Below are 57671 nucleotides of genomic sequence, written 5' to 3'. Positions count from 1 at the left end.
CGCGTCATGAACCGCAGCTTTGGCGCGCTGTTCGTGGGCGCTGCGGCGTTGCTGGCTACCGTGCGTCGCGCACCGGTCTGAGAACCTGCTTAAAGCCTGCTGCGCGTCGGCCCTGCGGCGTTAAAAACAGGCTCAAAAAGGCGCTTGCGGCTATCGCACTTCAGTGCGGCCCCGAAGGGGCGAGCGAAGCGAGTCATGCTCATGTACAAAAGTACACTCCGCTTTCTCGCCTGTTTTTGTGGGGGCGCCTAGCCCTTGCATGGCTCTAGCTCGCGAGACTTTGAACAGGTCTTGAAATGCGTGTATGGATCGACGCCGACGCCTGCCCACGGTTGGCGCGGGATCAGGTGGTCAAGTTCGCCCTCAAGCGCAACTTCGAGGTGGTCATGGTCGCCGGGCAGGCGCAGCCCAAACCGGCTTTCACCTGCGTGCGCCTGATCGTGGTGCCGAGTGGCCCGGATGCAGCCGATGATTACCTGGTGGAACATGCGGTGCCAGGCGAGTTGGTGATCTGCAGCGACGTGCCGCTGGCCGACCGCCTGGTGAAGAAGGGCGTGCTGGCGCTGGATCCGCGCGGCAAGGCGTTCGACGAGCGCAACATGGGCGAGCGCCTGGCTGTGCGCAACCTGTTCACCGACCTGCGCGAACAGGGGCAGGTCGGTGGCGGCCAGGCCGCCTATGGCGACAAGGATCGCCAGGCGTTCGCCAATTCCCTGGATCGTCTGCTGACGCGTCTTTCGCGCGGTTGAGGGTTCCCTACTTGCTGACGAGCTTGCGAGCTAGAGCTCTGCAAGGCAAAAACAGGCGAGGAAGCGGAGTGTACTTTTGTACATGAGCATTCCGAGCCTGTTTTTAACGCCGCAGAGCCGACGCGCAGCTGGTCGTTACTCGTGTGTCAGTTCCAGCACCCGATCCACCAGCTTGTTGATCCCCGACGCGGCCTGTGAGATCGAATTGGCCAGCATGTAGGCCGGCGTGGTCACCAGCTTGCGCTGGGTATCCTCGACGATATCTTCGACGTTGCACTCGGCGTGCTCGGCGCCCATTTTGGTCAGTGCTGCTGCGGTGTCGGCGTCATGGCCGATGGTGCAGGTCACGCCGGCGCCGAAGATGCGCGCCGCCAGGGCCGGGGCGATGCAGATCAGGCCGATGGGTTTGGAGGCGCTTACGAACGACTGTGCAGCGGCCAGCACGTCGGCCTGCACGCTGCAATCGCTGCCCGTGCTGGCGAAGTCGGAAAGATTCTTGGCGGCGCCGAAGCCACCCGGCAGGATCAGTGCATCGAAGTCGTCGGCGCGCAGTTGGCGCACGTCCTTGATGTTGCCGCGGGCGATCCGCGCGGATTCCACCAGCACGTTGCGCGGCGGCTGCATTTCTTCGCCGCTGAGGTGATTGAGCACATGAGCCTGGTCGATGTCGGGCGCGAAACACTGCACCTCGACGCCGCGTTGATCGAGGCGCAGCAGGGTGATCACGCTTTCATGGATCTCCGAGCCGTCATAGACGCCACAACCGGAAAGAATCACTGCGACTTTCTTGTTCATCGACCAACTCCTGATGAGGTACGAGCCGAGTCCGGATCTTGCGCCCGGCGGCCTCGCTTGGGGGAAACTGCGTTCTTTTATGACTGGCTGGCCAGCCAATCGTTACAGGCTTTTAAACGCCCCCGAGGCTGTCGTCAAACCGCGTGCTTCAGCAGCCGCGTTGTCTACGACGGTACAGCCAGACGCCGAGGCCGATGATCAGCAAGGCGGCGAATACGTACAGCTGGATCTGATGCAGCTCGCCGAGCATGCCTTCCAGCGCCCGGCCGAGCCGGTAGGCCAGGGTGCCGAGCATGATGGCCCAGATCGCCGTGCCGATGGCGTCGAGAATCATGTAGCGACGCCGGGGGTAGCCCGACAGGCCGATGGCCAGCGGCATCACCGTGCGCATGCCGTAGAAGAAGCGAAAACCCAGCACCCACAGGTCGGGGTGGCGGCGCAGGTAGACCAGCGCCTTGTCGCTGAGCGTCTGCCAGTGCGGACGATTCTCAAGGATGCGCCGGCCGTGGCGGCGCCCGAGGTGATACCACAGCTGATCGGCGGCGTAGGTGCCGAGAAAGGCACAGGCGATCACCCACTCGATGCTGAGCAGGCCGCGCAACGCCAGGTAGGCGGCTAGCAGCAGCGACATCTCGCCCTCGAGGAAGGTCCCCAGTATCAGTGCGGGGTAACCGAAGTGCTGCAGCAGATTTTCCAGCATGTAAAGGCGACCGTAGAGGAGGGGGATGCAAGGCTACGCGGTTGGACACCGTAAAACAGCAATTGTCGAGAGACTGTGAAATGGCGCCGCTAGGGTCTGTTGACGTTCCGGCGCGGCCGTGCGTGAAACGTCAACAGACCCTAGGCCCGCGCGCCGCCGCTCAGGGCTTTTGCCGCAGCCGATGTGCCTTATCGGCTGCGACGCGCCGTCGCAGTATTCGTTATTGCCGTCATCATTTGGTCATAATGGCCGCTTATAACTGTCACGCTTCGCCCGCTTGAGCGGGCCCAGGAGTCTGCCGTGAGCTTTACCCCCGCCAACCGCCTGTTCCCCGCTACCCGCCTGCGTCGCAACCGTCGCGACGATTTTTCACGGCGTCTGGTCCGCGAGAACGTGCTGAGCACCAACGACCTGATCCTGCCGGTATTCGTGCTCGATGGCGAGAATCAGCGTGAGGCGGTGGCATCCATGCCCGGCGTTGAGCGTCTGTCCATCGACCTGCTGCTGCAGGAAGCGGAAAAGTGGGTGGCTCTGGGTATTCCCGCGTTGGCGCTGTTCCCGGTAACCCCCGCAGAAAAGAAAACCCTCGACGGCAGTGAAGCCTGGAACCCGGACGGCATCGCTCAGCGTGCCACCCGTGCGCTGCGCGCGCGCTTCCCCGAGCTTGGGGTGATCACCGACGTGGCCCTCGACCCGTTCACCACCCATGGTCAGGACGGCATTCTCGACGAAGAAGGCTACGTGCAGAACGACATCACCGTCGATGCGCTGGTCAAACAGGCACTGTCTCACGCCGATGCGGGTGCTCAGGTGGTGGCGCCGTCGGACATGATGGACGGGCGCATCCAGGCGATTCGCGAGGCGCTGGAGCTGGCCGATCACGTCAACGTGCGGATCATGGCCTACTCTGCCAAATACGCCAGTGCCTACTACGGCCCGTTCCGCGATGCGGTGGGCTCGTCGCTGAACCTCGGCAAGGCCAACAAGGCTTCCTACCAGATGGACCCGGCCAACAGCGACGAAGCGTTGCACGAGGTCGCCGCTGACCTGGCCGAGGGCGCCGACATGGTCATGGTCAAGCCGGGCATGCCGTACCTGGACATCGTTTCCCGGGTCAAAAGCGAATTCAAGGTGCCGACCTTTGTCTATCAGGTCAGTGGCGAATATGCGATGCACATGGCTGCCATCCAGAACGGCTGGCTCAGCGAAGCGGTCATTCTCGAGTCGCTGACGGCCTGCAAACGAGCGGGTGCCGATGGCATCCTCACTTATTTCGCCGTGCGTGCGGCCGAACTCATACGACAGGGGCAGTAGCCCCTCCAGGGTAATTCAATGAGCAACGAAGGACTCAGTGAGAACGAACAGCTCGATGTACCGGCAATCAGCCTGCCGGTGATCGACGAAGCGCCGGTGGAAACCATAGTGGAAACGCCAGTAGTCGAAACCACGGCGGTCGCCGTGCCAGTGCCCAGCCTGGATGACAGCAGCCTGTACATCCATCGCGAGCTGTCGCAGCTGCAGTTCAACATCCGCGTGCTGGAACAGGCGCTGGACGAGTCCTACCCGTTGCTGGAACGTCTGAAGTTCCTGCTGATCTTCTCCAGCAACCTCGATGAGTTCTTCGAAATCCGTGTTGCCGGGTTGAAGAAACAGATCAATTTCGCCCGTGAACAGGCCGGTGCCGATGGCTTGCAGCCCCATCAGGCGCTGTCGCGCATCGCCGAACTGGTACACGAGCAGGTCGGCCGTCAGTACGCCATCCTCAACGATGTGCTCTTTCCGGCGCTGGCCAAGCACGGCATCAACTTCATTCGCCGCCGCTACTGGACCACCAAGATCAAGGCCTGGGTGCGCCGTTACTTCCGCGACGAGATCGCGCCGATTATCACGCCGATCGGCCTCGATCCGACGCACCCGTTCCCGCTGCTGGTCAACAAGAGCCTGAACTTCATCGTCGAGCTCGAAGGCGTCGACGCCTTCGGCCGCGATTCCGGCCTGGCGGTGATCCCGGCGCCGCGTCTGCTGCCGCGGATCATCAAGGTACCGGAGGACGTCGGCGGCCAAGGCGCCAACTACGTGTTTCTGTCGTCGATGATCCATGCTCATGCCGATGATCTGTTCCCCGGCATGAAGGTCAAGGGCTGCTACCAGTTCCGCCTGACCCGTAACGCCGACCTGTCGGTGGACACCGAGGACGTGGAAGACCTGGCCCGTGCGCTGCGCGGTGAGCTGTTCAGCCGCCGTTACGGCGATGCGGTGCGCCTGGAAGTGGTGGACAGCTGTCCGAAACACCTCACCGACCAGTTGCTCAAGCAATTCGGCCTGTCGGAGCATGAGCTGTATCAGGTCAACGGCCCGGTCAACCTGACCCGCCTGTTCAGCATCACCGGCCTGGAAAGTCACCAGGATCTGCAGTACCCGCCGTTCACTCCGGTAATCCCCAAGTTACTGCAGAACAGCGAGAACATTTTCAGCGTGGTCAGCAAGCAAGACATCCTCCTGCTGCATCCCTTCGAGTCCTTTACTCCCGTGGTGGATCTGTTACGCCAGGCGGCGAAAGACCCACACGTGTTGGCCATCAAGCAGACGCTCTACCGCTCTGGCGCCAACTCGGAGATCGTCGATGCGCTGGTGGAAGCCGCGCGCAACGGCAAGGAAGTTACCGCGGTGATCGAGCTGCGCGCGCGCTTCGACGAGGAGTCCAACCTGGCCCTGGCCAGCCGCCTGCAGGCTGCAGGTGCCGTGGTGATCTACGGTGTGGTGGGCTTCAAGACCCACGCCAAGATGATGCTCATTCTGCGTCGCGAGAATGGCGAGATTGTCCGTTATGCGCACCTGGGTACCGGCAACTATCACGCCGGTAATGCTCGTCTGTACACCGACTACAGCCTGCTCACCGCTGACGTGGCGCTGGGTGAGGACGTGTCCAAAATGTTCAGCCAGCTGATTGGCATGGGCAAAACCCTGCGCATGAAGAAGCTCCTGCATGCGCCCTTTACCTTGAAGAAAACCCTGCTCGACCTGATCGCCAGGGAAACCCAGCTGGCCAGCGAAGGCAAGCCGGCGCACATCATCGCCAAGTTCAACTCGCTGACCGATGCGAAGATCATTCGCGCGCTGTACAAGGCCAGCCAGACCGGCGTGCGGATCGACTTGGTGGTGCGTGGCATGTGCTGCCTGCGGCCTGGCGTGGCGGGGGTGTCGCACAACATCCAGGTGCGCTCGATCATCGGCCGCTTCCTGGAACACACCCGGGTGTTCTACTTCCTCAATGGCGGCGAAGAGAAAATCTATCTGTCCAGTGCCGACTGGATGGAGCGCAACCTCGACAAGCGTGTGGAGACGTGCTTCCCGGTGGAGGGCAAGAAACTCATCACTCGGGTCAAGAAGGAACTGGAAGCCTACCTCACCGACAACACCCATGCGTGGGTGCTGCAGCCCGATGGCCGTTACCTGCGCCTGTCGCCGACCGGCAACCAGAACTCGCGCAGCGCCCAGGCCAGCCTGCTGGAGAAGCTCAGCGCACCGGTGATCGCCGCGCGCTGATTGCATGGCGAAAAAGGAAACGGGCCCTATGGGCCCGTTTTCGTTATCGGTGAATCAGCCCGTACGGATGGGCCTGTGGCTGTGGCCGCTGCAGGCCAGACGGCTGAGCCCAGGGCGGCGCGTGATCGGCAGCCTAGCGGGAATGGCCCTGGGTGGGGTCACTCTCGGTCATCGGAGTCTGGCTATGCACGCTCCACCAGCATGGGCGATGTTCGGAGAAACTATGAAATTGCGGTGCCAGCCGATCGGTCAGCGCATCGAAGACGCCAAGGGCGAGCGCCATGGTTGCGCCGTCGTCTATGGCACCCAGGGTCGAGCCGCAGTGTGGACAGAAAGCCCGGCAGGTCGCCTCTGACGAGCGCCAGAGCTTAGGTTCGCCACAAGGGCCGGTCCATTCCAGCTGGGACTTGTCCAGCTCCACCCAGGCCAGGGTCAGCGCCCCGGAATGCCGCTGGCACTGCTCACAGGAGCAGGTATGGGGATCGCGAAACTCACCTCGGACACTGAACCTGACCTGCCCGCAAAGGCAGCCTCCCGTGTAGCTCGGCACATGACTCATCGGTACCTGCTCCCTGATCATCGCGCTGTGAACCTTGGCCCGGTATGGGGCGGTCAGCGGTGGAATTCTAGCGTCTTGCCAGGGCCGTGCAGTGCCGCCAAGTGTTGCAAACGACCTATGCACGGCCGGCGTCGTAGGGTGGGTTAGCGGCGTCATGCCCGATGGTTTCAAGCGCCGCCATCTCGACGCGCCGCGTAACCCACCAGGCGCTGTCAGGTGCTGCACGAGGGTGGGTTACCTGTCCGCCATAGCTCAAAACCACGCCTCTTTCATCGCCAGACAGGTGTCGTCGCGCTGCTCCAGCAGGTCCAGGTGGTGATGACAGCCTGGTACCTCGCGGAGCAGGAAGTAGCGTGCGGCCTGCAGCTTGCCGCTGTAGAAGTCGGCGTCGGGCGCGTTGCCGGCCAGACGCCCCTGCTCGGCGTGCACCGCCTGTTCCAGCCAGCGCCAGCCGATCACCAGATGGCCGAAGACCTTGAGGTACAGCGCCGAATCTGCCAGGGCGCCGTTCACGCGGCCCTGCTGCAGGTCGCCGAGCAGGCCGAGGGTGACCGCCGACAGGCGCGCCAGCAGGGTTTCCAGGGGCTGGCGCAGGGTGTCCAGTTCGATGAAGGGCTCGGCGCGCCGGCAGGTCGCGATGATCTGCCGGCTCAATGCCTTGAGCGCCGCGCCGCCGTGCTGGCCGATCTTGCGCCCGAGCAGATCCAGGGACTGGATGCCGTGGGTGCCTTCGTGGATCGGGTTGAGGCGATTGTCACGGTAATACTGTTCCACCGGGTGATCGCGGGTATAGCCGTGACCGCCGAGAATCTGCATCGCCAGGGCATTGGCCTGCAGGCAATACTCGGAGGGCCAGGACTTGGCGACCGGGGTCAGCAGGTCGAGCAGTTGCCCGGCCTGCTCACGCTGTTCGGGGTCTTCCAGCGTCTGGCTATCGTCGAACAGACGGGCGCAGTAAAGGGCCAGGTCGAAGGCACCTTCCACGTAGGCTTTCTGGGTCAGCAGCATGCGGCGCACATCGGCGTGTTCGATGATCGCCACCTGAACGCTTGCCGGGCTCTTGCCGTCGGGCAGGCGCCCCTGGGTACGCTGGCGGGCGTATTCCAGGGCGTACAGATAACCGGCATAGCCGAGCATCACCGCGCCCATGCCGACGCCGATGCGCGCCTCGTTCATCATCTGGAACATGTAGGACAGGCCTGCATGTGGCTGTCCTACCAGATAGCCGACGCAGTTGCCCTGGTCGCCGAAATTCAGTGCAGTGGACGTGGTGCCACGCCAGCCCATCTTGTGGAACAGGCCCGCCAGGATCACGTCGTTGCGTGGGCCCGGCTTGCCGTCCTCGCCGATCAGGAATTTCGGCACGATGAACAGCGAAATGCCTTTCACCCCGGCAGGTGCGTCGGGCAGGCGGGCCAGCACCAGGTGGATGATGTTCTCGCCGAGGTCGTGATCGCCGCCAGAGATGAAGATCTTGTTGCCCTTGAGGCGGTAGCTGCCATCGGCCGCCGGTTCGGCGCGGGTGCGCAGGTCGGCGAGGGAGGAGCCGGCGTGGGGCTCGGTCAGGGCCATGGTGCCGAAGAAGCGGCCCTCGATCATCGGTTGCAGGAAAAGGCGCTTCTGCAAGTCATCGCCAAAGGCTTCGATCAGGTTGGCAGCCGCCATGGTCAGCAGCGGGTAGGAGGCCGTGGCGATGTTGGCCGCCTGGAAGTGCGCGAAACAGGCCTGGGACAGCAACGTGGGCAGTTGCATGCCGCCGGCGTCGAAATCCCTCGTCGCGTTCAGGAAACCGGCATCGATAAAGGCCTGCAGCGCGGGTTTGACTTCGTCGATCAACTGCGCAGCGCCTTCGACGTATCGGGGTTCATGCTCATCGCCCTTGCGATTATGCGTGGCGAACCGCTCTTCGGCGATGCTGCGCGCGGTATCCAGCGCAGCATCGAAGGTTTCCCGGTTGTGCTCGGCGAAGCGCTGGCGGCCGGTTAGCGCTTCGGCGTCCAGCACTTCGTAGAGTTCGAACGCCAGGTTGCGGGCGCTGAGCAAGGTCTCGGGCATGATGGCTCTCCGGTGGGGTGTCGCCAGTCTAGGCCGCTGGTTACCGGCGGCCAGCATCATCGACCGCCGTGATGGCACGCGACAGGTCAGCCTGCCCCGGGCAGACGCTGCGCGGCGCGGCCGGGCGGGCTACAATTCGCCTCCTGCTCAGGAGCCGATGATGAATTACCGCCACGCCTTCCATGCCGGCAACCATGCCGATGTGCTGAAACACTTGGTGCTGTGCCGCCTGTTCGCCCTGCTGGCGCGCAAGGAGGCTCCCTACGCCTATCTCGACAGCCATGCCGGCGTCGGCCTGTACGACCTGGCCGGCGACCAGGCCAGCCGCACCGGTGAGTGGCGTGAAGGCATCGGCCGGTTGTGGGATGCCACGGACGCACCGCAGCCGCTGCTCGATTACCTGGACGTGATCCGCGCGATGAACGCCGATGGGGTGCTGCGCCACTACCCGGGCTCGCCCGAGCTGGCGCGCCTGCAGACACGCGAACAGGATCGTCTGCACCTCAACGAGAAACACCCGGAAGACGGTCGCTTGCTCAAAGAGAACATGGCCGGTGACCGGCGTGTGGCCGTGCATCTGGGCGAAGGCTGGCACCTGCCACGCGCCCTGCTGCCGACTCGCGAGAAGCGGGCGGTGATGCTGATCGATCCACCGTTCGAGAAGGCCGATGAGCTGGAGCGCTGCGTCACCTCCCTCAACGAGGCCATCGGGCGTATGCGCCAGACCATCGTGGCGATCTGGTACCCGATCAAGGACGAGCGTCAGCTCAGGCGCTTCTACCGCGACATGGAAAACAGCGCGGCGCCGAAACTGCTGCGTGCCGAGCTGTTCGTGCACCCAGCCGATGAAGCCCAGCGCCTGAATGGCTCCGGCCTGCTGATCAGCAATCCGCCATGGGGCCTGGAAGAGGAGTTGCGTGAACTGCTGCCCTGGCTGGCCGAGCGCCTGGCACAGAGCAAGGCAAGCTGGCGCCTGGACTGGCTGATCGCTGAACAGGGCTGACAGCGCTCCTGTTCATCTATCGCGGGCCCGTTTTTGGCTGTTCGTCAGAGCGTCCACGAACCGCGCCGGGTCTTCCACCATCATCAGGTGCCCACCGGGCAGACAGGTGAAGCTGGCCGCCTTTTCCAGCGCCCACTGTGGAACGTTCCAGCCAGCTTTCGAACGTTCACCGGCGATCAGGTGCACGGGGACCGGTCCTTCGAATACTTTCCTGACTGCCTGCGGGTAATCCGCATTGCCGGTCACTGCAACGACCGAGCGTGCGGTGGCCTGAATGGTCGATGCCGGTTGGTTGTCCAGTAAGCTCGACGCGGTTGCGCGATGGCTCGCAGAGGTCGTTATCCCGGACCTGGCCAACCAGACTTCGGGCTTTTCCCTGAATTGAGTCAGCATCGCATCGGCCTCATGGGCCGTCATCTGAGCCACGCTGGCTGACCAGAAGGCGTCGGCCAGCGAGAAATTTCCTTCGACGCTATGAATCGACGCGACGCTTGCCGGATGAGCCGTTGCGAACAGCATGGCGATCGCGCCTCCAACGGAGTGACCTGCCAGGTGAACACGCTCGATGTCCCTTGCCGTGAGCCATCGAGCGAGATGTGCCACCTGCCCGGGTAGCGTGATGGTGGCGGGATCCACATGCTGCAGGGCGCCGTAGCCGAGCAGATCGGGCGTATGTGCCTGGATGCCCTGTGAATGGAATACCGGTGCCAGATCGCGCAGGCTGCCGATCAGGCCATGGATGAGAAGGTACGGGTGCTCGGACATTTAGGCCCATCCATGGATCGGTCGTCGCCGATCTACCTTCGCCGTGGGTCGACGTAGTAGCTCAGTTGCTGACGCGGGTTCAGGTACTCGCGGGCTTCGGCGGGAAGCTGCGAAGCGCGCACGCTGGCTGCGATGGTCAGTGAGGGCTCCGCCTCCAGGTTGACGATCAACGCCTCTTCCTTGGGTACTTGCGGGTCGTAGATGATCAGTGTCGGTTTCATCGGCAGGGTAGGGTGCATGCCCAGCACCAGGGCGTAGCGTTCGTCCTCCAGCTGCACCAGGCTGCCCGGCGGGTAGACGCCCATGCAACGGATGAAGGCCTTCAGCGCGACCTCGTCGAAGTGCACCCGTTGTTGCGGCGAAAACATGCGCGCCAGGGCCTCGTGAGGGCTCAGGGCGGTGCGCGGGTCGAGCGGGTTGCACAGGTTGTCGAAGTGATTGGTGATGCACACGATGCGGCTCAGGCGGCCGATCGAGGCCTCGTGCAGTTGCCGGGGGTAGCCGCTGCCGTCGCAGTATTCGTGGTGTTCGTGGATGATGCGCAGCACGTCGTCATCGAGCATCAGTTTCTCGCCCATGCGGCGTCCGAAAACGGTGTGCATTTCCAGTAACTGCTGTTCGGCGCGAGTCAGGGGCGGCGCCTTGAGCAGGACCTTGCTGGGCACTTCCAGCTTGCCGATGTCGTGCAGCAGGGCGCCCATGCCGAGCATGTGGCTGGACTCGCCGTCCAGGCCCAGCTGGCGGCCCAGCATCACTGACAGCACGGTGACGTTGAGCGAATGCACGTAGGCGTCTTCGGCGGCCTTGCCGGTGATGCTGTGCAGGGCGACGCCATCCTCGCCAAGCATGGTTTCGACCAGCTCGTTGACCAGGGCTCCAGCCTGTTTCACCGACTCCTCCGGCTGGTTGCGCAAGCTCTGGTTGAGTGTCTTGACCCGTTGACTGGCCTGGGTGAAAGCGCGGTCGACCTCGGACAGCCTCTTGCGCAGCACGCTGAGTGTCTTGACCCGGATCTGCCGTGCCTGCTCCTGGGGATCCGGCGGTGCCGGTGGTGCCTGCTCGACTACTTTGCTCGGCAGTGCCACCGGCCCACAGTCGCTGCGCGCAGGGTCGTAGCGCAGGCGCTTGAGGCCAAGGGCACGCAGTTGTTTGAGTTGGCTTTCGTCCTTGATCTTGAAGCTGCTGAAGGCGAACGAATGTTCCCACCAGCTCAGATCGAGTTGGACATAAAGCCCGACACAGAGCTGGTCGGGCGAAATGTATTGATTGGTATCCGGCATTCCGTGCTGATCTGCTGGTGGCTGTTCGCTGAGTCTAGCGCCGTGTGGGCATTGTGCTGGCCAATCGCCTTTGACCGTCGTGAAATCAGGCTGGCAGGCACACGCCGGTTCCGCCCAGGCCGCAATAACCCTCCGGGTTTTTCGCCAGGTACTGCTGGTGATAGGCCTCCGCGTAATAGAAGGTTGGCGCCAACGCAATCTCCGTGGTGATGGTGCCGAAGCCGGATTTCTCCAGTTCGCCCTGGAACTGCGCCTGGCTGCGGCGCGCGGCTTCGAGCTGCTGCTCGTCGCTGCAGTAGATGGCCGAGCGGTACTGGCTACCGATGTCGTTACCCTGGCGCATGCCCTGGGTCGGGTTATGCACTTCCCAGAACACCTTGAGCAGTTCCTCGTAGCGGGTCTGCCGTGGATCGAACACCACCAGCACCACTTCGGCATGCCCGGTCAGGCCCGAGCAGGTTTCCTCGTAGGTCGGATTGGGAGTATGGCCACCGGCATAGCCCACCGCAGTGGTCCATACCCCAGGCTGCTGCCAGAAGCGCCGCTCGGCTCCCCAGAAGCAGCCCAGGCCGAACACCGCGGTCTGCAGCCCGTCGGGGAAGGGCCCTTGCAGCGGGTTACCGTTCACGTAATGGGCTTCGGGGACCGAGATCGGCGTCTCACGGCCGGGCAGCGCCTGTTCGGTGCTGGGCAGTTCGAGTTTGTGGGCAAGAATTTGCGAGCGTAAGACCATGGTGCATGTTCTCCGAATCGTTGTTCTGGGTAGACCGCGGCGGTCTGTGGACGTTAGCTGCCGTTCAGCGCGTGGGACGCCGCGGGTAGCGCTTGAGGCTTTCTACCAGATCGCGGCCCGCGATGGGGCGGTCGAACAGGTAGCCCTGGCCGATATCGCAGTGCTGGCGGCGCAGGAAATTCAGCTGGGCAGCGGTTTCGATACCTTCGGCGACCACCGTGAGCTTGAGGTTGTGCGCCATGGCGATCACCGCGGAAGTGATTTCCATGTCGTCCTGATTCTCCGGGATCTCCTTGATGAAGCTGCGGTCGATCTTGATCACGTCGATGGGGAATTTCTTCAGGTAGCTGAGCGATGAGTAGCCCGTGCCGAAGTCGTCCATGGCCAGCGTCAGGCCCAGCTGTTTCAGGCGGCCGAGCAGGCTGCGGGTGTCTTCGGTGGCTTCCAGCAGCAGGCCTTCGGTGAGCTCGAGCTCGAGCATCTCCGGCGGCAACTGTTCCTCCTCGAGGATGGCCGCGATCGAACCGACCAGATCCGGGTCGCTGAACTGTTTGGGCGACAGGTTGATCGCCACCTGCAGGTTACCCAGCCCTACGGCGGTGAGCTGCTTGCTCATGCGGCAGGCCTGCCGTACCACCCACTTGCCGATGGGAATGATCAGGCCGGTTTCTTCGGCGACGCTGATGAACTGATCCGGGCGGATCATGCCCTTTTCCGGGTGCTGCCAGCGTAGCAGCGCCTCCACGCCGAGCAGCTGCCCGTTCTTCAGGCACAGCTTGGGCTGATAGAACACTTCCAGTTCATTCTGCGTCAAGGCGCGGCGCAGGTTGTTCTCCACGAACAGCTTGTAATTGGCTTCGGCATTGAGAGCGTCGGTGAAGACCTGCAACTGATGCTTGCCATTGGCCTTGGCCTTGTGCAGTGCCAGGCCGGCATGTTTCATCAGGGTTTGCGGGTCTTCGCCGTGCTCGGGCGAGCAGGCCAGGCCCACGGAGCCGGTGACGTTGATCAACTGGTTGTCGACGAACAGCGGCTTGTCCATGGTCTGCAATACCTGCTGGGCGATGAGCTGGCCGCGCTCGCTCTGGCAGTTATCGAGAAGGATGGCGAATTCGTTGCTGGCGAAGCGCGCCAGGGTGCCTTCGCCGCTGAAACTGTTGTGCAGGCGCTTCGCCAGGCTGACCAGCAGCTTGTCGCCGGTCTGGTGACCAAGGGTATCGTTGATGCGCTTGAAGTTGTCGATGTCGACCAACAGCAGGCTGACCGGGGCGCTGCCGTTGCTGGCGAAGCGTTTTTCCAGGGCGCGGATGAAGGCGTAGCGATTTCCCAGGCCCGTCAGGTTGTCGCTGTAGGCCAGCCGTTCGATGCGCTGCTGGGAGTGCTTGGTCTCGGTGATGTCCTCGTAGATGCCGATGTAATGGGTCAGGCTGCCGTCATCGGCATGCACCTTGGATATCGAGAACTGCCCCCAGTAGGGCTCCAGGTTCTTGCGCCGGCTCCTGAACTCGCCCTGCCAGCTGTTCTGCTCTGCCAGCCCGGAGGTGCTGTCGAACAGCAGGTCGCTGAGATTTTCCAGGGCCGGCAGTTCAGCGAGCTGACGGCCCTGCACCTCGTCGGCGCTGTACTGGGTGATGGCGGTGAAACTCGGGTTGACGTACTCCACCATGCCGTCGCGATTGAGCAGGATGAAGGCACTGGCGCTCTGTTCGACGGCGCGCTGGAACAGATACAGGGCGCTGGTCGCGCTACGGCGTGCCTGGTTGCTGAGGACGTTGGCATATTGGTCCGCCAGCTCGCCGACGAAGGCGATTTCCTCCGCCTGCCAGGTGCGTGACCCGCCGGTGTGCTCCAGGCAAAGCACGGCGACCAGCTCTCCGCCAACGCGGATGCTGGCATCGAGCAGGGCGGTGATCGCTTCCGGGCGCAGGTAGTCGTCGCGCAGCTCTCTGGTGCGGGGGTCGTTCTCGGCGTCCTGAACACTCAATGAGCGGCTTTCCTTGAGCGCCCGCAGGTAGCTTGGATAGCGCCGGCCATCGATCGCCGGTGCCACTTCATACTGATCCTGATCGAGCAGATACAGGGCAACGGGGTCGAGGGTGTCGCCATTGAGGTGCCAGATACCTGCTCGGGCGACAGCGTAGATCTCGCAGGCGCTTCGAGTGATCAGTTCGGCGGCCTCACGGGCCTGGTCATCGCTCTGATAGCGTTTGCTGGCCAGGCGCATGATGAGTTGTTGCTGGGCCAGGGAGCGCGAGCAATCCTGCTGCAGCTCAGCCTGGCTGCGCTCGAACTGCTCCAGCGAATCCAGCACCGTGGTGGCTTTGGGTGTGGGTGGCGCTGGCGTCGGTAGCCTGGGGCCGTCGGTAACGGCATCGTCGGTGATCATCAGGTAGCCGCGCAGCAGATGCCGCCCCCGTTGTCTGAACGGTTCGCCGAGCTCCATCATCCTCAACGGACCGCGAGGTGTGTGCAGGGTGTAATGCACCAGGTAGTGGGCGCCCTCGGACAGCTGCAATTGGATGGCATCGTGCAGGCGGTAACGTGCTTCCGGTTCCATCAGGCTGGCATAGGGCGTTTCCACCAGGGTGCAGAGATCGCTGGCAGCGATGCCGAGCTGCTTGTCGCAGGAGGCGTCGAGAAACAATAGCAGCCAGTTCGCTTCGTTCATCCGCTCGAAGCGCATCATGCCGAGCCGGGAGGGCACGGGCAGCTGCGTCACGACCTCGGCCGCTACACGGCTCGCGACATCGGGATGGCTTTTCATCGAATGGCTGTATCCATCTGCTGGCGTAGGTAAACGCCTGGCATCTTCACTATAGCGCTAACAAGGGGTGTAGCCGTATCTCCCTGGCCGCTGTGAGGCGGTAATGCCGCTTAGGTTGCACCATGGTGCGACAGCTGACAAGAAGTCTAATGGCATTGTGATTTCTTTATTATAAAAACATGATTTATAAGGGATTGTTATTGAAAAGGAGGGCTCCCGAAGCTGTTCGAGCAGGCTCGTCGACGGCACCCTGGGAAATGCCAGGTAAAAAAAACCCCGCCTGATCGGGCGGGGTCGAGGTTACGAGCGTGGCGCTCGAAAACGATTCGCTTACAGCAGCATGGTACGGATGTCGTTCAACACCTCACCCAGGCGCTTGGTGAAGCGTGCGGCAGCTGCACCATTGATCACTCGGTGATCGTAGGACAGCGACAGCGGCAGCATCAGCTTGGGCTGGAAGGCCTTGCCATCCCAGACCGGCTGGATGGTTGCCTTGCTGACACCGAGGATCGCCACTTCCGGCGCGTTGACGATCGGCGTGAAGCCGGTGCCGCCAATATGACCGAGGCTGGAGATGGTGAAGCAGGCACCCTGCATGTCATCGGCAGAGAGCTTCTTGGTGCGTGCCTTTTCCGCCAGGGCGGCGGCTTCGGCAGCCAGTTGCAGCAGGCTCTTCTGATCGACGTTCTTGATCACCGGCACCAGCAGGCCATCCGGGGTGTCGACGGCGAAACCGACGTGCACGTATTTCTTGCGGATCACCGCTTTGCCGCTTGGTGCCAGCGAACTGTTGAAGTCCGGCAGCTCCTTGAGCAGGTAGGCGCACGCCTTGAGCAGCAGTGGCAGAACGGTCAGCTTCACGCCGGCTTTCTCGGCGACGGCCTTCTGGGCGACGCGGAAGGCTTCCAGCTCGGTGATGTCAGCCGAATCGAACTGAGTGACGTGCGGCACGTTCAGCCAGCTGCGGTGCAGGTTGGCGGCGCCGACCTGCATCAGGCGGGTCATCGGCACTTCTTCGATTTCACCGAACTTGCTGAAATCGACGGTCGGGATCGGCGGAATGCCAGCACCACCGGTTGCACCGGCAGCCGCTGCGGCAGGAGCCGACTTGGCCTTCTGCAGCTCGGCCTTGACGTAGACCTGCACGTCTTCCTTGAGGATGCGGCCTTTCGGGCCAGTGCCTGGCACCGCGCTCAGCTCGACGCCGAACTCGCGGGCCAGCTGACGCACCGCCGGGCCGGCGTGCACCTTGCTGCCATCGCGGCTCGGCGCGGCTGCCGGAGCGGCCTGCGGGGTTGCCTTGGCGGGTGCGCTGCCCTGGACGTTGGCCGGCTTGGCCTGTTCCGGAGCGGCGGCTGGTGCCTGCGCGGCGGCCGCAGGCTTGGCGGCTGCCTTACCCTGGACCTTGAGGACCAGGATCAGGTCGCCGGTCTTGGCCTGATCGCCAACCTTGATGGAAATGCTTTCGATCACGCCAGCCTTGGGGGCGGGGATCTCCATGCTGGCCTTGGCCGATTCCAGCACGATCAGCGACTGCTCGGTTTCGACGCTGTCGCCAACCTTGACCAGCACCTCGATCACGCCAGCGGCGTCGTCGCCGATATCCGGAATACGCACTTCTTCACTGCTGTCGCCAGCCGGCTCTTCAGCTGCCGCAGGAGCGGCGGCTTCGGCTTCGGCGGGTGCAGCGGCGCTCGGTGCGGCAGCAGGAGCACTGGCCGCCTGCTTGGGCTGTGCCCCTGCGGCGCCCTTGAGCACCAGAATCAGATCGCCGGTGCCCACTTCGTCACCCACCTTGACCGACACGCTCTCCACCACGCCGGCGGCGGGCGAGGGGATTTCCATGCTCGCCTTGTCGGACTCGAGGGTGATCAGCGACTGGTCGACGTCGATGGTATCGCCCGGCTTGACCGCTACTTCGATGATGCTGGCCTTGGCGCTGGAACCGATGTCCGGCACCTTGACTTCCTGCGGCTCGGCACTGCCAGCCGACTCGGCCTGTGGCTCGGCGGCTGGTTGCGCTGCAGCGGCAGGTTCTGCCTGGGCAGGTGCCGGCTTTTCCTTGGCCGGGGCGGCTTCGGCATCGCCTTCCACGTCCAGCTCGAGCAGCTCGTCGCCTTCTTTGAGGCTGTCGCCCAGCTTGACCTTCAGGCTTTTCACGACACCGGCCTTGGGGGCTGGAATCTCCATGCTGGCCTTGTCCGACTCGAGGGTCAGCAGGCTTTGGTCGGCCTCGATGCGGTCGCCAACCTTGACGAACAACTCGATGACTTCACCCTCACCACCGCCGATGTCGGGTACGCGAATCAATTCACTCACAATGCGTCTCCTTAGCAGTCCAGAGGGTTGCGTTTTTCGGGGTCGATACCGAACTTGACGATGGCTTCGGCCACCACCTTGCGTTCGATCTGACCACGATCGGCCAGCGCTTCGAGCGCAGCCAGAACGACCCAGCGGCGATCCACTTCGAAGAAGTCGCGCAGTTTGCGGCGGCTGTCGCTGCGGCCGAAACCGTCGGTACCCAGTACCTTGTACTCCTTGACCGGAACCCACTGACGAACCTGTTCGGCGAACAGCTTCATGTAGTCGGTGCTGGCGATGACCGGGCCCTGGCGGCCGCTCAGGCACTGCTCGACGTAGCTCTGCTTGGGTTCCTGTTCCGGGTGCAGGCGATTGCTGCGCTCCACGGCCAGGCCATCGCGACGCAGTTCGTTGAAGCTGGTCACGCTCCACACATCGGCGCCGATGTTGTAGTCGTTGCGCAGGATCTTCGCCGCTTCGCGAACCTCGTTGAGGATGGTGCCGCAGCCCAGCAACTGCACGTGGTGGGCGGCTTCCTTGTTGTCCTCTTCGAGCAGGTACATACCCTTGATGATGCCTTCTTCGACACCCTCGGGCATGGCCGGCTGCTGGTAATTCTCGTTCATCACGGTGATGTAGTAATAAACGTTTTCCTGCAGGGTCATCATCCGGTGCGTGCCTTCGCGCATGATCACCGCCAGTTCGTAGGCGTAGGTGGGGTCATAGCTGCGCACGTTGGGGATGGTGCTGGCGAGGATATGGCTGTGGCCGTCTTCGTGCTGCAGGCCTTCGCCGTTCAGCGTGGTGCGGCCTGAGGTGCCGCCCAGCAGGAAGCCGCGGGTCTGGCCGTCGCCAGCCGCCCAGGCCAGATCGCCGATACGCTGGAAGCCGAACATCGAGTAGAAGATGTAGACCGGCAGCATCGGCGTGTTGTAGTTGCTGTAGGCGGTACCGGCAGCCATGAAGGAGGAGAACGCCCCTGCCTCGTTGAGACCTTCCTGGAGGATCTGGCCGTCCTTCTCTTCGCGGTAGTACATCACCTGGTCACGGTCGACGGGCTCGTACAGCTGGCCAACCGGGGAGTAGATACCCAGCTGGCGGAACATGCCTTCCATACCGAAGGTACGGGCCTCGTCGGCGAGGATCGGCACGATGCGCTTGCCCAGTTCCTTGTCCTTGACCAGCGACGCGAGGATCCGGCCGAAGGCCATGGTGGTGGAGATTTCGCGGTCGCCGGAGCCATCCAGCACTGCCTTGAGGGTATCCAGTGGCGGCGTCGGGATGCTGATCGTGCCGCGGTTGCGCTGCGGCAAGTGGCCACCGAGCTTCTCGCGGCACTTGCGCAGGTATTTCATTTCCGCGCTGTCTTCGGCCGGGCGGTAGAACGGCAGTTCTTCCAGCTGCGAATCGTTCAGCGGGATGTCGAAGCGATCGCGGAATTTCTTCAGCGACTCGATATCGACCTTCTTGGTGTTGTGCGCGGTGTTCTTCGCTTCCCCGGCACCGGTGCCGTAGCCCTTGATGGTCTTGGCCAGGATGACGGTGGGCTGGCCCTTGTGGTTGACCGCCTGGTGGTAGGCTGCATAGACCTTGTAGGGGTCGTGGCCGCCACGGTTGAGGTTGAAGATTTCCTCGTCCGAGAGCGTCTCGACGCGCTTGAGCAGCTCCGGGTCGGCGCCGAAGAAGTGCTGACGCACGTAGGCGCCATCCTTGGCCTTGTAGTTCTGGTACTCACCGTCGATGGCCTGATCCATGCGACGCTGCATGCGGCCGTCTTCGTCCTGGGCGAACAGCGGATCCCACATGCGCCCCCAGATGACCTTGTTGACGTTCCAGTTGGCGCCGCGGAACACGCCTTCGAGTTCCTGGATGATCTTGCTGTTGCCGCGAACCGGGCCGTCGAGGCGCTGCAGGTTGCAGTTGACGACGAAGATCAGGTTGTCGAGGTTTTCGCGGCCGGCCAGGGAAATGGCGCCCAGGGTTTCCGGCTCGTCGGTCTCGCCGTCACCGATGAAGCACCAGACCTTCTGCTTGCCGGCCGGGATGAAGCCACGGTTTTCCAGGTACTTCATGAAGCGTGCCTGGTAGATCGCGGTGATCGGGCCCAGGCCCATGGAAACGGTCGGGAACTGCCAGAAGTCCGGCATCAGGTGCGGGTGCGGGTAGGACGACAGGCCGCCACCGTCCACTTCCTGGCGGAACTTGAGCATCTGCTCTTCGCTCAGGCGGCCTTCCAGGAAGGCGCGGGCGTAGATGCCGGGAGACGCGTGGCCCTGGTAGTAGATCAGGTCGCCACCATGCTCGTCGGTCGGCGCCTGGAAGAAGTAGTTGAAACCGATGTCGTAGAGGGTCGCGCTGGAGGCGAAGGTAGAGATATGACCACCCAGGTCGGGATCCTGCATGTTGGCGCGCATGACCATGGCCAGGGCGTTCCAGCGCACGATCGAACGAATGCGACGTTCCATGAACAGGTCGCCCGGCATACGCGCTTCGCGGGTGACCGGAATGGTGTTGCGGTAGGGGGTGGTGATCGAATAGGGCAACTGCGTGCCGCTGCGAGTGGCCAACTCACCCAGGCGCGTCATCAGATAGTGGGCACGGTCTTCGCCTTCCTTGTCGAGGACGGATTCCAGTGCGTCCAGCCATTCCTGGGTTTCGATTGGATCGAGGTCTTGCATGGCTTGCTCCAGAGCGGAAAGGCTTCCAGAATCGGAAGCCAGGATGCGTGGCCGGCTTTTTGAGCGGGCACATTAATTCTTGGATATACCGGTTGGGTAGATCCGGCTTCGTGTAGTTTTACTACATTTCGCTGGCGATTTCAGCTCTTGCGAACGATTCAGTCGTGGCAAAACTACAGTCAAATCAGGCGTGAGCCACACGCGGCGGGCTTTCCCCGGGGCTTCGTCGGTTTTCCAACAGGCCCAAAGCCCGCCGAAAAAGGATAGACCATGAGCCTGCCCGCGCTCGTCTCTTTGCCAGCCCCCCTCGCGTCAATCGCCCAGCGCGCCGAGCAGTCGCTGAGCCAGGCCTTCAGCCAGCTGTCTGCCAAGGCGGCCGACGACTTCGCGGCCTGGCCGCTATCGCGCAGGGAGCATCTGCAACGAGTGGCCGCCACCAGCGATTTCGTGACCCAGCAGGGGCTGCGCGACCCGCAGATGCTCCTCGACCTGGCCGGCAGCGGCGAGCTGGAACGCCGCCTGGCGGCCGGCGAGTTGCGTGGGCAACTCGCCGAGCAACTGGCCGAGTGCACTGACGAAAACGCCCTGGCGCGCAGCCTGCGACGCTTTCGCAATCGCCAGCAGGTGCGCATCATCTGGCGGGACATCAGTCGTCAGGCGGACCTGGTGGAAACCTGCCGTGATCTTTCCGGTCTTGCCGATGCCTGTATCGACCTGGCCTATCGATGGCTATACCCCCGGCACTGCGAGCAGTTCGGCACGCCGGTCGGGGGCCGTAGCGGCGAGCCGCAGCACATGGTCATCCTCGGCATGGGCAAGCTCGGTGCCTTCGAGCTGAACCTGTCGTCGGATATCGACCTGATCTTCGGTTATCCAGAGGGGGGGGAAACCCAGGGGGTCAAGCGGCCGCTGGATAACCAGGAGTTCTTCATTCGCCTCGGCCAGAAGCTGATCAAGGCGCTGGATGCCATGACCGTCGATGGCTTCGTGTTCCGCACCGACATGCGCCTGCGCCCCTACGGCTCTTCGGGCGCGCTGGTGTTCAGCTTCAACGCGCTGGAGCAGTACTACCAGGATCAGGGCCGCGACTGGGAGCGTTACGCGATGATCAAGGCGCGGGTGGTCGGCGGTGATCAGCAGGCTGGCGCGCAATTGCTGGAGATGCTGCGGCCGTTCGTCTACCGGCGTTACCTGGATTTTTCCGCGATCGATGCCCTGCGCACCATGAAACAGCTGATCCAGCAGGAAGTGCGTCGCAAGGGCATGGCCGAGAACATCAAGCTCGGCTCCGGGGGCATCCGCGAGGTGGAGTTCATCGCCCAGGCCTTCCAGTTGATCCATGGCGGCCGCGACCTGAGCCTGCAGCAGCGTTCGCTGCTCAAGGTGCTCGACACCCTCAAGGGGCAGGGTTATCTGCCTGCCCAGGCGGTCGACGAGTTGCACGCCGGCTATGCTTTCCTGCGTTATACCGAGCATGCCCTGCAGGCCATCGATGACCGGCAGACGCAGATGCTGCCGGACAATGACGAGGATCGCGCGCGGGTGGCGTTCATGCTGGGTTTCCACGGCTGGGAGGCCTTTCATGAGCAGTTGATGCACTGGCGCGGGCGCATCGACTGGCACTTCCGTCAGGTCATCGCCGATCCGGACGAGGATCAGGACTGCGGCGAGGAACCCATGGTCGGCGCCGCCTGGCTGCCGCTGTGGAACGACGATCAGGATGAAGAAGCCGCCTGCCGGCAGTTGGCCGAAGCCGGCTTCGCCGATGCCCCGGCCGCCTGGCAGCGCCTGGTAGGGCTGCGCAACGGCAATCAGGTGCGGGCCATGCAGCGCATCGGTCGCGAGCGCCTGGATGCCTTCATTCCTCGCTTGCTGGCCGCCACGGTGGAGCAGGAGCGGCCGGATCTGGTGCTGGAGCGCGTGCTGCCGCTGATCGAGGCGGTGGCCCGGCGCTCCGCCTACCTGGTGCTGCTCACGGAAAATCCCAATGCCCTGCTGCGCCTGCTGACCCTGTGTGCGGCCAGCCCGTGGATCGCCGAGCAGATCAGCCGTTTTCCGCTGCTGCTCGACGAACTGCTCAACGAAGGGCGCCTGTTCAGCCCGCCCCAGGCTTTGGCGCTGGCTGCCGAGCTGCAGGAGCGGCTGACGCGCATCCCCGAAGAGGACCTGGAGCAGCAGATGGAAGCCCTGCGCCATTTCAAGCTGGCCCATGGCCTGCGCGTGGCGGCATCGGAAATCGCCGGCACGCTGCCATTGATGAAAGTCAGCGATTACCTGACCTGGCTGGCCGAGGCGATCCTCGATCAGGTGCTTGCCCTGGCCTGGCGGCAGATGGTCACCCGGCATGGCACGCCGCAGCGCCCTGACGGCAGCCTGTGTGCGCCGGACTTCATCATCGTCGGCTATGGCAAGGTCGGCGGTATCGAGTTGGGCCATGGCTCCGATCTGGACCTGGTGTTCATCCACGATGGTGACCCCCAGGCCGAGACCGATGGCGCCAAGCCCATCGACGGCGCGCAGTTCTTCACCCGCCTGGGGCAGCGCATCATCCATCTGCTGACCGCGCAGACCAACTCCGGCCAGCTCTACGATGTCGACATGCGCCTGCGCCCTTCCGGCGCTGCCGGCCTGCTGGTCAGTTCCCTGGGTGCTTTCCGCCGCTATCAGGAAAGCGAGGCCTGGACCTGGGAGCACCAGGCGCTGGTGCGTGCCCGGGTGCTGGTCGGCTGCCAGCGGGTGGCGGCGGCGTTCGCTGAGGTACGCACCAGCGTGCTGGCCCGCGAGCGCGAGCGGGCAAGGCTGCAGGCCGAGGTCAGCGAGATGCGCGCGAAGATGCGCGACAACCTCGGCACCCGCGCCACTGCCGCCGGTACCGCCGAGAACGCTTTCGATGCAGCGGCGGCGTTCGACCTCAAGCAGGATGCCGGAGGTATCGTCGATATCGAATTTATGGTGCAATACGCGGCCCTGGCGTGGTCGAAGCAGCATCCGGTGCTGCTCGAATTCACCGATAACATCCGCATTCTGGAAGGCCTGGATCGGCTTGGTCTGCTCCGCGATGGCGAGGCGACCCTGCTGCAGGACGCTTACAAGGCCTACCGCTCTGCAGCACACCGGCAGGCGTTGCAGAAGCAGCCCGGGGTGGTGGGTGGCGACCAGTTTCACGCGCACCGACGCAACGTGATGCGTATCTGGCGTGAACTGGGCCTGAGCTGATGAGCGTCGCTCGCCCCATGCCCCTCAATCCATTGCACCGCTGAGCTTATGAATATTCTGATCATCGGCCCTTCGTGGGTAGGCGACATGGTGATGGCGCAGACATTGTTCCACTGTCTGAAACGGCGCCACCCCGATTGCGCCATCGACGTGCTGGCGCCGGAGTGGAGCCGCCCGATCCTCGAGCGCATGCCCGAAGTGCGTGAAGCCCTGAGCTTCCCGCTCGGTCATGGCGTGCTGGAGCTGGCCACGCGGCGGCGCATCGGCAAGTCACTGGCCGGCCGCTATGACCAGGCGATCCTGCTGCCCAACTCGCTGAAGTCGGCACTGGTGCCGTTCTTCGCCGGTATCCCGCTGCGCACCGGCTGGAAGGGCGAGATGCGCTACGGCCTGCTCAACGACGTGCGCACCCTGGACAAGGCGCGCTACCCGCTGATGATCGAACGCTTCATGGCGCTGGCCTACGCACCTGGTGCCGAGCTGCCGCAGCCGTATCCGCGGCCTTGCTTGCGCATCGACCCGGCAACCCGTGAGGCGGCGCTGGCGAGCTTCGGCCTGAGCCTGGATCGTCCGGTGCTGGCCCTTTGCCCCGGCGCCGAGTTCGGCGAGGCCAAGCGCTGGCCGAGCGAGCATTACGCGCGTGTCGCCGAGCACAAGATCCGCGAAGGCTGGCAGGTCTGGCTGTTCGGTTCGAAGAAGGATCATCCGGTTGGCGAGGACATCCGTTCGCGGCTGATTCCGGGGCTGCGCGAGGAGGTGATCAACCTGTCCGGCGAAACCAGCCTGGCCCAGGCCATCGACCTGTTGTCCTGTGCCGCTTCGGTGGTGTCCAACGATTCCGGGCTGATGCACGTGGCCGCAGCGCTCGAGCGTCCGCTGGTGGCGGTCTATGGCTCGACGTCGCCGCAGTTCACGCCGCCCCTTGCCGAACAGGTGGAAATCATCCGTCTGGGCATCGAGTGCAGCCCGTGCTTCGACCGCACCTGCCGCTTCGGTCATTACAACTGCCTGGTGCAGCTCGAGCCGCGCGTCGCCGTTGATGCGCTGGATCGGCTCGCTGCCCATCCGGTCGAGGTATAGCGGCGGATGCGAGTGCTGTTGATCAAGACTTCTTCGCTGGGCGACGTGATCCATACCCTGCCAGCGCTCACCGACGCAGCCCGGGCCATTCCCGGTATCCGCTTCGACTGGGTGGTGGAGGAGGGCTTCGCCGAGATTCCAGCCTGGCACCCGGCGGTCGCCCAGGTGATTCCGGTCGCTATCCGCCGCTGGCGCAAGCACCCGCTGCAGGCCCTGTTTGGCGGCGAGTGGTCGCGCTTCAAGAAACGCTTGCGCGACACCCGCTACGACCTGGTGATCGATGCCCAGGGCTTGCTCAAGAGCGCCTGGCTGACCCGTTACGTCAAGGCGCCGGTAGCCGGCCTGGATCGCAACTCTGCACGAGAGCCGGTCGCCACGCGCTTCTACGATCGCCGCTACAGCGTGCCGCGCGCCCAGCATGCCCTGCAGCGCACTCGGCAGCTGTTCGGCCAGGCCCTGGGCTACAGCGTGCCTGCCGGTCTGGGCGACTACGGTTTGAACCGTGCCCAGCTTGCAGACCCGTCATCGCGCCCTTATCTGGTGTTCCTGCACGGCACGACCTGGCCCAGCAAGCATTGGCCGGAAGCCTACTGGCGCGAATTGGCCGAGCGGGTCAGCGAGCAGGGCTGGTCGATTCGCCTGCCCTGGGGCAACGAGGTGGAGAAAGCACGTGCCGAGCGTATCGCCGCCGGTATCGACGGTGCGGCGCTGCTGCCCAGGCTCAACCTGGCCGGCGTTGCCAAGGTGATCGCCGGTGCCCAGGCCTGCGTCGCCGTGGATACCGGCCTTGGCCACCTGGCCGCCGCGCTGGACGTGCCTTGCGTGTCGCTGTACGGGCCGACGTTGCCCGGCCGGGTCGGCGCCTACGGCCGCGCGCAGATTCACCTGTGTGCCACTGGCCCGGATGCCGGCAAGGGCGACCGCGACAAGCCGTGCTTCGATGATTTGCTGCCGCAGCGGGTGTTCACCGAGTTGCACGCGTTGCTGCTGGACATGGGGATAGACTGATGCCACACAGCGAAGGGCCGATGCGCCTGGCTTTCATCCTCTACAAGTATTTTCCTTTCGGTGGCTTGCAGCGCGATTTCATGCGTATCGCCCTGGAATGCCAGCGCCGCGGCCATCAGATTCGCGTGTATACGCCGATCTGGGAGGGTGAGGTTCCCGAGGGTTTCGAGGTGGTGGTGGTGCCGGTCAAGGCGCTGTTCAATCACCACCGCAACGAGAAACTCACCGCCTGGGTGCAGGCGGATCTGCGCCGGCGCCCGGTCGACCGCGTGGTGGGTTTCAACAAGATGCCGGGGCTGGACGTGTACTACGCTGCCGACGGTTGCTTCGAGGACAAGGCGCAGACCCTGCGTAACCCGCTGTACCGCCGCTGGGGCCGCTACAAGCATTTCGCCGAATACGAGCGGGCGGTGTTCGCGCCCGAGTCGCGCACCGAGATTCTGATGATCTCCGAGGTACAGCAGCCGCTTTTCGTCAAGCACTACGCCACGCCGGCCGCGCGCTTCCACCTGCTGCCGCCGGGGATTTCCCAGGACCGTCGCGCGCCGACCAATGCCGCCGAGATCCGCGCCGAATTCCGCCGCGAGTTCAAACTGGCCGATGACGACCTGCTGCTGGTGCAGATCGGCTCCGGCTTCAAGACCAAGGGGCTGGACCGCAGCCTCAAGGCGTTGGCCGCTCTGCCGTCGGATTTGAAAAAACGCACCCGGCTGATCGTCATCGGCCAGGACGACCCGAAACCGTTCCTGCTGCAGATCACCGCACTGGGCATTGGCGATCAGGTGCAGATCCTCAAGGGACGCAGCGACATACCGCGCTTCCTGCTGGGCGCCGACCTGTTGATTCACCCGGCGTACAACGAAAACACCGGTACCGTGCTGCTGGAGGCGCTGGTAGCGGGTTTGCCGGTGCTGGTGACCGATGTCTGTGGCTACGCCCATTACATCCGTGATGCCGATGCCGGTCGCGTGGTGCCCAGCCCCTTCGAGCAGCAGGTCCTGAACCGCAGCCTTGCCGAGATGCTGGCGGATGCCGAAGGCCGTGCTGTCTGGCAACGCAATGGCCTGGCATTCGCCGATACCGCCGATCTGTACAGCATGCCGCAGCACGCGGCCGACGTGATTCTGGCACCGCGCCCGTGAGCAATACAGCTGCTCTGGCAACCATCGACCCTGTGGAGCGTCGCTTTGGCGCCGTTCCACAAGGTTGCCGTCGCCTTCAGCATTCGCCGCGAGGGTGCGGCTCCTACAGGGGGGCTTATGCAACTGATTCTCGCTGAACCATTCAAGTCCTTATGGGCCGGCAAGGATGCCTTCGAAGAAGTGGAGCACCTGCAGGGGCAGGTCTACCGTGAACTGGAGGCGCGTCGTACGTTGCGTACCGAGGTCGACGGCAAAGGCTACTTCGTCAAGATTCACCGCGGCATTGGCTGGGGCGAAATCCTCAAGAACCTTACCACTGCGCGTTTGCCGGTGCTCGGCGCCGGCCAGGAGTGGAAGGCCATCGAGCGCCTGAGCGCCGTCGGCGTGCCGACCATGACTGGCGTGGCCTATGGCGAGCGCGGCAGCAACCCGGCGCAGCAGCATTCCTTCATCGTCACCGAAGAACTGGCGCCCACCGTGGACCTCGAGCAGCTGACCCTGGGCTGGGCGCAGCAGCCACCGCAGCCAGGGTTGAAGCGGGCACTGATTCGCCGTGTTGCCGACATGACCGGGCGCATGCACGCGGCCGGGGTCAATCACCGCGACTGCTACATCTGCCATTTTCTGCTGCACACCGACAAGCCCTTCAATGCCGGGGATTTCCGGCTGTCGGTGATCGACCTGCACCGCGCCCAGTTGCGTTCTGCCGTGCCGCGGCGTTGGCGTGACAAGGACCTGGCCGGGCTGTATTTTTCGGCGTTGAATATCGGCCTGACGCAGCGCGATTTCCTGCGTTTCCTCAAGGGCTATTTCGCCGCTGTCGGCAGTGCACGTTCGCTGCGCCAGATCCTGCGTGACGAAGCCGCACTGTTGGCCTGGCTGCAGCGCAAGGCCGAGCGTTTGCTGTCGCGCTATGCACGCAAGTACGACACGGGAAGCCGCCATGAGTGAGTGGCGCGTTACCGCCCTGGCGACGCCAGAGGCTGCCAGGGCCTTCGCCACCCTGGATGCCGTGTTCGCCCTGCAGGGCGAGCCGATCACCCGTGACCCGTTGTCGGACGTGATCCGCGTGGAGTTCGACGGGCTGCGCTATTACGTCAAGCGCTACCACGGCGCGGGCAAGGGCGCCCGGCGCTTCATCGGCAGGCCGCGGGTCAAGGCCGAGTGGCAGAACCTCAAGCATTTCGCCGCCTGGGGCATTCCCACCGCGCCGATTGCCGCCTATGGCCTGGAGCGCAAAGGGGGGGCATTCGACCGCGGCGCGCTGATCACCCTGGAACTGGTCGATACCATGGACATGTGGCGCCTCGCCGAGAGCCGCGATGGGCGCCTGCGTGATCGTGCCTGGGTCGAGGATGTCAGCAGCCAATTGGCCAAGGCCACGCGCACCCTGCATGACCACCACTTCACCCACAACGACCTGAAGTGGCGCAACCTGCTGGTCGACGAGCACCGTCGCCTGTATTTCATCGACTGCCCGACGGGAGCATTCTGGTGGGGGCCGTTTTTGCGCAGGCGTATCGTCAAGGATCTGGCTTGTCTGGACAAAGTCGCCAAATACCACCTGTCACGCACGCAGCGGCTGCGCTTCTACCTGCAATATCGGCGTCGCGAGCGCCTCAACGACAGCGACAAGCAGCGCATCGGTCAGATCCTCCGCTATTTCGAGGGCAGAGAATGAAAGACTTCATCGACAGCGAGGATGGTTCGCTGCTCGAGCGCCACAACCTGGCCAGTTTCGAGACGTTGTGGGCGCTCGAACTGCATGCGGTGGACGAGCCCAACGAGGCGCCCCGGGGAGGCTGGAGTTCGGTGTACCGGCTCGACCTGGACGGCCATGGTTACTACCTCAAGCGCCAGAGCAACTACCTGACCCGCAGCCTGGAGCGTCCGCTGGGCGAACCGAGCCTGGCCCGAGAGTTCCGCAGCATCCGCCGCTACAGCCGGCTGGGCATCCCGGCCATGAGCGCGTCGTTCTACGCCGAGCGGCGCATCGCTGGCGAGCGCCGGGCCATTCTGCTGACCCGGGCGCTGGATGGCTGGCAGGACCTCGACAGCTGGTTGCCGGGCTGGGCGATGCTGGCTGCCGAACAGCGTCTGGCCATCGTCACCGCGTGCGCTACCTTGGCCCGCCTGGTGCATGACAAGGGGCAACTGCATGGTTGTTTCTACCCCAAGCACATTTTCCTGCAGCCCCGCGGTGACGGCTTCGCGGCCCAGCTGATCGATCTGGAGAAAACGCGTCCGCTGTTCTTTGGCGAGCGTGACCGTGTCAAGGATCTCGAGCCGCTGTTGCGACGTGCCAACTCGTGGCGTGACGAAGATCGGGTGGCTTTCCTGATGGCCTACCTGGGCAGTGAACAGAACGTGGATCATTGGTTGCAGCGCCTCACGGCGCGTTTGAAGGACAAGGCTCAGCGCCCATGAAACTCGCTTTTCTGACCGACGCGGGACGTAGCCCCGAACTGCCGTTGCTGATCGAAGCGCCGGCAGGCCAGACTCTCGAACTGCACAGCCTGCTGCGTGTGTTGCCCGGCCAACGCTATGTGGGCCGGGCGCAGTGGCAGGGGCGTGCGGTGCTGGCCAAGTTGCTGGTCGGCGGCAAGGCCGAGCGGCATTACGCCCGCGAGCTGCAGGGCGTCCAGTTGCTGGCGCAGCAGGGATTGTGCACCCCGTCGCTGCTCGATCATGGCTCCACCGCCGGGCAGGGCGGCTGGTTGCTGTTCGAGTTTCTCGAGCATGCCCGCAGCCTGGCCGACGACTGGCAGGCCGTGGCCGATCAGCCCTGGTTGAGCGCTGCCCAGCAGCAGGTGTTGGGCGACGCGCTGGGCATCATCGCCGAGCTGCACGGCAAAGGGCTCTGGCAAGAGGACCTGCACCTGGACAACCTGCTGCGCGACGAGGGCCGGCTGTATCTCATCGACGGCGCAAGCATCCGTGCCGAAACCCCCGGGCAGCCGTTGTCGCGCGACAAGGTGCTGGCCAATCTGGGGCTGTTCTTCGCGCAATTCCCCGGCACCATCGACAGCGTTGTCGAGGAATTGCTGGTGCATTACCTGCTGGTCAATGGCGAACATGCCCTGCCGCTGGAGGCGCTGCTCAAGGCCGTGAGCAAGGCGCGGTCAGCGCGCATGCAGGCCTTCATGGGCAAGCTTGGGCGCGAGTGCACGGCCTTTCGCGCCTGCAGCAGCGCCTCGCGCCTGCAGGTGGTGCGGCGCGAGGACGATGCACTGTTGGCGCCGTTGCTGGCCAATCCGGACGCGGCGATTGCCGCCGGGCAGCCGCTCAAGCTCGGCGGCTCGTCTACCGTGGTACGCGTCGAGCAGGCCGGCCGGCAGTTGGTCATCAAACGCTACAACATCAAGGGATTCGGGCACTGGCTGAGGCGCTTCTGGCGACCGAGCCGTGCCTGGCACAGCTGGTGCGAAGGCAATCGCCTGGATTTTCTCGGCATCGCCACGCCCAGGCCGCTGGCCGTGCTGGAGCGCCGTCGCCTGTGGCTGCGCCGCCAGGCCTATCTGATTACCGAACACACGTCGGGTGTGGATATAATCGCCCGTTTCGCGGCCTGCCAGGCAGACGCGTTGCCGCCCGAGGCGGACTTGCAGGCGCTGGAGGCCTTGTTCGCGGCACTGCTGCGCGAGCGCATCAGTCACGGCGATTTCAAGGGCAGCAATATCCTGTGGCAGGCTGGCCGCTGGGCGCTGATCGATCTGGATGCCATGCAGCATCACGGTAGCGCCAGCAGCTTCGAGGCCGCCTACGCTCGGGATCGCGCGCGGCTGTTGCGCAACTGGTCGGCAGACAGCGCCCTGTATCAGGAGCTGGACCGGCGTTTACCGACCATCACCTGAGCCCGTGTCAGGCGGGCTTGGCGAGACCAAACAATCGCGCGTGTCGGCGTTCGGCACACGCACTAAGAGGTTTTATCCGTGGCATTGACGATTCTCGGCCTTTCCGGCGCCCTCAGCCATGATCCATCCGCGGCGTTGTACATCGACGGCAAGCTGATCGCGGCCGCCGAAGAAGAACGCTTCGTGCGCGACAAGCACGCGAAGAACCGCATGCCCTACGAGTCGGCGAAGTTCTGCCTGGAACAGGCAGGCATCAAGCCGGCGGACGTCGACGTGGTGGCGATTCCCTTCGCCCCCATCAGCCTGTTCGGCAAGGCGCGCTGGCACTACGCCAAGCGCTACTGGTACGCCCCGGATCGCGCCCTCGACGCCATACTCATGGGTAACCGCCGCTACAAGCGCTATCGCAAGAAGATCGTCTGGTGCCTGGAACAACTGGGTTTCGATGCCAAGAAGGTCAGGATCGAGCCGGTCGAGCACCACCTGGCTCACGCCGCCAGCGCCTACCACTGCTCGGGGTTCACCGAGAAAACCGCGATCCTCGGTATCGATGGCAAGGGCGAGTACGCCACCACCTTCTTCGGTTACGGCGAGAACGGCCGCATCCACAAGATCAAGGAATTCTTCGATCCGGACTCCCTGGGTGGCCTGTATGGCGCGGTCACCGAGTTCCTCGGCTTCGAAATGCTCGACGGCGAATTCAAGGTCATGGGCATGGCGCCCTATGGCGATGCCAGCAAATACGATTTCTCCCGCCTGGCAACGTTCGAGAACGGCGAACTGGTGATCAACACCGACTACGCCAACGTCATCGGCCTGCGTCGTCACAAGGAGAAGGGCAAGGGCTTCTATTTCTCGCCCAAGCTGATCGAATGGCTGGGGCCCAAGCGTGAAGGCGATATCGCCGACGATCCCTACATCCACTATGCCGCCAGCATGCAGGCGCTGTTCGAGAAGCTGGCGCTGCAAATGATGGATTACTACCTGGGTGACATCATCCGCGAAACCGGCAAGATCGCCTTCGCCGGCGGCTGTGCGCTGAACGTCAAGCTCAACCAGAAGATCATTGCCCGTCCCGAGGTCAAGGAGCTGTTCGTCCAACCGGCTTCCGGCGACGCCGGTACTGCGGTCGGCGCCGCTGCCTACGTCTCCCACAAGCGTGGCGTGCCGGTGGAGAAGATGGAGCACGTCTACCTCGGCCCGGCCTACTCCAACGAGGATGTCATCGCCGCCTGCGCACGCCACCCGAACGCGCCGACCTGGCAGCAGATCGACGATACGCCGCAGCGCATCGCGCAGATCATGGTCGACGGCAACCCCGTGGCCTGGTTCCAGGGGCGCATGGAGTTCGGCCCGCGCGCCCTTGGCGGTCGCTCGATCATCGGTTGCCCGAGCATTCCCGGCGTGGCCGACCGTATCAACGAACAGATCAAGTTCCGCGAGCGCTGGAGACCCTTCTGCCCGTCGATGCTCGACACCGTCGCCGAGCAGATGCTCAAGGTCGACCACCCGAGCCCGTTCATGACCTTCACCTTCGAGGTCAACGATGAATGGAAGGAGCGCGTCAGCGAAGTCGTCCACGAAGACGGCACCTCCCGTGCCCAGGTGCTCAAGCGCGAATTCAACCCGCGTTGGTACGACCTGATGCTGGAACTGGAAAAACTCACCGGCAACGGCGTGTCCCTTAACACCTCGCTCAACCGCCGTGGCGAGCCGATGATCTGCTCGCCCACCGATGCGCTGAACATGTTCTTCGGCTCGGATCTGCAGTACCTGATCATGGAAGATATTTTGGTGGTTAAGGACAGTGCCCTCAATAGTGATGTGGTCAGCGGCGAGGCGCTGTAAGGGTGTCCATTGCTCAGGTGCGATTGAAGGCGCTGCTGTTCAACGACACTTCTTCTGAAAATCATCACGGCTGCCAGCTGGTGATGCGGCAGATTTTCACCTTGGCCGGGCAGGCGGGTATGGATATCCAGCGTTCCTGCCCGATGCACCATGACTGGCAGACAGACGTGGATCTGCAGCGCGACATCCGCGCTGCAGATCTGTGCCTGGTCAATGGTGAAGGAACCATGCACGACGACGCCCCGCTGGCGATGCGTTACGGGGCTCTTGCCCGCTATTGCCGGAAGCATGGGATTCCCTGCTTCCTGATCAACTCGGTCTGGCAGAACAACGACCGGCTCAACGCCGACGCTGACTGTTTCACCAAGCTGTTCGTGCGCGACACGATGAGCAAGGCCGCGCTGGCCGATGTTGGCGTATCTGCGGATGTCGTGCCCGACCTGACATTGTCTTACCGGCACACTACGTCCAACGACCTGCGCCACGGCATACTGGTCAATGGCAGCGTGATAGATGAGCGGCTTCTCGAGGCGTGGCGTACAGCCAAGGCAAGGCGTGATCTGCGCTACGTGAGTATTCGTACTCTTGCGCCTCTGCAACTGGGCAAGGGATTCGACTTCTATCTGCGCAAGAACCTGCGCAAGCGCCTGAAGGCGCTCCGGCGCATCGCTGCGAGTTACTTCTATTGCTACCCTGCAAACCTGCCGGCTCCTCTGATCGACAGGCTGCGCTGGCGTCATGCGGTGCTGTCGACCCATCGATTCCTCGCTCTTCTCGGTCGCTCGGAGGGTGTGATCACCGGACGTTTCCACCTGGTGACGCTGTGCCTTGTCACCGGCACGCCTTTTTTTGCCCTCCCGTCCAATACCCACAAGATCGAGGCCTTGCTGGCACACGTGGGCTTGGCCGAGCGTCTTCAGCCGTCATACGAACAGGCTGTCAGTGCTGCGGATAAGATCGCTTTCAGCGAGTCCGAGCTGGCGAGCATCGAGGTTTTTTTGCAAGAGGCTCGGATGCAGGCAGAGGCCATGTTCCGTGAAATGGCTCAACTTGTCAGAGCCGCCAGCACCCCTGACCAGCGCTGAGGTCAAGCCTGCGAAAATACTTACGGCCCGATGAATGTATTCGCTTGCGTGCGTATTCGTCGGTATTGTGATGCGCACGCTTTAACCAAGCTCTTGAGCTTCATCCGCCGCTCCAGGACGTCTTGTCCTTAATCGATCGGAAACATTGAACCTGTCGGTCTTGTCAGTTTTCTCAATGGCGTCAGTCCAGAAAAGTTTGACCAGGTATTTCGGGTGCCGTGGCCCGAGGCCTGAATGCCTGATCGAGCGCTGACTATTGCACGCCCTGCTTCGCAGTGCCTTTCGTCACCGTTACAGAGCCAAAAACGATGAATACTAATAAGACGAGTCAGGCATGGGTGTTACAGATATGCCATGGCTACGATGGGCCTTTCCTTGATTGTGCCCGGCAATACGGGGTGCTTTTCGCGAACACACCCTACAAGGTAATGACCGTTTACCTGACCGGCGAATACAACGCCGAGGTGGAGCAGGGCTCCGCCTCTGATGAGGTGGTATTTCTAGGTTATTCAAGCAAGGCCCTGCGAGGCCTCAAGCTCGGCGCAGTGAATGCCATTCGTCGCATTGCCGCTGAGCGTAATTTTGCGCTGTGCATCGCTCATCGCTCCAAGCCAGCATATGTCGCGCTGCTGGGTACGAAGCTTCCGGTGATTGGCATACACCACGCGTTCGGAGACTATGAGCGCCGCTCACGCCGGCTCTTCGCCAATCTGTTCCGCAAGCGCTTGTATCTGTTCGGCGTTTCTGACGCCGTACGCGATGATCTGCGTGCCGACCTGCCAAGCTGGCCGTCGCAGCGAATTCAGACCCTGTATAACCGCATCGATTTGCAGGCCGTACAGGCCGAGCAACTGTCCCGCTCTGCCGCGCGTGAAGCCCTAGTGCTGCCTGAGCATGCCTGGATAATCGGCAACGTGGGGCGGCTGCATCCGGATAAGGACCAGGCAACGCTCATTCGTGCCTTCGCTGACGCGTTGCCCACGTTGCCGGAGGACAGTCTGTTGGTAATCGTTGGTAAAGGTCGTCTGGAATCCGAACTCAAGGCTTTGGTGGAAACGCTGGGCATCAGTCAGCAGGTTCGTTTCCTTGGCCAGGTTCCTCAGGCTCGGCGCTACTTCACCGCTTTCGACACATTCGCGCTCAGCTCGGATCACGAACCGTTCGGCATGGTTCTGCTTGAGGCAATGGCGGCAGGCTTGCCTGTGGTATGTAGCGATTGCGGTGGCGGGCGTGAGGTGGTTGGCGAGAAAGGCCAACTGTTCACCTTTGGCGATTGGCATGCGCTGTCTAAGAGTCTGCAGAAAGTCGCGTCTGCGAACCAGGATGAGCTCTATCGACTTCGCGAGGACATGCGTAAACGGCTGGAGAGTCGATTCGTCGACTCTGCCGTAGCGCCTCATTTCTTCAATGCATTGTCTGCGTGGCCAGCATGTCGTCTGTGACCGAGGCGATACGTTCCAGTCGTCCACTGGTCAGCGTTATCGTCCCTTGCTACAACTACGGCGCTTATGTAGGTGATGCGCTACGCAGCATTCTGCAGCAGGACTATGAGGTCATAGAGCTGATCGTCGTCGACGATGGCTCTACCGACGACAGCGCCTTGCGCATCGAGGAGGCTCTGCAAGGCTGGCGAGAGTATCCGAATGTTCGCAGGGTGGAGTTCGTCCGTCAGGATAATCAGGGTGTCAGCGCTGCCCTCAACAAAGGGCTTGAACTGGCCCGCGGAGAGTTCGTGGCGACCTTTGATGCGGACGATGTGATGATCCCTGGGCGTCTAGCCTTACAGGCTGAGCATCTTCTCGCACATCCCGAGGTGGGCTGTCTGGGAGGACGTGCCTTGCGAATCGATCAGCAGGGGCAGGCTCTGCCAAAAAAAAACAAGCTTCGCAAGGTACGGCGTTATGACTTTACCCAGGCGCTGGCCGCTGCGCTGGTGGTCGGTGGTAATCTGGTGATGTATCGCCGCGAGGCGATGATCGCGGCAGGCGGATATGATCCGTCACTGCGCGTACAGGATTTTCAGATGACTCTGAAAACGGCCCATGCTGGTTACTTCATCGATGTGCTTCCCGATGCAGTCACGCTGTATCGTAAGCACGGCAATGGCCTGTCGGGCAATTATCTGGCCGAATACCGTTATGGTATGCAGCTACTGGATCTTTATCGTGAGCATCCCGCCTACGAATCGGGAAAAGCGCGTCTGCTCACCAAGATACTCGGGCCTGCGGTCACTCATGACAAGCGCTTCGCCTGGAGCCTGCTTGCCGAGATTCCCTTGCGTCAGTGGGATCGCCAACTGCTCAAGCGTTTTCGCCATCTTCTGTTCAAGCGTCAGCGTTCTGAGCTGCATGGCTGAGTATCCGCTCACCAGTACGTGACTATTGCCCCCGCAGGGTGAAAGAATTCGATATGCCTGGCGCGGTCCTGTAGCGCTGCGGCCCGTAGCTTTTTGATGGATAACGACTCATGTTGCAGATGCCAACGGCGGACGCGCTGGCTAAGAGCAAGCGCAAGTACCTGATCATCGACGGTATAGGTGGTGTACCACTTGGCCGTGAACTGTTCGACGCGTTTCTGCAGGCCGGTAGCCAGGCCGTCCACTGGGACGCGCTGAAGCAAAAGCCCAGACACTGGTATGGGTTGTCTTCGGCGCTCTTCAAGGCACGCAACAAGACGCGAGATCGGGAGGGTTTCTCGCACCTGCCACGTTTGCCTCTGGAGCCACTGCGCCGATTGCTGGAGCGGGAAGCACCGACCCACGTTCTGGTGGTCGGCTTTCTCTATAAGCACTACGACGTCGCCCGAGTGGCTGAAATGGTGCGCAGCGCTGGCGCCCGCTTCATCCTCTACGATACCGATAGTTGCAACCTCTATTCCAAGCGCCGGGAATTCCTGTATTTCATCGAAGAAGAGCTGCCTCGCTATGACCGGCTATTTTCGTTCTCTGAAACGACCACGCGCTTCTTCCGTGAAACGCTTGGCCTCGAGGCACTGCACCTGCCGTTTGGGGCAGTAGTGGTGCCTGAGCGACAAATAGAGAAGGATCGTGATGTTTTGTTTGTCGGCAGTGCCGATTTGCGCCGGGTTTTTTTGCTGGAAAACATCCGCGAAACGCTGTCCATACGCGGCAATCGATGGCGCCGCAATTACGCGCTCATGTCCTCGTCACTGCGCCAATGCGTCGATGATCGGCCCGTCTGGGGTGAAGAGCTCCAGACCTTGTTGCAGAGCTCGCGGATAGTACTGAACATCACTCGATCGGATTTCTATGGTGCCGAGACCGGCGTGAATCTGCGAATCTTCGAGGCGGTAGCGGCAGGCTGTTTTCTGTTGACCGATTATTGCGATGAAATCGCTTCGCTGTTCACCCCGGGTCAAGACATTGAGGTGTTTCGATCCGGAGCGGAGTTGAACGACAAGGTCCGCTACTACCTGGCGAATCCGCAAGAGCGCGAGCGCATCGCGCAAAATGGTCGGGCACGTTTTCTCGAACAACATACCTGGGCAAATCGCGTCGAGCGTATTCTTGCCTGTGATTGACCCATGGCTTCATCAGGCTTGCCCTGTACTCCCTGAGATTGTGTTTACTTATGACTGATTCTGTTGCGGACTCGCCTGAGTTACCCACTTGTTTCGATGTGGTAATTCTCAGCTTCGCCAAGGATGAAGCCTTGCGCCAGGTTACTGAGCATTGTCTGGACTCGCTGGTCGCGTCGGAAAACCCGGCGAAGATTCGCTTCCGTGTCTGGGTGCTCGAGTCGAATGCCGACAGCCCGGTGTATCGGCAGCCTGGCGTGACGACTCTGTATCCCAACACGGTTTTCAATTATCACGCCTACATGAATCTGGGGATCAGAGAAGGCCAGGCACCCTACGTCGCCATCTGCAATAACGACCTGTCGTTTCATCCCGGTTGGGCATCCGAGCTGCTAGAGGTATTCAACGGTGATCCTGGTGTCAGCAGCGCGAGTCCGGCGTGTTCCCTCCATCATCCGCGCAATGGCTTTGCTCTCCATAGCGGTGTTTATCCCGGTTATGGGGTATTGCGCGAGATATCCGGTTGGTGCCTGGTGTTTCGTCGTTCGATTCTGGATGTCATTGGCGAGCTGGATGAGCGTTTCTACTTCTGGTACGCCGACAACGATTATGCGCTGACGCTGCAGTCCCGCGGGCTAAGGCACGTTCTTGTCACCTCGTCCGTCGTCGATCACCTCGATAGCCGGACCTTGAGCACGCATACCTCTGCCCGGCAGTGGTTGATGACCAAGCGCTCCAAGTACACCTTCGAAGAGAAGTGGCATGGCAAAGGGTGGGGTTACCTGACGCGTAAAAAACTCAAGCTGTATCTCAAGTTCCCGCTCTATTATTTCGGATTGAAGAAAATCAAATGACAGGCCGTCCTCTCATGCGGAGCATCATTTGATCTCCGTCGTCATCTGCAGTGCCCAAGCGGCCCGTCTGCAGGCAGTTGCCAGCAACATTGCATCGACCATCGGGAGCGAGTACGAACTGATCGCGCTGGACAATAGCGTCGAGGGCCGCGGGCTATGCGAGGTCTATAACGAAGGTGCGTCTCGAGCCAGCCATGAGTTCATTTGCTTCGTCCACGAAGACGTCGAGTTTCTGAGCAGCGGATGGGGGCAGCTTGCGCTCTCTCATTTCGCGGGCGACGCCGAGCTGGCAATGATTGGCCTTGCGGGAAGCCGCTATAAGGCAAGAGTTCCATCCGGCTGGCACAGCGGGGACGAGCAGGATCTGTGCATCAATGTGCGCCACGGTGCTTCACGTGAAGTCGCGACACTGGCCTTCGCCAAGCCCGATGCGCATGCTGCAGCAAGCTGCGTTCCCGTCGTTGCGCTGGATGGTGTGTGGATGTTCGTCAGGCGCTCGGCCTGGGCCGCATCCCGTTTCGACGAGCGCTTGAGAGGTTTTCATTTTTACGACGTCGACTTCAGCCTGCGCGTTTCCCAGGTCGGAAAGGTTGCTGTGGTTTTCGACATCGACCTGCTGCACTTTTCCTTGGGCAGTTTTCGTGAGGCCTGGGCGCTGCACGCGCTCGCCTATGCACAGGATCCGCCTTTCCCGATGCCGCTGCACAATCTCTCTGAGATGAGCAGCGTGCAAATCCGCCGCAAGGAAGCGTTGGCGGTACGCTACTGGCTGCGCTTGTTGAGGCGCGCCCAGATGCCGTTATCGATTCGCCTGCGATGGCTGGCAGGCGTGAGGATTCGACGATATCCCTCGCTCTGGCGTTTGGCGCTCAAGTTCCTGTTGCGTTGATGCTCTGGTGGGTGATTTCGCCGTAGCGAAAGAGCGAAGCACCTAGAATGTAGTCGGCAAGCTTGCGGACATCCGCAGGTGATCGGAGTAGGTCGACTATTTCCTCGGCATTCGAAAATGCGGGCAGATCCTGAGCATCGAGATTCAGGCTAGGTGCACGGTAAAGAGCGCAGGGAACATCGAACAGCGTCACTTCGAACAGGCTGGTGGTGTTGAAGCCTATGGCCAGATCATAACGCTGTGCGGATAGCGCCTCTGTCAAAGTCGCGCTGTCGTCGAGCGTCGCGTATGCAGGCAGCGCTGCGATGAGTGCGGCATTGCCTGCAAGCAGCGGGTGCAGGCGGATGGTCAGGTGGTAGTCCTCCGGCAGTCGGGCCAGTTCATTGAGAAGCTTCACGCTGTCCGCTACATAGCGCTTCCCTGGCAGCAGACAAAGGATATGCGTACCAGTCGCAGCAGATGGCTCGTCTGTCACCGATTGACGGTGCGGAGGGTTGATGTAGCCCGCAACCTGCATGTTGAAACCGGGCACCTGGTCACGATCACGATGAAATGCATCTATTTCTGCTCTGCAGAACTCACTCCAGACCAGTAGCGTCTGCGCGGTGACATTTTCATAGTTGATGATGTCGATGGGGCATTCGTTACGGTAGCGGTGATAGAGGCCATGTTGTAGCGAATAGGTCGTGATACCACGCTGTCGGCAGGCGCTGACAAGAAAACACTCGGGTATGTTCGCGCTGTTGTAACTGATCAGCGAGGTTATCCGCTCCGTGATTCCATATTTGTCGATGGCTTTCATGTGCTTGATGGTGTAACACACCGCGCTGAATATATAGAGCCGCTCCACGAAGGGCTGTTTGCAGGTGCGGACTATCTTCAGCGCCGCATACATGGCCGACCAGTCCAGGGATTTGTAGGCATCTTCCTTGATGGAGGGTACGTAGCTGGTGCTGAGCTTCCTGCCGGATGCCAGCCTGCAGCCTATATCCAGAGCCAGGCGCGTCTGGTCTTCCCGGTCGCAGTGCCAGATGTAGGTATCTCCCACCAGTTCGCCGCGATGGCTATAGCGTGGCGTCAAGCGGAGCAACTTGATGGCCCTGCGTATTTTCTTCAGGATAGGCCGGTTGTCGAAGAACAAGTGGGCCAGTACGGCTGAGGCAGGGTTGCAGATGCTTCGTCCTGCATAAGTGGCGAGCCTGAGATTTTCTTTCGTTTTAGCGTAGAGGCTGTACATGATTCGACCTGTGAGGCAGCGCTGCGCTGTAATCGAAAAAACTGATGCGAAAAATACGGCGTGTTCTTTCTTGCGAGATACGGATGCTTTGCAAGGAGATGCTGCGTGGGGAAGCTAATAGTTTTTCAGAAGGGCAGTCTTCAGCGCAAACAAATCAGCGCATTACTCACGCTTTTCGAGGGGCTGATCGAGTTTGCGCCTGGTCGTGCCGTGGCGAAAATATATCGTGAGAATGATTCGGTCTTCGTCAAACGCTATAGGCGTTCTATGAAGCCCTGGTGGAGGCGGATTCTGCGCAGGGCGTATCGTTCTCCACTGCGAAGCGAGGCCATGCTGCTTTCTAGGCTGCAGGTCCTGGATTTTCCTGCACCGAAGCTGCTCATGTACGCCGAGTCCCGTCGCCCGGGCTTCCACGAAAGCTTGCTGCTGACCGGCTTCCTTCCGGGGGTGCCTCTTGCCACCCTTAGCGGAGATGAATTGCTGGCAGGCGCGCGTCAGGCCTTGGCGTTGTTAGGGCAATTGCATGCCCATGGCATCGTTCACGGTGACTGCAATCCATACAATTTTCTGGTTTCAGAGCATGCCCATCTACTGGATTTTGAGCGGGCCGGGGATTTTACCCAGCATGGGGCTGTAGAGGATTTCAAAAAGATCATGCTCCGCTTGGCTGATCTCGGGCTGGATGAGTCGAGCCTCTCCGAGGTCGCGGGCGCTTACAGTTTTGGAGTCGGTGCGCCGGTTTTCGATGTGCAGGCTTCGCTGCTTGAGCTGCGTAGTATGGTTGTAGTCCGTAAGCCGACGCGCTGGCGTCCACCTCAAGAATTGCGCATCGCTGCGCCTGTCGATTGAACAGCGAATCGTGATCCGCTCTCCAGAGGCAGGGCTATCAATGCTTGCTCGGGACAACTTGGCTCACCTGCCTCCAGGTCGATTTGGTTGCAGGTTCCCTGATGGTACAATCCTGCGCTTCGCCCCAGAGCCAGCATCTCATGCCTGATCCAAGCGCTAACCCGTCGTCCATCTCCAGTTTCAAGCTGTACATGCGGCTGCTGAGCTACATGAAGCGTTACTGGTTGATGTTCGGGATCAGTATGGTTGGCTACATCATCTTCGCCTCTACTCAGCCAATGTTGGCAGGCCTGCTCAAGTATTTCGTTGATGGGCTCGCCGCACCTGAAGCCGGGGCGGTCGAACTGCCACTGCTGGGTAGCATGCAATTGCTCTACGGCGTACCGCTGGCATTGCTGCTGATCACCATATGGCAGGGCCTTGGTTCTTTTCTCGGTGGGTATTACCTGGCTCGGGTTTCCCTCGGCCTGGTTCAGGATCTACGTATTGCGCTGTTCAACAACCTGTTGACCCTGCCCAATCGCTATTTCGACAACCACTCCACGGGCTATCTGATCTCCCGTATCACCTATAACGTCGGTTCGGTGACAGGAGCGGCCACTGACGCGCTCAAGGTCATGGTGCGTGAAGGCCTCACGGTGATATTCCTGTTTGGTTACCTGCTGTGGATGAACTGGAAGCTGACCATGGTCATGGTGGCCATTCTGCCGCTCATTGCCCTCATGGTGAAAAGCGCCAGCAAGAAGTTTCGCAGCCAGAGCCGAAAGATTCAGAGTGCCATGGGCGAGCTGACGCACGTATCGTCCGAGACGATCCAGAACTATCGCGTGGTGCGCAGCTTCGGCGGCGAGCGCTATGAGCGCGAGCGCTTTCATGAGGCCAGCGAGGACAGCACCCGCAAGCAGCTGCGAATGACCCGAACCAGTGCGATCTACACGCCTAGCCTGCAGCTCGTGAACTATGCCGCGATGGCGTTTCTGATGTTTCTGGTGCTGTTCCTGCGGGGTGACGCCAGCGTCGGTGACCTGGTTGCCTACATCACCGCGGCGGGGCTTTTGCCCAAGCCGATTCGTCAGCTGTCCGAGGTCAGTTCGACCATCCAGAAAGGGCTGGCCGGTGCTGAAAGCATCTTCGAGCAACTGGACGAACAGCCAGAGCCGGATCAGGGGACCCTGGAGAAGGAGCGGGTAGCCGGGGCGCTTGAGATTCGTCAGCTCAGCTTCACGTATCCAGGTACCGAAAAGGCCGTATTGCAAGACATCAGCTTCACTGTCGAGCCAGGGCAGATGGTCGCGTTGGTCGGTCGTTCGGGGAGTGGCAAGTCAACATTGGCCAATCTGATTCCGCGGTTTTACCAGCATGGCCAGGGACAGATTCTGCTCGACGGCACGCCGGTAGAAGAATACCGCGCGGAAAACCTGAGAAAACATATCGCTCTGGTCACTCAGCAAGTCTCGCTGTTCAATGACACCGTGCTGAACAATATCGCCTACGGTGACCTCCGACACTTGCCCCGCGAGGACGTCGAGGCGGCTGCGCGTGCAGCCTATGCCAGTGAGTTCATTGAGTTGCTTCCGCAGGGGTTCGACACCCGGGTGGGGGAGAACGGAGTCATGCTTTCCGGTGGCCAGCGGCAGCGTCTGGCCATTGCCAGGGCGCTATTGAAAAGCGCCCCCCTGTTGATTCTGGACGAAGCCACTTCTGCCCTCGATACGGAGTCGGAGCGCTATATCCAGGCTGCTCTGGACAAGGTCATGGAAGGACGCACAACGTTGGTGATTGCGCATCGGCTGTCCACTATCGAGAAAGCCGACCTTATTCTGGTAATGGATCAGGGCCGTATCGTCGAGCGAGGCACCCATGAGTCGCTACTGGCGAGCAACGGCTACTATTCGCGTCTGCATGCGATGGGGCTGGATGATGAAGATAAGGATGTTGTCGAGGTTCCCGAGCGGCCGGCGAGCTGATTTCGGGGGCGTCGGTTACCGACGGTGCGTCATGGGAAGGTTTTTTAAATGAGTTCCCATGTGCTGATTTCGCTAGTCATTGCAGGCAAGTGAGGTCTTTTGGGCCACAGGTCCTGGGACAATGCATTCTTTGATGCCGACTCAGCGCCTACGATATGCGTCAGGATTGCACTGATATCATCGTGCGGCGCTCCGCTAGTAGGCAGGCTTTGCGGGCGCAATCTGGGCAGCAGGTGCATTGCGCCATTTTTTGAAATTTCACGTGGAATTCACAATGAGTTACTCACTATCGCCACCGTTTCTGATGAGCATGGTGATTTGTGCGTATGACCAAGCGTCGATATTGCTTCGTGTGGCCCTTTTCCAATCTCAGAGCGGCGATGCCAGTGTTCGGCAGACCATTGGTGATGGATTACGCACGCCTTGCCAAGTAGGGGCGACACCTTGCAGTTTTCATGTCTTGAGGCTTTCAGGATGCTTCGCCGGAAAATGGCAGCGCTAGTGCGCTTAGTTCCAGAACGTTCAGCTGCGGCATGAGCATGTTCTTTCGCGCGAATCTGCGCAGCCCGGTCAGGGACGATATTCGGGTTATCTAGGAGATCTGATGGCTGAGGTTATACAAGAGGCCAGTGCCCGCTTAGCCGTACTGCCGGCTGACTGCAGGCTTGCCCTGGTTCCCTCGATGGGGCTGGGCGACGGGTGCATTTATCTGGTTCTGGCTGCCAATCTCGCCAGGGCCGGTTACGACGTGACGGTACTGAGCAACCACTTTGGTGCACTCAATGACTGGTTGCCGCTCTTCGATGCGCGTTGTCTGCCCGCGCCTGACGAAACCTTCGCCGTCCTGGACGATTTCGATCTGGTCATTTCCGATCTGGGCAGCATGCTGACGCGTCATGGCGAAGCCGCGAGTGAGCTTGCTCGCCGCTACGTCTTCGTTGGCACGCTGCGTGTCGATTCCCGCTTTATCGAGCAGCCTGCGACTGAGGCGTTGGCGCGGCTGTCCCCGGAAAAGTCGCTTTTACTGACACCCTTGGCTGCGGCGGCGGGCCCGCTTCGGTGCCTGTCCGATGACCGTGCCAGCATGGTCGAGCAGGCCGTGGCCTTCTGTCGCTTTCGCCTTGGGCTGGCCCATGCCCACGACGATATCGGCATGCGGGTGCCCGCGACGCTCAGGCACCGTCGCCACGCGCAGCGCGTGATGCTTCATCCACTGTCTTACAACGCAAAGAAAAACTGGCCCGCCGAGAAGTATCTGGCGTTGGCCCGGCGATTACGTGCGGCTGGCTATCAGCCGCAGTTCGTCCTATCGCCCAAAGAAAGGGGCGATTATCTGCATGTATTCGAGCCTGAATTCGAAGTGCCTGAATTTTCCGATGCCAAGGCTCTTGCAGGCTACCTTTATGAATCCGGTTATGTGATTGGCAATGACTCCGGGGTTGGGCATCTGGCTTCTGCACTGGGCATTCCCGTTTTGACCCTGTACCGCAAGCGCAGCGATGGCTTTTGCTGGCGTCCGGGTTGGGGCAGCTGTCGGGTGGTGCGCCCGGCCTTTTCGTTGAGTTTTCTACGGGATCATTGGGCTTTTTTCATGAGTGTCAACCGGGTCGCTCGCGGCTTTCAGGCATTGAGTCAACAGGTTGAGGTGGAGCAGCGATGAGTGCTTTTGCGGCGATCTCCATTGTCATCCCTGCATATAACTATGCCTTTACTTTGGCCAGGACGGTTCGCTCAGTCATGCCTCAGTTGCATGAGGATGACGAACTGCTGATCATCGATGATGGATCGACGGACAATACGCCGGAAGTCGTCGAGGCCCTGGAGGTGGAGTTTCCTGGTCGCTTCAGGGCCCTGCGCAAGAGCAATGGTGGATTGGCATCCGTTCGCAATCTCGGGATAGAGCTGGCCCGTCGTGACTGGTTGGTGTTTCTGGATGCTGACGACGAGATGGCACCGGATGGCCTGTCGCTGATTCGAGCCCACCTGAGCCTGAATGATCAGACCCGCATGGTCATCGGTGGACATTGGTCGGTTGATCAGTATGGCCGCCGCCGCAGACATTCTCCCGAGCATCTTCCTGACACGGCGCTGTTGCGCGTTCGTGCTTACCTGCTGGACAAGACGCTGAGTATCTCCAACGGAGCTTGCGCCATGCACCGCTCCGTTTTTCAGGCAGGAAACTACCCTGAGCGGTTTCGTAATGCCGAGGATATTCCAGTATTCGCGCAAACACTGGCGACATATCCGGTTTCGCTTCTACCGGAGCCTCTGGCGATGATTCACAAACACAGTGACAGCCTTCGCCATCACTTCGGCTCTAGCCTGGCAGGAGGGGTTGGATTGGTCGATGAGGTCTTTGGCCGACTGCCAGCCGAATTGCAGGGGCTGCGCGCCCCATTTTACCAGCAGCGTTGCCTTTCCCTGTTTCGAAGTGCCTACCTGGCTGGAGATGTCATGGCAGCCAAGCAGTTCTACTGCCAGGCCGTCGCCAGTGACTGGCGCGTGCTATGCAAGCTTTCCTATTCACGTAAGGCGCTGCGCCTGTGGATGGGTCGACCCTATGGCTGAGGTTCTGAAAGTCTTGCAATTACAGACCCGCTATAACGCGGCGGATACCAATTCCGATCTCGGCGAGCAGATCCTGCGCGGCTTGCCAGCCGAGCGTTTCGAGGTGGTCAATGGCTATCTCGAAGGCGAGCCAGCCGCGGATACCCCCCTGCCGACGTGGCGCCAGGTATTCTTCGCGTTCACCGAAAAAGACATGAGTGGGCTGCGGTTGAAGGTGCGCAGGCGCTTGCTGGCGTTCTGTCGGGAGGAGGGCTTCGATGTGGTGTTGTTGCACCGCTTCAAGACCGTCAACCTGTTCATGCACCTCAACAAGATATTGCGCATCCCACGCTGCATCGGTGTGGCTCACGGTTTCGGTGAGTACGACCGCTTCTATCGGCGTTGGCAGGCCAGGCGCTCCATCGATGATTGCTGGCGTTTCGTCGGCGTATCGCCGGCTGTCGCCGATTACCTGATTGCCTTGCGCTGTGGCTTTACCAAGGCCAACACGGTGGCCATAACCAATGCCCTGGATATCGACCTGGCAGAGTCCCTTCAGTTGTCACGGGTGCAGGCGCGGCAGGCGTTGCAGCTACCGCGTGACTCGCTGATCGTCGGTGCCATAGGTCGGCTGGTACCCATCAAGGGTCATGTGTACCTCATCCGTGCCTTTGCGGCCTTGAGTGGGGAGTACCCGCACGTGGACCTGGCAATCATTGGCGGCGGCCGTGAAAACGACAACCTCGTAGCGTTGATTGCCGAGCTTGGGCTGCAAGAGCGTGTGCATCTCTGTGGGACTCGACCTGACGCCATGCGCTACGTGAAAGCATTCGACGTTTTCGTCATGCCCTCGTTGCAGGAGGGCCTTGGCCTGGCGTTGCTGGAAGGCATGTGTGGGCGTTTGCCCGTGCTCGGGTCGGACATCCCGGCGATGCGCCCTTTGCTGGACGGGGCAGGCGGGCGCCATTTCACGCCGGGCGACGTGCCTGCGCTGAGCGAGCAGCTGCGTGCCTGTCTCGCTGACAGCGAGGCCCGGCGGGCGGAGGATGGAGAGCGCGCCTACCGGTATCTGCGACGCGAGCACGACATCGAGGATTTCCGGGACAAGTATCGAGCACTGCTCGAAGGTGATCGGCCGCCCGCGGGAGCACCGGTATGACCGCGCTACCAGACGAGTTGCCCCTGGTCTCGGTGCTTATTTCTTCCTACAACCATGCCGACTTCATCGAGGCGAGCATCCGCAGCGTCTATGCCCAGGATTATCCCGACATCGAGTTGCTGGTGGTTGACGACGGCTCGTGCGACGACAGCGTGGCGAAGATACAGCGGCTGCAGGAAGAACTTGGCTTCAACTTCCAGGTTCAGGCGAACAAGGGCCTGTGCACCACGCTCAATGAAATGATCGCGCGTAGTGCGGGTCGTTACATCGCTCCGCTGGGCTCGGATGACGTGATGCTGCCCGAGCGTCTGTCGCTGCAGGTTGCGTTCATGGAGCAGCATCCTGAAACGGGCATCTGCGCTGGCGGCATCGTGCTTATCGATGGCGAAGGTCAACCCCTGCCTGGCAACAGGCAGCGTCATCGGCCTGCTCGGCGGCTCGATTTCGATGATCTGTTCATGGATCGCAAGCCCGGCCCTCCCGCCCCCACCTTGTTATTTCGCCGGGATGCGCTCGACAAGGTCGGTGGTTTCGATCCGTCCATTCGTATCGAGGACTATTACGTCGAGCTTCGCATCGCCCATGCCGGATATTTCATCGACATACTGGAAGAACCGCTTGCCCTGTATCGCGTCCATGCAAGCAATACCTACAAGAACCGTCGGCTGATGATCGAAACCGAACTCGCTATCTACAAGCGCTTTGACGATCACCCGGGTTATGACGCCACTCGCCTGCGCTATCTGAATGCCATGTTCGCCAAAGTCGCGAGTGAGGACAGGGTTCTGGCCGGCGAGCTGCTGGCCCAGATTCCATGGCGTGCTCGCAATCTCAAGACGCTCAAGGGACTCTGGCGTTACTGCTTCAATCGGGGTACCTGACGGCGAACAGCATTTCTAATGCAATCTCGCGATGATGCCCCTGCCGCCTCTCTGCGGCATGCCTTTGCAGGTGGCAGATACCTTCATCGAGTGGCCGCCAGCCACTTGTTGAGGTCACGGTCGAAACGCTCGGCACTGCGAGGGCTGACACTCTTGCCGTAACCGGCCACCCAGTCTTCACGGTGTTCTTTGGCCAGCCAGGCAATATCTTCGTCGTAGCGCAAGATGTGCTGAAAATTGCGTCGACGTTTCCAGGGGGGCAGCGCATTGCGCTCGAGTTTCATGTCGGACAGGTCGATCAGGCCGAAGCTCCCATCCGGTAGCAGCAGTACATTGCCCAGGTGCAGCGAGCGGAAGTACACGCCACGCTGGTGCAGCTCACCGAGGAATGTGCCGAAACGCATCACGTCTCGGGCGCGCGTCGCGGCCTCCGACTTGCGCAGGTGATTGCGCAGCGTATCGCCAGCGAGTGGCTGGTAGCGAACGGCGCTGAGCCGGCGCTCGCTGATGGTCAGGACATCCCGTACGGTCGGGGCAGTGATGCCCAGGCGCGACAGGCCGCTGGCATTGTCTGCAAATCGCTGTGCAGGCAGCTCCCAAAGGTCGGAAGACAATAGGCGCTTGCGTCGATACAGCTTCAGAAAATCGCCATCCTCGAGTTGCGCGACCTTGATGCCCAGGCCGTCTTCTTCAATGACCTTGGCGTTCTTGAGTAGGGCGTCCAGTTGCGTGGGCTCCATACGCTTCATGCTTGCGACTGCCTGTGCCGAATGGAAAGAGCGCATAGCAGTGCCAGCGGTATCCAGATCAGGAACCAGCTTTCATTGGGGCGGGCGAGAAAATTCCCCCCCTCTGTCAGCCCCGCGCACAGCCCGTACACCAATAGTGCCGAAGCGATCTGGAAGCGCGGCTGTGCGCGGAGGTGCAAGCAGCGAAGAAGCGCAAATGCATACATCAGGCCCCATAAACCCAGGCCGATCAGTCCCAGCTCAAGAAGAACAGCAAGTTCGACATTATGGGGGTCATACAGCGGGTAGCCGACTTCGGGAATGTGGAATTCGAACTTGCTCTCATAGCCTGCACCAAACCACAGGTGTTGGCCCGCCTGGCGTAACGCATCGCTCCACAGCTCAGGTCGATAAGAGGTACCACGGTGCAACAATATTTCCGGAAAGGTCACGTACACAGCGCATGCTGCGATCAGCAATGCACCGACCAGAATCATGGCGCGCTTTCCGCTCATAAATAACATCCAAACGCTTGTTAGTGCGATGCCCATCAATGGTGTTCTTGAGCCAGTGGCGAGCAGTGCCGCGAATAGCGGCACTGCCATGACGATTGGAAGCCAGTCGTGGCGCTCATTGCGCGATAGCCATGCTGCAATCCAGTAGGTGCATAAAAAGCCCAGCACATGAGATGTGAGCAATGGATTGCGCAAGGCCCCAGTACCAATCAGCCTTTCGCCAGGTGTGCCATTTTGCAGGAACAAAACGACATTAATGAGCGCCGCCAAGGCGCCCAGCCCGGCACCGATGCGCAGTGTTTTCAGTAACAGGCTTTCACTCTTGAGTGCTATCAGGGTGCAGCCCACCAAGAGCATGAATACATAAAGAGGTCGTTTGGCTAGGCTGGTTACGGCTCCACTGGCCTGCGTCCAGCTCATACTGATAAGCACCCAGGTACCTAATGCCAAAAAGCTGAGTATCACCGGCTCGCGCAGAAGAACCCTGATCTGATCTGGCTTCAGCATGAGCCCCAGCAAGGCAGGGGCCGCAAACAATGCGTAATAAAGTTTGGTATAGAGGCTGCCATCACCGACCCAGAGCAAGCCAGTGAGTAAAACCAGATAGCCAAGCACGAGCCAGCGGCCGGCAATGAAATCATGTATCCGAAGGCTTATGGAGGGTCGCTGTGATTTAGATACTGGCACTAGAGTTTTCCAGCGTATTGAAAAAAGGCGCTATCTTAATGCATCACTGCACAACTGCTAGCGGATGTTGCACCGGTCCTTGCGCTTTGCTTGGTCAGTGCCTGTGAGCATGTGACGGCTAAGTCACAAATACTCCAGCCTCTCCTCAGGTCATCGCTTTCGAGTCAAGGTTCCGGCAGGCGAGGGTTATATTTTCGTGCTCTTCAACGAGGTGATGTCGGGGCAGGGGCTGTTGATGCTCAGTCCCGTGCGGCGCCGATGCAAGCATGGCCGCTGGCCGGTCATAGCGGCGGCCCGCAGCGAAGCCCGAGTCCCGGATACGGACTGTTTCATTATTCGCCCTGAGCTATTCGTGGCCTTATGTCTCGGGATGTATCGTCCATGCTGCACAGCTCTCCCATCCATTGGTGAAGCACTATTCCAAGCATTCAGTACTGGCGGCTGTTATGTCGAGCGGCTGTCAGCGATCATCGTTGGCTCGCAAAACTTGCGGCAACCGCAGGTTGTCAGGTTTTTGCGGGTCCTATGATGCGATGAGGCCTGGTCGTCAGGAGCTGTGCAGGTGCGATCCGGCGCGACCTGCAAGCGCCGCTACCCCTCAGTAGTGCTTGCGCCGCTTCATTTTTCGGCACCCTTGACCTCCCGCGTACTAAGACATGTTTCGTTGGCATGTGCTTTTCTGGACGCTTTCTTTGGATAACCTAGCACCTTAAGCAAAAGTTCTGACGGCGGAGTGGTCATGGTCAATGTGCTATTCTCCGCCACGATTTTGCAAATCCGGAGTTTCCGCATGAAGTTATCCATGCCCCGTTTCGATCAGGCCCCCGTTCTCGTGGTGGGCGATGTCATGCTTGATCGTTATTGGCACGGCGCTACCTCGCGTATCTCGCCCGAGGCTCCGGTGCCGGTGGTCAAGGTCGAGCAGATCGAGGACCGCCCGGGTGGTGCGGCCAATGTGGCGCTGAATATTGCGGCGTTGGGCGCGCCGGCGGTGCTGGTGGGGGTCACGGGGGAGGACGAGGCGGCGGAAAGCCTGCGTCAGAGCCTGGAAGCCATTGGCGTGAAAACCTACTTCCAGCGCATCGAGAGTCAGCCGACCATCGTCAAGCTGCGGGTCATGAGCCGTCATCAGCAACTGCTGCGCATGGACTTCGAAGAGCCGTTCCACACCGATGCCGCTGCGCTGGCGCGGCAGGTCGAACAGTTGTTGGATGAGGTCAAGGTGCTGGTGCTGTCCGACTATGGCAAGGGTGCTTTGCAGAATCACCAGGTGCTGATTCAGGCAGCCCGGGCGCGGGGCATTCCCGTGCTGGCCGACCCGAAGGGCGAGGATTTCTCTATCTACCGCGGCGCCAGCCTGATCACCCCGAACCTCAGTGAGTTCGAGTTGATCGTCGGGCATTGCGAGGATGAAGCCGAATTGGTCAGCCGTGGCGCCCGCCTGATGCGTGAGCTCGACCTGGGGGCGCTGCTGGTGACTCGCGGCGAGCATGGCATGACCCTGCTGCGCCCCGATCATGCGCCCTTGCACCTGCCGGCGCGGGCGCGTGAAGTGTTCGACGTGACCGGCGCAGGGGACACGGTGATCTCGACGCTGGCAGCGTCCATCGCCGCCGGTGAGGATCTGCCCCAGGCCGTTGCCTTGGCCAACCTCGCTGCCGGCATCGTTGTCGGCAAGCTCGGCACGGCAGCCATCAGCACTCCCGAGCTGCGTCGAGCGGTGCAGCGTGAGGAGGGTTCCGAGCGGGGCGTACTGAGCCTGGAGCAACTGTTGCTGGCCACTGAAGATGCGCGTGCCCATGGCGAGAAGATCGTGTTCACCAATGGCTGTTTCGACATCCTGCATGCCGGTCATGTGACCTATCTCGAGCAGGCCCGTGCCCAGGGTGATCGTCTGGTCGTCGCGATCAACGACGATGCTTCGGTCAGTCGCCTCAAGGGGCCGGGCCGTCCGATCAATGCCGTGGACCGCCGCATGGCGGTGCTGGCCGGTCTGGGGGCGGTGGACTGGGTGGTGAGCTTCAGCGAGGACACCCCCGAGCGCCTGCTCAAGCAGGTTCAGCCGGATGTGCTGGTCAAGGGCGGCGACTACGGCATCGATCAGGTGGTTGGCGCCGATATCGTGCTGGCCTGCGGTGGCGAAGTGCGCGTCCTGGGGCTGGTCGAGAACAGCTCGACCACCGCTATCGTCGAGAAGATACGCAGCCGCTGAGCATGCAACCCCGCCATTCGGCGGGGTTTTGCTATGCGCTCTTTAATCCTCGATGGCAGGATCCGGGCAGGGCGAAGTGCACATGCCCGCGGTCAGACTGCTGCTGCGGTATCCAGGCGAACTCTCGGTACCTGTGCCGTGTCGGCGCGGTTGGTGCCGGGGCCAGATTTGTGGGCCTTCGGCTTGACGTTCTGCAGCGCCAGCCAGTCCTTCCAGCGAATGCGTTCATCGCGCACCAGCCAGCCATCCTGGGCAGCAAAGCTCTCGGCCAGCCACAGGCCACGGGTGTTGGCAGGCACCAGTTGGCCCTGGCGCAGGGTCATCAGCTCTGCCGTCGGCCGGCCCTGTTCAAGGGGAATCAGATAGAGGTCCGGGCGGCTGTGATCCAGCCGCGCGATCAGCTTGCCGTTCTCCAGATGCTCGTCAACGTGCAGCAGGCTGGGCTGTTTGGCCTCCTTGGGCAGGTCCAGACGCAAGTCGTAGACCAACTGCAACGAAGCCGTTGGCACGTGCACGTAAGCGCGGGGCCGTTCCAGCAAGGTCAGGTTACCGCACTGCACGGGGCGCGCTGCGCCGGAGAGAGGGCTTAGCTGGAAGTGCACACCATCGCGGTACCTGAGCGCCCCCTCGTAGGGGGCTGGTAGCCAGGTATCGCCGAAGCGGCCGTGGAGCCAGCCTTCGTTGGTTTCCAGTAGGCACTCTTCGGCCACTTCCTGAATTGCAGTCAGCAGCGGCAGGTTGAGTTCATGAGCCGGCACATAGCCTGAGATCAGCTTGAGCACGACGTCGCCACGATCGAGGCGTCGCTGGCGCACCAGCAGCCAGTATTCGCGGCCTTGCCAATTCAGCGTCAGGCGCACCGAGACGCCCAGGTTGGCCAGCTCGACGGCGAAGCGCTGACTGTCGTTAAGCTCGACTGGCTTGCGGCGTTCCAGCACTTCGCTGAAGTTCAGCGGGCGGCCAAGGCTCTGATAGACGATACCGTCGGGCGAGGCTTCGACGAACAGCGGCAGGGTCTTGAACGTGGCAGGATCTTTCCGGGAAATGATACGCGGCATGTCGGCTCCTTCTTGCGTCGGGGTCGGCCGCATACGCGGCGTCAACGGCGTGCCAAACACGCCAGTTCATCACTCTCCTGATTCTTTGTTACCGGTGTTGGTGCCCACAATCACTTCAGCGGCCATGGCGACGTTGTGAGCCAGGTGCAGCGGGTTGATCGTCCCGACGATGGCACTGCCGACCCCAGGGTGAGCGAAGATCAGTTCGAAGCTTGCCCGCACCGGATCGACACCGCTTTCCAGGCAGACATGCCCACTGGCCAGGGCTTTCTTGATCAGGATGCCTTTGGCGTGACTGGCAGCATAGTCCAATACCGGGCGCTCATGCTGCTCGCCCAGGTTGTAGGTCACCATCGCGCAGTCACCCCGCTCGAGGGCCAGCAGGCCGCCTTCTGCTGTCTTGCCAGAGAAGCCGAAGCCTCGGATCAGCCCGGCCTGCTTGAGTTCGGCAAGGGTGTCGTAGACGGCTTCGTCGCGCAGGATCGACAGGTCATCACCATTGGAGTGCACCAGAACCAGGTCGATGTAGTCCGTTTCCAGACGTTTCAGGCTGCGCTCCACCGAGCGGCGGGTATGGGCGCTGGAAAAGTCGAAATGCGACTGACCGTTGTCGAACTCCTCACCGACCTTGCTGACGATCACCCAGTCCTGGCGTTGGCCGCGCAGCAACGGGCCGAGACGTTGCTCGCTGATGCCGTAGGCGGGTGCCGTATCGAGGAGGTTGATACCCAGCTCCCGGGCGAGGTCCAGTAATTGTCGCGCCTGGTAATCGTCGGGGATGGTGAAGCCATTGGGGTATTTGACCCCCTGGTCGCGGCCCAGCTTGACCGTGCCCAGGCCCAGAGGCGAAACACTCAGCCCCGTGGATCCCAGCGGGCGGTGCAGCTCGTGCAGGTCGCGCATCAGAAGGACGTCTCCCAGGCGGTGCGGCCGATGACCGGGCGCGGCAGCTCGGGCAGTTGTGGATGAACGGCGGGGCGGATGCCATCACGTTCAAGGTTGCTCAGCACACGATCAGCGAAGTCCGGTGCCAGGGCCAATTTGGTCGGCCAGCCGACCAGCAGCGCACCCTGGTCACTGAGAAAGGCGTTGTCGGGGCGAACCAGGCCACTTTGCGCGGGTTCGGCGCGCTCCACCCGCAGCGTGGCCCACTGGGCTGTGGATAAATCCACCCAGGGCAACAATTGAGAGAGTTCCTTGCGCGCCGCCTCGATCTGCGCTGCGTCGTCGCGCGCCACGCCATCGGCTTCGGCCAGGTCGCCGCCGAGGTACCAGACCCATTCGCCATCGGCGCCTGGATGGCTGGTAACGGTGATCCTCGGCTTGGGGCCGCCGCCCAGGCAGTGGGCGTACAGCGGCTTCAGCGTCGGCCCCTTGACCATCACCATGTGCAGCGGGCGCAACTGCTGACTGGGCTGTGCGACGTTCAGGCTGGCCAGCAGCTCGGCATTGCCGCGACCTGCGCTGAGCACGATGCGCTGCGCGCGGATCTCACGGCCGTCGACGCGCAGGCCAACGAGTTGCCCGCCTTCGTGCAGGGGCTGGATAGCGTCAGCGGCGAGCAGGCTGTCACCGGCAAGATCGGCCAGACGCGCAATCAGGCTCGGTACGTCCACCACCAGCTCGGCCAGGCGATACACCTTGCCCTTGAATGTCGGGTTCTGCAGCGCGGGCGGCAACTGCTCGCCCTTGACCTGATCGACACGGCCCCGCACCGCCTTGCTGGCGAAGAAGCTGGTGAGGTTGCCGGCCAGGGTGCCGGGCGACCACAGGTAATGAGCATCGGAGAGCAGGCGCACGCCGGACAGATCCAGCTCGCCGCTGCCGTCCAGTGCTTCGCGCCAGCGCCTCGGCATGTCGGCGATGGCTTCCGAGGCGCCGCTCAGGGCGCCATGCAGGGCATATTTGGCACCCCCGTGAATGATCCCCTGGGACTTGACGCTCTGACCGCCGCCCAGGCTTTCCCGCTCCAGCAGCAGCGTGGCATAGCCTTTGGCACGCAGGCGCGCATTCAGCCATAAGCCGGCGACGCCGCCGCCGACGATCAGGACGTCTGTGCTCAGAGTGTGGGACATGCGGGCGCCTCTAGGGAAAACAGGTGCGCAGTATAACCCCCGTGAGAGCGGCAAGCTTCAAGCGCCTGCCTCAATGCCCAGTGACACGGGAGAACAACTGGATCACCAGCACGCCACTGACGATCAGGCCCATGCCCAGCACGGCAGGCAGGTCCGGTTTCTGGTCATAGACGAACATCGCCGCGATGCTGACCAGGACGATGCCCAGGCCGGCCCAGATGGCGTAGGCGATGCCCACCGGAATGGTGCGTACCACCAGGATCAGCATCCAGAACGCGATGCTGTAGCCGGCGATCACCAGCAGCAGCGGCAGTGGCTTGTTGAAACCATCGACGGCCTTCATGGACGTGGTCGCGACCACCTCGGCGGCAATGGCCAGAGCGAGATAGAGATAACCGTTCATCGCCAGCACTCCTATTAACAGAGCGCCAATTTTATGAGCTTATTCTGTTAGGTAAACTGATTACCTATCCTTTTAGGAGATGGGTTGTGCGCTGGACTCTTGAGCAACTCGAAGTATTCGTCGCTGTTGCCGATGGCAACTCGTTCTCTGCCGTGGCGCGGCGTTTCGGGCGGGTGCAGTCGGCGATCAGTAATGCCGTGGCAGCGCTTGAGGATAACCTGGGGGCGCGCCTGTTCGAGCGCAGCAGCGGTCGTCAGCCGCGTCTGACCGAAGCCGGCCAGGCACTGCTCGAGGAAGCTCGCGAGTTGCTGCGTCAGTCCGAGCGTCTCGAGGGGCGCGCGCTCGGGCTGTCGCGAGGCGAGGAGGTGTGTTTGCGCCTGGCTCAGGACGAGGCGCTGCCGATGCCGCCGGTGCTGGACAGTCTGGAGGCCCTGGCCCAGGCCTTTCCGCAGGTCGAGGTTCAGATGACCAGCGGCGGCCAGGGTGTGGTGGCACGCCAGTTGCTCGAGCGGCGGGCCGACCTCGGCCTGCTGTTTCATCATGCGGGCATGCCGGCCGAGCTGGAGCGCCGTCGCCTGGGCATGGTGGATATGGTCATGGTCTGCGGGGCCGCTCATCCGTTGGCGCGTGGGCGTTCCGTCGAGCGTCGAGAACTGGCTCAGCACCGCCAATTGCTGATTACTCTGCAGGACAGCCATTATCCCGGCAACGAGCGGATCAGTCCCACTGCCTGGCGTACCGATAGTTTTTACGTGATGGCCGAGCTGCTGATGCGCAACCTGGGTTGGGCCTGCCTGCCACGGCACGTGGCCCAGTACCCGACCTATCAAGGACACCTGGTAGAGCTGAGCAGTGACTGGATTGCGCCACCGCTGCCTGTGGAACTGGTGTTTCGCCGTGATCAGCCGCTGGGTCCGGCCGCGCAGTGGCTCGCGCGCTATCTGGGTGAACGGCTGCGCTTACTGGAGCCTTGATGCGTGCGCTTGTGCCCGGCGCTCTGTGCCTGCTTGTGCTGCAACGTCGGCATCCCTAAGCTTCGCCGCCATGAATCGACATCTCTATAGCCTGCTGTTTCACCTCTGCCTGCCGTTGATCGGTCTGCGCCTGATCTGGCGAGCCTGGCGCGCGCCGGCGTACTCGAAACGTATCGGTGAGCGCTTTGCTTTCGGCCTGCCCCCGCTGCGCCCCGGCGGTATCTGGGTGCATGCCGTCTCGGTTGGCGAAAGCATCGCGGCAGCGCCGCTGGTACGCGAGCTGCTGGCGCGCTACCCGGATCTGCCGATCACCCTGACCAGCATGACGCCGACCGGCTCCGAACGCATTCGCGCACTGTTTCCGGAAGCGCAGTTCGCCGGTCGCGTCCAGCACTGCTATCTGCCCTATGACCTGCCCTGGGCTGCATCGCGCTTTCTCGAGCGAGTACGTCCGCGACTGGCGGTGATCATGGAAACCGAGCTGTGGCCCAACTACATCCATCAATGTGCCCGTAGAGGTATTCCGGTGGCCCTGGCCAATGGTCGACTGTCCGAGCGCTCGGCCAGAGGCTACGGGCGCTTTGCCAGGCTCACTGCGCCGATGCTCGCTGAACTGAACCTGCTCGCGGTGCAGAGCCAGGTCGAGGCGCAGCGTTTCGTCGCCCTCGGGGCACGGCCTGAAACGGTCGAGGTGACCGGCTCGATCAAGTTCGACCAGCAGGTGGATGCCGGCGTACTGGGGCGCGCCACGGCGCTGCGTGAGCAGTGGCAGGCGCAGCAACGGCCGGTATGGATCGCCGCCAGTACCCGTGAGGGGGAAGATGCGCTGGTCATCCAGGCACACCAGCAACTGCTCGCCACGCAGCCGGATGCCCTATTGATTCTGGTGCCGCGTCACCTGGAGCGTTTCGACAGCGCCGCCGCACAGTTGCGTGACGCGGGCCTCACCGTCGTGCGTCGCTCCTCGGGCGAGGCCGTTGACCCTGGTGTGCAGGTACTGCTCGGCGACAGCATGGGCGAGCTGATGTTTCTGTATGGCTTGGCCGATGTCGCTTTCGTGGGTGGCAGCCTGGTCGAGACCGGCGGGCACAATCCGCTGGAGCCAGCGGCGCTGGGGCTTCCGGTAATCATGGGGCCACATCGCTTCAACTTCCAGGAGATCACCGCGCAGTTGCTCGAGCGTGGCGCGCTCTGCGAGGTGGCGGATGCCAAGGCGCTCGGCGCCCAGGTCGCGGTACTGTTGCAGGAGCCACCACGTGCGGCGGCCATGCGCGAGGCCGGGCTGGCAGTGCTCAAGGCCAATCAGGGCGCGCTGCAGCGTTTGCTGGATGGGTTGGGAAGGCTGATCGTTTAGAGTCTGTCCGGCTGTCCCTGAGCTTGGCTGCAACGCTGCGGGCGTGGCCAATCTCGATTCATTGTGGGAGCGGGCCATGCGCGCGAAATCGCGGGCATGGCCCGCTCCCACAATCCGGCGGCTTAACGCCTGCTCCGGTATCCCTGCAGATTGTCCATTACTCCTGCGCCTATTCGTCGCCTTGCAGGCGTGCTTCGGCGGCCTTGGCCAGATCCGTGGGCAGGAAGTCGCGGTCCGGGTTGTAGTCCGGCTTCAGGTAACGACCCAGAGCGTCCAGATCTGCCGGGCTGAGGGTGCCGGCAGCCTGTTTCAGGCGCAGGTTGTTGAGGATGTAGTCGTAGCGCGCGTCGTTGTAGTTGCGCACTGCACTGTACAACTGGCGCTGGGCGTCCAGCACGTCGACGATGTTGCGCGTGCCCACCTGATAACCGATTTCCGTAGCCTCCAGCGCGCTCTGGTTGGAGATGATCGACTGGCGACGGGCCTGTACGGTTTCCACGTCGGTATTCACCGCGCGATACAGGTTGCGGGTGTTCTGCACCACCTCGCGGCGCAGCCCTTCACGTTGCTGCTCGGACTGGCTG

Annotated in this window: 47 protein-coding genes (1 of these 47 running past the window's edge); 29 read left to right on the top strand and 18 right to left on the bottom strand. The window is 61.9% G+C overall.

Features of this window, described 5'->3' with window-relative positions:
* Together rhtB and BLR94_RS24980 are read left to right on the top strand one after the other, a co-directional pair.
* On the top strand, nucleotides 1-81 hold the 3' end of the coding sequence (gene rhtB, locus BLR94_RS24985; RefSeq protein WP_084308619.1) for a homoserine/homoserine lactone efflux protein. It extends 549 nt beyond the left edge of the window; the window shows 81 of its 630 coding nt (coding positions 550-630); the start codon falls outside the window, past its left edge; it ends in the stop codon at nucleotides 79-81.
* Between the two features lie 215 nt (nucleotides 82-296).
* Complete coding sequence (locus BLR94_RS24980; RefSeq protein WP_084308618.1) at nucleotides 297-749, top strand: YaiI/YqxD family protein; 453 nt, start codon at nucleotides 297-299, stop codon at nucleotides 747-749.
* A gap of 135 nt (nucleotides 750-884) precedes the next feature.
* On the opposite strand, the gene elbB is transcribed toward BLR94_RS24980, so the two are convergent.
* Together elbB and BLR94_RS24970 are read right to left on the bottom strand one after the other, a co-directional pair.
* Complete coding sequence (gene elbB, locus BLR94_RS24975; RefSeq protein ID WP_084308617.1) at nucleotides 885-1544, bottom strand: isoprenoid biosynthesis glyoxalase ElbB; 660 nt, start codon at nucleotides 1542-1544, stop codon at nucleotides 885-887.
* Between the two features lie 148 nt (nucleotides 1545-1692).
* Nucleotides 1693-2244 (bottom strand): DedA family protein, encoded by a 552-nt coding sequence (locus BLR94_RS24970; RefSeq protein ID WP_084308616.1) that lies wholly within the window; start codon nucleotides 2242-2244, stop codon nucleotides 1693-1695.
* 300 nt (nucleotides 2245-2544) lie between these two features.
* Here BLR94_RS24970 and hemB point away from each other — a divergent pair, with 300 nt between their 5' ends.
* Nucleotides 2545-3558 carry a porphobilinogen synthase gene (hemB, locus tag BLR94_RS24965; protein WP_084308615.1) on the top strand — a complete coding sequence of 338 codons (1014 nt, stop codon included), beginning with the start codon at nucleotides 2545-2547 and terminating at the stop codon, nucleotides 3556-3558.
* An 18-nt stretch (nucleotides 3559-3576) separates the two neighbouring features.
* On the top strand, nucleotides 3577-5790 hold the full coding sequence (gene ppk1, locus BLR94_RS24960) for a polyphosphate kinase 1 (RefSeq protein WP_084308614.1): 2214 nt from the start codon (nucleotides 3577-3579) through the stop codon (nucleotides 5788-5790).
* A gap of 133 nt (nucleotides 5791-5923) precedes the next feature.
* Here the strand turns inward: ppk1 and BLR94_RS24955 are convergent, their stop codons facing one another.
* Nucleotides 5924-6349: a GFA family protein gene (locus tag BLR94_RS24955; protein WP_084308626.1), complete on the bottom strand. Its 426-nt coding sequence runs from the start codon at nucleotides 6347-6349 to the stop codon at nucleotides 5924-5926.
* Nucleotides 6350-6601: 252 nt separating this feature from the next.
* Nucleotides 6602-8404: an acyl-CoA dehydrogenase gene (locus BLR94_RS24950; protein ID WP_084308613.1), complete on the bottom strand. Its 1803-nt coding sequence runs from the start codon at nucleotides 8402-8404 to the stop codon at nucleotides 6602-6604.
* Between the two features lie 160 nt (nucleotides 8405-8564).
* On the opposite strand from BLR94_RS24950, the gene BLR94_RS24945 reads away from it, so the two are divergent.
* Nucleotides 8565-9407 (top strand): 23S rRNA (adenine(2030)-N(6))-methyltransferase RlmJ, encoded by an 843-nt coding sequence (locus tag BLR94_RS24945; RefSeq protein ID WP_084308612.1) that lies wholly within the window; start codon nucleotides 8565-8567, stop codon nucleotides 9405-9407.
* Between the two features lie 12 nt (nucleotides 9408-9419).
* Here BLR94_RS24945 and BLR94_RS24940 read toward each other — a convergent pair whose 3' ends face one another.
* The 6 genes from BLR94_RS24940 to aceE form a co-directional block, all read right to left on the bottom strand.
* A complete protein-coding gene (locus BLR94_RS24940; protein WP_084308611.1) occupies nucleotides 9420-10172 on the bottom strand; it encodes an alpha/beta fold hydrolase in 753 nt (250 codons plus the stop codon).
* A gap of 32 nt (nucleotides 10173-10204) precedes the next feature.
* On the bottom strand, nucleotides 10205-11452 hold the full coding sequence (locus BLR94_RS24935; protein ID WP_084308610.1) for an HD-GYP domain-containing protein: 1248 nt from the start codon (nucleotides 11450-11452) through the stop codon (nucleotides 10205-10207).
* Between the two features lie 85 nt (nucleotides 11453-11537).
* On the bottom strand, nucleotides 11538-12185 hold the full coding sequence (gene msrA / locus BLR94_RS24930; RefSeq protein WP_084308609.1) for a peptide-methionine (S)-S-oxide reductase MsrA: 648 nt from the start codon (nucleotides 12183-12185) through the stop codon (nucleotides 11538-11540).
* Nucleotides 12186-12249: 64 nt separating this feature from the next.
* A complete protein-coding gene (locus BLR94_RS24925) occupies nucleotides 12250-14949 on the bottom strand; it encodes a sensor domain-containing phosphodiesterase (protein WP_084308608.1) in 2700 nt (899 codons plus the stop codon).
* 330 nt (nucleotides 14950-15279) lie between these two features.
* On the bottom strand, nucleotides 15280-17268 hold the full coding sequence (aceF, locus tag BLR94_RS24920; protein WP_084308607.1) for a dihydrolipoyllysine-residue acetyltransferase: 1989 nt from the start codon (nucleotides 17266-17268) through the stop codon (nucleotides 15280-15282).
* Between the two features lie 11 nt (nucleotides 17269-17279).
* Entirely contained in the window at nucleotides 17280-19928 is a 2649-nt protein-coding gene (aceE, locus tag BLR94_RS24915) for a pyruvate dehydrogenase (acetyl-transferring), homodimeric type (protein WP_084308606.1), read from the bottom strand.
* Between the two features lie 270 nt (nucleotides 19929-20198).
* Here aceE and glnE point away from each other — a divergent pair, with 270 nt between their 5' ends.
* The 15 genes from glnE (at nucleotide 20199) to BLR94_RS24840 (ending at nucleotide 38441) form a co-directional block, all read left to right on the top strand.
* Nucleotides 20199-23144 (top strand): bifunctional [glutamate--ammonia ligase]-adenylyl-L-tyrosine phosphorylase/[glutamate--ammonia-ligase] adenylyltransferase, encoded by a 2946-nt coding sequence (gene glnE, locus BLR94_RS24910; RefSeq protein WP_084308605.1) that lies wholly within the window; start codon nucleotides 20199-20201, stop codon nucleotides 23142-23144.
* Between the two features lie 48 nt (nucleotides 23145-23192).
* Entirely contained in the window at nucleotides 23193-24224 is a 1032-nt protein-coding gene (gene waaF / locus BLR94_RS24905; RefSeq protein ID WP_084308604.1) for a lipopolysaccharide heptosyltransferase II, read from the top strand.
* Nucleotides 24225-24230: 6 nt separating this feature from the next.
* Nucleotides 24231-25232, top strand: a complete 1002-nt coding sequence (gene waaC, locus BLR94_RS24900; RefSeq protein ID WP_084308603.1) for a lipopolysaccharide heptosyltransferase I — start codon at nucleotides 24231-24233, stop codon at nucleotides 25230-25232.
* A 20-nt stretch (nucleotides 25233-25252) separates the two neighbouring features.
* Complete coding sequence (locus tag BLR94_RS24895) at nucleotides 25253-26374, top strand: glycosyltransferase family 4 protein (protein ID WP_084308625.1); 1122 nt, start codon at nucleotides 25253-25255, stop codon at nucleotides 26372-26374.
* 117 nt (nucleotides 26375-26491) lie between these two features.
* Entirely contained in the window at nucleotides 26492-27325 is an 834-nt protein-coding gene (gene rfaP, locus BLR94_RS24890; protein WP_084308602.1) for a lipopolysaccharide core heptose(I) kinase RfaP, read from the top strand.
* Nucleotides 27318-28055, top strand: coding sequence for a lipopolysaccharide kinase InaA family protein (locus BLR94_RS24885; RefSeq protein WP_084308601.1), 738 nt, complete (start codon nucleotides 27318-27320; stop codon nucleotides 28053-28055). The genes rfaP and BLR94_RS24885 overlap by 8 nt, the downstream gene beginning before the upstream one ends.
* Nucleotides 28052-28801 carry a lipopolysaccharide kinase InaA family protein gene (locus BLR94_RS24880; RefSeq protein WP_084308600.1) on the top strand — a complete coding sequence of 250 codons (750 nt, stop codon included), beginning with the start codon at nucleotides 28052-28054 and terminating at the stop codon, nucleotides 28799-28801. Before BLR94_RS24885 ends, BLR94_RS24880 begins: the two co-directional genes overlap by 4 nt.
* A complete protein-coding gene (locus BLR94_RS24875; RefSeq protein WP_084308599.1) occupies nucleotides 28798-30228 on the top strand; it encodes a lipopolysaccharide kinase InaA family protein in 1431 nt (476 codons plus the stop codon). Before BLR94_RS24880 ends, BLR94_RS24875 begins: the two co-directional genes overlap by 4 nt.
* 78 nt (nucleotides 30229-30306) lie before the next feature.
* Nucleotides 30307-32076 carry a carbamoyltransferase family protein gene (locus BLR94_RS24870; protein WP_084308598.1) on the top strand — a complete coding sequence of 590 codons (1770 nt, stop codon included), beginning with the start codon at nucleotides 30307-30309 and terminating at the stop codon, nucleotides 32074-32076.
* A 2-nt stretch (nucleotides 32077-32078) separates the two neighbouring features.
* Nucleotides 32079-33161: a polysaccharide pyruvyl transferase family protein gene (locus tag BLR94_RS24865; protein WP_084308597.1), complete on the top strand. Its 1083-nt coding sequence runs from the start codon at nucleotides 32079-32081 to the stop codon at nucleotides 33159-33161.
* Between the two features lie 308 nt (nucleotides 33162-33469).
* A complete protein-coding gene (locus BLR94_RS24860) occupies nucleotides 33470-34603 on the top strand; it encodes a glycosyltransferase (protein WP_084308596.1) in 1134 nt (377 codons plus the stop codon).
* Nucleotides 34591-35517: a glycosyltransferase family 2 protein gene (locus BLR94_RS24855; RefSeq protein WP_084308624.1), complete on the top strand. Its 927-nt coding sequence runs from the start codon at nucleotides 34591-34593 to the stop codon at nucleotides 35515-35517. Before BLR94_RS24860 ends, BLR94_RS24855 begins: the two co-directional genes overlap by 13 nt.
* A 110-nt stretch (nucleotides 35518-35627) precedes the next feature.
* Nucleotides 35628-36701 (top strand): CgeB family protein, encoded by a 1074-nt coding sequence (locus BLR94_RS24850; protein WP_208601369.1) that lies wholly within the window; start codon nucleotides 35628-35630, stop codon nucleotides 36699-36701.
* A gap of 50 nt (nucleotides 36702-36751) precedes the next feature.
* A complete protein-coding gene (locus BLR94_RS24845; RefSeq protein WP_084308595.1) occupies nucleotides 36752-37552 on the top strand; it encodes a glycosyltransferase family 2 protein in 801 nt (266 codons plus the stop codon).
* 28 nt (nucleotides 37553-37580) lie between these two features.
* A complete protein-coding gene (locus BLR94_RS24840; protein WP_084308594.1) occupies nucleotides 37581-38441 on the top strand; it encodes a glycosyltransferase in 861 nt (286 codons plus the stop codon).
* On the opposite strand, the gene BLR94_RS24835 is transcribed toward BLR94_RS24840, so the two are convergent.
* Complete coding sequence (locus tag BLR94_RS24835) at nucleotides 38422-39678, bottom strand: hypothetical protein (protein ID WP_084308593.1); 1257 nt, start codon at nucleotides 39676-39678, stop codon at nucleotides 38422-38424. The genes BLR94_RS24840 and BLR94_RS24835 overlap by 20 nt on opposite strands.
* 105 nt (nucleotides 39679-39783) lie before the next feature.
* On the opposite strand from BLR94_RS24835, the gene BLR94_RS24830 reads away from it, so the two are divergent.
* The 6 genes from BLR94_RS24830 to BLR94_RS24805 all read left to right on the top strand — a co-directional run bounded on the left by BLR94_RS24830 (nucleotide 39784) and on the right by BLR94_RS24805 (nucleotide 47081).
* Nucleotides 39784-40527: a lipopolysaccharide kinase InaA family protein gene (locus tag BLR94_RS24830; protein ID WP_084308592.1), complete on the top strand. Its 744-nt coding sequence runs from the start codon at nucleotides 39784-39786 to the stop codon at nucleotides 40525-40527.
* A 140-nt stretch (nucleotides 40528-40667) separates the two neighbouring features.
* Entirely contained in the window at nucleotides 40668-42494 is a 1827-nt protein-coding gene (gene msbA / locus BLR94_RS24825) for a lipid A export permease/ATP-binding protein MsbA (protein ID WP_084308591.1), read from the top strand.
* 604 nt (nucleotides 42495-43098) lie between these two features.
* A complete protein-coding gene (locus BLR94_RS24820) occupies nucleotides 43099-44154 on the top strand; it encodes a glycosyltransferase family 9 protein (protein ID WP_084308590.1) in 1056 nt (351 codons plus the stop codon).
* Nucleotides 44151-45062 carry a glycosyltransferase family 2 protein gene (locus BLR94_RS24815; RefSeq protein ID WP_084308589.1) on the top strand — a complete coding sequence of 304 codons (912 nt, stop codon included), beginning with the start codon at nucleotides 44151-44153 and terminating at the stop codon, nucleotides 45060-45062. The genes BLR94_RS24820 and BLR94_RS24815 overlap by 4 nt, the downstream gene beginning before the upstream one ends.
* Nucleotides 45055-46200, top strand: coding sequence for a glycosyltransferase (locus BLR94_RS24810; RefSeq protein ID WP_084308588.1), 1146 nt, complete (start codon nucleotides 45055-45057; stop codon nucleotides 46198-46200). The genes BLR94_RS24815 and BLR94_RS24810 overlap by 8 nt, the downstream gene beginning before the upstream one ends.
* Entirely contained in the window at nucleotides 46197-47081 is an 885-nt protein-coding gene (locus BLR94_RS24805; RefSeq protein ID WP_084308587.1) for a glycosyltransferase, read from the top strand. Before BLR94_RS24810 ends, BLR94_RS24805 begins: the two co-directional genes overlap by 4 nt.
* Before the next feature lie 83 nt (nucleotides 47082-47164).
* Here the strand turns inward: BLR94_RS24805 and BLR94_RS24800 are convergent, their stop codons facing one another.
* Nucleotides 47165-47830, bottom strand: coding sequence for a protein kinase family protein (locus BLR94_RS24800; RefSeq protein WP_084308586.1), 666 nt, complete (start codon nucleotides 47828-47830; stop codon nucleotides 47165-47167).
* Nucleotides 47827-49011, bottom strand: coding sequence for an O-antigen ligase family protein (locus tag BLR94_RS24795; protein WP_244158261.1), 1185 nt, complete (start codon nucleotides 49009-49011; stop codon nucleotides 47827-47829). The genes BLR94_RS24800 and BLR94_RS24795 overlap by 4 nt, the downstream gene beginning before the upstream one ends.
* Before the next feature lie 790 nt (nucleotides 49012-49801).
* On the opposite strand from BLR94_RS24795, the gene hldE reads away from it, so the two are divergent.
* Nucleotides 49802-51223, top strand: a complete 1422-nt coding sequence (gene hldE, locus BLR94_RS24790) for a bifunctional D-glycero-beta-D-manno-heptose-7-phosphate kinase/D-glycero-beta-D-manno-heptose 1-phosphate adenylyltransferase HldE (RefSeq protein WP_084308585.1) — start codon at nucleotides 49802-49804, stop codon at nucleotides 51221-51223.
* 92 nt (nucleotides 51224-51315) lie between these two features.
* Here the strand turns inward: hldE and BLR94_RS24785 are convergent, their stop codons facing one another.
* The 4 genes from BLR94_RS24785 to BLR94_RS24770 all read right to left on the bottom strand — a co-directional run bounded on the left by BLR94_RS24785 (nucleotide 51316) and on the right by BLR94_RS24770 (nucleotide 54759).
* On the bottom strand, nucleotides 51316-52281 hold the full coding sequence (locus BLR94_RS24785) for a metal ABC transporter ATPase (protein WP_084308584.1): 966 nt from the start codon (nucleotides 52279-52281) through the stop codon (nucleotides 51316-51318).
* Nucleotides 52282-52350: 69 nt separating this feature from the next.
* Nucleotides 52351-53184, bottom strand: a complete 834-nt coding sequence (locus tag BLR94_RS24780; RefSeq protein ID WP_084308583.1) for an aldo/keto reductase — start codon at nucleotides 53182-53184, stop codon at nucleotides 52351-52353.
* The gene (locus BLR94_RS24775) at nucleotides 53184-54356 is read right to left on the bottom strand and encodes an NAD(P)/FAD-dependent oxidoreductase (RefSeq protein WP_084308582.1); all 1173 of its coding nucleotides are present in this window, start codon (nucleotides 54354-54356) and stop codon (nucleotides 53184-53186) included. Before BLR94_RS24775 ends, BLR94_RS24780 begins: the two co-directional genes overlap by 1 nt.
* Nucleotides 54357-54426: 70 nt before the next feature.
* Nucleotides 54427-54759, bottom strand: coding sequence for a DMT family transporter (locus tag BLR94_RS24770; RefSeq protein ID WP_084308581.1), 333 nt, complete (start codon nucleotides 54757-54759; stop codon nucleotides 54427-54429).
* A gap of 86 nt (nucleotides 54760-54845) precedes the next feature.
* On the opposite strand from BLR94_RS24770, the gene BLR94_RS24765 reads away from it, so the two are divergent.
* Together BLR94_RS24765 and waaA are read left to right on the top strand one after the other, a co-directional pair.
* Nucleotides 54846-55733: a LysR family transcriptional regulator gene (locus BLR94_RS24765; RefSeq protein WP_084308580.1), complete on the top strand. Its 888-nt coding sequence runs from the start codon at nucleotides 54846-54848 to the stop codon at nucleotides 55731-55733.
* 70 nt (nucleotides 55734-55803) lie between these two features.
* On the top strand, nucleotides 55804-57087 hold the full coding sequence (gene waaA, locus BLR94_RS24760; RefSeq protein ID WP_084308579.1) for a lipid IV(A) 3-deoxy-D-manno-octulosonic acid transferase: 1284 nt from the start codon (nucleotides 55804-55806) through the stop codon (nucleotides 57085-57087).
* Nucleotides 57088-57256: 169 nt separating this feature from the next.
* Here waaA and BLR94_RS24755 read toward each other — a convergent pair.
* On the bottom strand, nucleotides 57257-57671 hold a 415-nt coding region (locus BLR94_RS24755; RefSeq protein WP_167359807.1), incomplete at its 5' end, for a TolC family protein.

The organism is Phytopseudomonas flavescens (assembly GCF_900100535.1).
Classification (GTDB): domain Bacteria; phylum Pseudomonadota; class Gammaproteobacteria; order Pseudomonadales; family Pseudomonadaceae; genus Aquipseudomonas; species Aquipseudomonas flavescens.
The sequence above is the reverse complement of the archived record's forward strand: the minus strand, read 5'-3'. Positions and strand labels throughout refer to the sequence as shown.

Coding starts and splice junctions, on each gene's coding strand:
- BLR94_RS24980 (WP_084308618.1), top strand. CDS start 297: ATGCGTGTATGGATCGACGCCGACGCCTGCCCACGGTTGGCGCGGGAT.
- elbB (WP_084308617.1), bottom strand. CDS start 1,544: ATGAACAAGAAAGTCGCAGTGATTCTTTCCGGTTGTGGCGTCTATGAC.
- BLR94_RS24970 (WP_084308616.1), bottom strand. CDS start 2,244: ATGCTGGAAAATCTGCTGCAGCACTTCGGTTACCCCGCACTGATACTG.
- ppk1 (WP_084308614.1), top strand. CDS start 3,577: ATGAGCAACGAAGGACTCAGTGAGAACGAACAGCTCGATGTACCGGCA.
- BLR94_RS24955 (WP_084308626.1), bottom strand. CDS start 6,349: ATGAGTCATGTGCCGAGCTACACGGGAGGCTGCCTTTGCGGGCAGGTC.
- BLR94_RS24950 (WP_084308613.1), bottom strand. CDS start 8,404: ATGCCCGAGACCTTGCTCAGCGCCCGCAACCTGGCGTTCGAACTCTAC.
- BLR94_RS24945 (WP_084308612.1), top strand. CDS start 8,565: ATGAATTACCGCCACGCCTTCCATGCCGGCAACCATGCCGATGTGCTG.
- BLR94_RS24940 (WP_084308611.1), bottom strand. CDS start 10,172: ATGTCCGAGCACCCGTACCTTCTCATCCATGGCCTGATCGGCAGCCTG.
- BLR94_RS24935 (WP_084308610.1), bottom strand. CDS start 11,452: ATGCCGGATACCAATCAATACATTTCGCCCGACCAGCTCTGTGTCGGG.
- msrA (WP_084308609.1), bottom strand. CDS start 12,185: ATGGTCTTACGCTCGCAAATTCTTGCCCACAAACTCGAACTGCCCAGC.
- BLR94_RS24925 (WP_084308608.1), bottom strand. CDS start 14,949: ATGAAAAGCCATCCCGATGTCGCGAGCCGTGTAGCGGCCGAGGTCGTG.
- aceE (WP_084308606.1), bottom strand. CDS start 19,928: ATGCAAGACCTCGATCCAATCGAAACCCAGGAATGGCTGGACGCACTG.
- glnE (WP_084308605.1), top strand. CDS start 20,199: ATGAGCCTGCCCGCGCTCGTCTCTTTGCCAGCCCCCCTCGCGTCAATC.
- waaF (WP_084308604.1), top strand. CDS start 23,193: ATGAATATTCTGATCATCGGCCCTTCGTGGGTAGGCGACATGGTGATG.
- waaC (WP_084308603.1), top strand. CDS start 24,231: ATGCGAGTGCTGTTGATCAAGACTTCTTCGCTGGGCGACGTGATCCAT.
- BLR94_RS24895 (WP_084308625.1), top strand. CDS start 25,253: ATGCGCCTGGCTTTCATCCTCTACAAGTATTTTCCTTTCGGTGGCTTG.
- rfaP (WP_084308602.1), top strand. CDS start 26,492: ATGCAACTGATTCTCGCTGAACCATTCAAGTCCTTATGGGCCGGCAAG.
- BLR94_RS24885 (WP_084308601.1), top strand. CDS start 27,318: ATGAGTGAGTGGCGCGTTACCGCCCTGGCGACGCCAGAGGCTGCCAGG.
- BLR94_RS24880 (WP_084308600.1), top strand. CDS start 28,052: ATGAAAGACTTCATCGACAGCGAGGATGGTTCGCTGCTCGAGCGCCAC.
- BLR94_RS24875 (WP_084308599.1), top strand. CDS start 28,798: ATGAAACTCGCTTTTCTGACCGACGCGGGACGTAGCCCCGAACTGCCG.
- BLR94_RS24860 (WP_084308596.1), top strand. CDS start 33,470: ATGAATACTAATAAGACGAGTCAGGCATGGGTGTTACAGATATGCCAT.
- BLR94_RS24855 (WP_084308624.1), top strand. CDS start 34,591: ATGTCGTCTGTGACCGAGGCGATACGTTCCAGTCGTCCACTGGTCAGC.
- BLR94_RS24850 (WP_208601369.1), top strand. CDS start 35,628: ATGTTGCAGATGCCAACGGCGGACGCGCTGGCTAAGAGCAAGCGCAAG.
- BLR94_RS24845 (WP_084308595.1), top strand. CDS start 36,752: ATGACTGATTCTGTTGCGGACTCGCCTGAGTTACCCACTTGTTTCGAT.
- BLR94_RS24835 (WP_084308593.1), bottom strand. CDS start 39,678: ATGTACAGCCTCTACGCTAAAACGAAAGAAAATCTCAGGCTCGCCACT.
- msbA (WP_084308591.1), top strand. CDS start 40,668: ATGCCTGATCCAAGCGCTAACCCGTCGTCCATCTCCAGTTTCAAGCTG.
- BLR94_RS24820 (WP_084308590.1), top strand. CDS start 43,099: ATGGCTGAGGTTATACAAGAGGCCAGTGCCCGCTTAGCCGTACTGCCG.
- BLR94_RS24815 (WP_084308589.1), top strand. CDS start 44,151: ATGAGTGCTTTTGCGGCGATCTCCATTGTCATCCCTGCATATAACTAT.
- BLR94_RS24810 (WP_084308588.1), top strand. CDS start 45,055: ATGGCTGAGGTTCTGAAAGTCTTGCAATTACAGACCCGCTATAACGCG.
- BLR94_RS24805 (WP_084308587.1), top strand. CDS start 46,197: ATGACCGCGCTACCAGACGAGTTGCCCCTGGTCTCGGTGCTTATTTCT.
- BLR94_RS24800 (WP_084308586.1), bottom strand. CDS start 47,830: ATGAAGCGTATGGAGCCCACGCAACTGGACGCCCTACTCAAGAACGCC.
- hldE (WP_084308585.1), top strand. CDS start 49,802: ATGAAGTTATCCATGCCCCGTTTCGATCAGGCCCCCGTTCTCGTGGTG.
- BLR94_RS24785 (WP_084308584.1), bottom strand. CDS start 52,281: ATGCCGCGTATCATTTCCCGGAAAGATCCTGCCACGTTCAAGACCCTG.
- BLR94_RS24780 (WP_084308583.1), bottom strand. CDS start 53,184: ATGCGCGACCTGCACGAGCTGCACCGCCCGCTGGGATCCACGGGGCTG.
- BLR94_RS24775 (WP_084308582.1), bottom strand. CDS start 54,356: ATGTCCCACACTCTGAGCACAGACGTCCTGATCGTCGGCGGCGGCGTC.
- BLR94_RS24770 (WP_084308581.1), bottom strand. CDS start 54,759: ATGAACGGTTATCTCTATCTCGCTCTGGCCATTGCCGCCGAGGTGGTC.
- waaA (WP_084308579.1), top strand. CDS start 55,804: ATGAATCGACATCTCTATAGCCTGCTGTTTCACCTCTGCCTGCCGTTG.